This window comes from Arthrobacter sp. 05T47, from assembly GCF_056395825.1.
Genome location: NZ_JBFTKG010000003.1, coordinates 169,052 through 225,649 on the forward strand (window position 1 = coordinate 169,052; position 56,598 = coordinate 225,649).

The following is a 56,598-nucleotide window of genomic DNA, read 5'->3' on the forward strand; positions in this document are numbered from 1 at the left end:
GGTGCTGGGTGACATGTCCAGTGGTGGGGCCGGGGAATGGGCAGGTTGGGGTTATGTCCATTGCTGGCCGCGGGGGCTGGGCATGTGCCGTGCCCAGGGCGTGGCTTAAATGGCGGAAGCCGGGACCGGGCAGGAGGCCCGGCCCGGCTTCCGGGTCGTCGAATTCCACGCTGCGACGGGAGCGCGGGTGGGGCTCAGATGCCCGCGTCGCGGCTCTCATTGCGAGTGATGGTCTCGCCGGTGTTGGGGTCCACAACCGTCCGGCTTTCGCTGACCCGGCGCGTGCGGCCGCGTCCGGGGGAGGCGAGGACAAGGGACGCGATCAGTCCAATCACGCCGACCGCCATGAGGATGTAGCCGATCATGGCCTGGTTAACGTTGGGAATCAGCCCGGGAGCGACGGCCCAGGCGAGGATCGCGCCGATGGCAATGAGGAAGATTGCGGAACCGATTCTCATAACGTGCTCCTTGGTGCCCCCGGGGGCCGATTTGGTGATGATAAGCATGCTGTCCAGCGTCACGCTACAACCCCGCCCCCGCCGATTCAATGAAACGGCCTCCGGCTGGCCGGGATTTCCGCACCGATTCCAGACATCCGCCCCGGTTTCGGACGGCCGCGCCGCGGATCCGGGGGCGGAAGTCCGTTTCCGCCGCGGAACCCGGGGGCCAGGGATCCCGCGCCGGACCTGCTGCGCGGAGGGCGCGGCCGCGCTGGATAGGCTGTGCCCATGGAGACGGTCGTCTGGTCAAAACCCGAACACGAACGCGCCGGCACGCCGCTGCTGGTGATGCTGCACGGATACGGCACTGACGAGTCCCGGATGTCCAAGCTGTTCAGCGCCCTGCCGCCGGAGTTCAGCTGCGCCGCCCTGCGCGGGCCCAAGGACATTGGGGACCACCACGGCTGGTTCCTGCTGGACTACTTCCTTACCCACGACTTCGCCGATGTCATCGCCTCCACGAACGCGGTTTTCGCGTGGATCGAGTCGGTCAAGGCCCGGCACAGCAGCGTCAGCCTGTTCGGATTTTCGCAGGGGATGGCCATGGCCAGCACGCTTCTGCGGCTCCGGCCGGAACAGTTCCGCGCGGTGGTCGGGCTCTCGGGCTTTGTCCTGGACAACGAACTGCTGGCCATGAGCGAATCCTTCACCTCCCGGCCACCGTTCTTCTGGGGCAGGGACAAGGGGGACGTCGTTATCAACGACGCCGCCACCGAACACACCGAGGAGTGGCTGGAGCGGAACACCCAGCTGACGGCCCGGACCTACCCCGGCATGGGGCATTCGATTTCGAAGGCCGAACTTATCGACGTCAGCGCCTTCCTGCGGCACTACATCCTGCACTGACCTGCAAGGACCTGCGTCCCCGCGCCGGCTCCCGCGCTGCTCAGGCGCCGGATCATCCACTTGCATGCCTAATTTGTAAGCGTTTACAATCGACCTCGGCCATGAACACCGGGCCCACTACTTCGGGGGGAGAAAGGGCTGAGCCCGTGCCGCAGGCCAAGACCCCGCGCGTCACCATCCAGGACGTCGCCGCACTCTCCGGGCTCTCCATTTGCACCGTATCCCGGGCGCTCCGCCAGCTTCCCAACGTCTCCGCGCAGGCCAAGGCGCGGGTCGGCGACGCGGCGGCCCAGCTGGGCTACAAAGCCTCGTCGGCAGCCTCCCGGTTGGCCGGCGGCAACACCGGCTCCGTGGCCATCATCGCGCCGTCCGCCACGGCATGGTTCTTCGCCCGGGCTGTGGAAGCTGCCGAGGAAGTCTTCGCAGACAGCGGCTATGACACCGTCCTGATCAGCCTCCGGAACCGGCCCAGCGTGCAGCAGAAGCTTTTCGGCGACCTCGCGGCCCTGGCGCAGCGCGTGGACGGCGTACTGCTGCTCAACATCGCCCTCGGTGAGGCCGACATGTCCGCGCTCGCCGCGTCGGGGCTCGCCGTGGCCAGCGTCGGGATGCACGGCGTGCCGTGGGACAACGTGGGCATCGACAACGCCGAAGCCGCCCGCACCGCCACCAACCACCTGTTGGATTTGGGCCACAGAGACCTTGCCATCCTCGCCGGCAGCGAGACCGGGGCGCCCTCCCTGGTGACCGCCGGCGAGCGGCGGCGCGGCTTCGAGCTGGCCCTGGCCGGCCGCGGCCTCGCGGTTGATCCGGACCTCGTGCTCGACGCCGGCTCCAGCATCGAAGGCGGCCGGCTGGCCATGGTGGAGCTCGTGGAAAACCGTGGAATGCCGTCCGCGATCTTCGCCGGGTGCGACGAAACAGCCTTCGGTGCCCTTATGGCCCTGAGGGAGCTCGGTTTGTCAGCGCCGGAAAACGTGTCCATCATAGGAATAGACGATCATCAGATGAGTTGGTTCCTGGGCTTGACCACAATTGCCCAGCCGGTGGCCGACCAGGGCGCTTTCGCGGCCAACCTGCTGATTGACAGACTTCATCGCTCGGGACTTCCCAATCCACCGCTTGCCAGCCCGCCGTCGAACCATGTGCTGGACACCAAACTGGTGGAGCGCTCGAGCACCGGCCGCCGTTGATTCTGGCGGCGCCCGCCGCGGAACGGCCCAAACAGGGCAGCGACCACCACGGCCGCCGTCGCGCCGGAAAATGATGCCTTGACCTACAGCCCCAAACCACAGCTTTGAACAAAACCCTCTTGCCTGCCCGTCGTCTGAAAGGACTTTGACTCATGACTGCAGCACCCGACACCTCCGGCCTCGCCGGTGCGCTCTCCGGCGCCTCCGCCATCCTTTTTGATCTCGACGGCGTACTGACGCCCACCGCGGTGGTGCACGAGCAAGCCTGGAAGCAGCTCTTCGACGGCTACCTGGCCTCGGTCCCCGGGGCGGCGCCGTACAGCGAGAGCGACTACTTCGACCACATCGACGGCAAGCCGCGGTTCGACGGAGTCCGGGACTTCCTGGCCTCCCGCGGAATCGTGCTGCCCGAGGGTCCGGCAGATGACGAGCCGGCGCATGAGACCGTCCATGGACTGGGCAACCGCAAGAACAAGGTCTTCAACGACATCGTGGAGGCCGGCGGAGTCCAGCCCTACGAGGGCTCCGTCCGGCTGGTCGACGCCGCGCTGGCCCGCGGACTCAAACTCGCCGTCGTCTCCTCCTCCCGCAATGCCCCGGCCGTGCTCAAGGCTGCCGGGCTGTCCGATTACTTCCCCGTCGTCGTTGACGGCGTTGTCGCGGTCGCCCAGGGGCTGCCCGGCAAGCCCAGCCCGGCCACCTACGAATATGCCGCCCGGCTCCTGGACCTTCCGAGCCAGGACTGCGTCGTGGTGGAGGACGCCGTCTCCGGCGTCCAGGCAGGCAGCGCGGGAGACTTCCGCTCGGTGATCGGCGTCGACCGTGGCGCCGGCCGCCAGACCCTGCTCGACGCCGGTGCCACGGTAGTGGTCAACGACCTCGCCGAACTGCTCTAGCCCGGCGCACCGCCGCCCACCAGCACTGCCCACACCCGCCGAAGGAACCCCCCCAAACCATGGCTCTCATCACCTCGGACCGCGCCCGGTTCCCCAACAATCCCTGGCAGCTGGTCGAAACCGTCCATCTGCCCGGCAACGCCGGCACCCTGGAGACCCTGTTCAGCCTCGGCAACGGGCACCTGGGCATCCGCGGCGCGCACTGGGGCGCCGCCGACGCCGAACTTCCCGGCAGCTTCATCAACGGCTTCCACGAAACCTGGGACATCAAGCACGCGGAAAACGCCTACGGCTTCGCCCGCACCGGGCAGCGGATCCTCTACGTCCCGGACGCCAACAACTTCACCGTCATCATCGACGGCGAGCCGCTGAGTCTGGAGGAGTCCACCGTGCTGGACTACCGCCGCAGCGTGGACTTCGCCACCGGAATCTACGAGTGCCGGATCACCTGGCAGTGCCGCTCCGGCGCCACCGTCACCACCACCGAACGCCGTGCGGTGGGCTACGAATCCCGCGGCGCGCTCGGCATTTCGCTCGAACTCGTCGCCGACAGGGATATCTCCGCGGATGTCACGTCCTCGGTCATCAACCGCCAGGACCAGCCGGTGGAGGACCACTCCGCCCACGATCCGCGCCGCGCCGGCCGGCACGCCGGGCGGGTGCTGCTGCCCTTACGGCTCGACGGCGGGGACGGCTCACTGCGACTGTCCTGGGAAGCCTCGGAATCCAAGCAGCGGCTCGGGATGGCCGTGGACCACTGGACCTCGGCCGATGTGCAGCCGTTCGACACCCAGGTGGACCAGGACGACAGCAGCGTCCGCTACGTCCTCGCCGTCAGCGCGGACGCACCGTTCGTGCTGGAGAAGAGCGTCAGCTACGCCGTGGGCCAGGCCGTCGAGGACCTCGCGGACAGCGCCGAAGCCGGCCTCAAACCGGTCAGCGAAATCTTCACCCAGAGCGAGGACCACTACCGCGCCTACTGGAGCACCAGCGACATCGTGGTGGCCGGCCAGCCCGAACTGCAGCAGGGCGTCCGCTGGAACCTCTTCCAGCTCGCCCAGGCCACGGCCTGCGCCGATGTGGCCGGCATCCCGGCCAAGGGCGTGTCCGGCTCCGGCTATGACGGACACTACTTCTGGGACCAGGAAGTGTACCTCCTGCCCTACCTGACCTACACGAACCCGGGCAACGCCCGCCAGGTCCTCGAATTCCGCCACAACCTCCTGCCCGAGGCGAAGATCCGCGCCAAGGAGCTCAGCGTGGACGGCGCCCTCTTCCCCTGGCGCACCATCAACGGGCTCGAGGCCAGCGCCTACTACGCGGCCGGCACCGCGCAGTTCCACATCGCCGCCGCGATCGCCTTCGCGACCAACCGGTACATCTGGGCCAGCGGGGACAGTGAATTCCACGAAACCCTGGGCTCCGAGCTGCTGATCGAAACCGCGCGCATGTGGGTGTCCCTGGGCTTCTTCGGCAAGGACGGGCTCTTCCACATCCACGGCGTCACGGGCCCGGACGAATACACCGCGGTGGTCAACGACAACCTCTATACTAACGTCATGGCCCGCTTCAACCTCCGGGCCGCCGCCGCGCTGGACCACCCCGAGATCGGCGACGCCGAGCGCGAGCTCTGGGAACAAGCCGCCACCCGCATGCACATGCCCTATGACGAGGACCTCCAGGTCCACTCCCAGGACAACGACTTCATGACCCTGGAGCCGTGGGACTGGGCCACGCCCCGGTCAGAGTACCCGCTCCTGCTGCACTTCCACCCGCTGGTGATCTACCGGCACCAGGTCCTGAAGCAGGCCGACACCGTGCTGGCCATGTTCCTGCAGTGGCAGGACTTCACGGCCGAGGAAAAGCGCCGCGCCTTTGATTTCTACGACCCCATCACCACCGGCGACTCCACCCTGTCCGCCTGCGTCCAGGGCATCATGGCCGCCGAGGTCGGCTACGGCAAGGCCGCGCTGGACCACTTCACCCACGCCCTGTTCATCGACCTCGACGACACCCACGGCAACACGATCGACGGCGTCCACATCGCCTCCACCGGCGGGGTGTGGAGCTCGCTGGTCAGCGGCTTTGCCGGGCTCCGGGACCAGGGCGCGGTACCGTACTTCGATCCGCGCCTGCCTGCCGAATGGGACGGACTCGAATTCCACCTGAAGATCCAGGGCCGACTCCTGCACATTGGGCTGGAGCAGGGATCGATCACCCTGACCGTCCGCGACGGCGCACCGCTGGAAGTCGACGTGCGCGGGGAACTGCTCACCGTCGACGCCGGCCCGGTCCGCGTCGCGCTGGCGCCCGTAACGGCACCCGAGCCCACCATCTTCCCCAGCGGCCTTCCGACGGCGTCGATCCCGGTGGTGCGCGCCGCAGTCTGAGGCGCCCCAACGGGCCGGAGGGAACCCGGCATGCCCGGGCCGTGCCCTAGTGTTAAGTGAACTTACTTTCCGGTTCCGACGAGAGGCGATCATGGCCAAGCGCAGCAACCCGGCAATCAAGGTTGCCCAGCAGACAGCCCACAGCGCGATGTTCGACGCCGCGGGCCGGCCCCGGCCCGGGCTCCACAAGGTGCTCCTGCGGGCCGTTGAAATCCAGCGGCCACTGGTGCTGGCCAACATCCGCAGGCTCCAGCGCAGGCACCCGCAGGCCACGGCGGCGCAGCTCGCAGCCATCCTGGAGCGCGACTACCTGCTGGCCGTCACCGGCGGCGGGGCCCTGGTAGGCGGAGCGGCCGTCATCCCGGGCGTCGGAACTGCCGCCGCCCTCGGCCTGTCGGCCGCCGCGGCCGTCGGGTTCCTCGAAGCCACCGCCCTGTTCTCCACGGCGCTTGCGGAACTGCATGGCGTGAGGATGGTTGATCCGGACCGGGCCAGCACGCTGGTCATGGCGATCATGCTGGGCGAGGAAGGAACCGAGCTTCTGAGCTCGTTGAGCGGGCAAGTAGCCGGCCGCGGCAGGGGGCCGTCCCAGGCCTGGACCGCGGCTTTCACCCGCAGTGTCCCCTTCGCCGGCTTCGGCGCGGTGCGCGCCAAGATCCAGACGATGTTCCTGCGCTCCCTGCTCAAGACCCAGGGCACAGCCTGGCTGGGCCGCGCGCTGCCCTTTGGCATCGGCGCCGTCGTCGGCGGCGTCGGCAACCGGGTCATGGGCCACGCCGTCGTCGCGAATGCCCGCGAAGCGTTCGGCCCCATGCCGGACACCATTCCCGGAGAGTTGCGTGCCCTCGCGAAGACCACCGGGCCGCTGGCGCTCTACGACACTGAACCGGACCCGGCCCCGGGCCCGCCGGTGGTGACGCCGCCAGACAGCGGCGCCCCGAAGGCTACAACGAAGGATGGCGGCACGTTTTGGATCTGAACGCAGACCTGGGGGAGTCCTTCGGGACCTGGACCAAGGGCGAGGATGCGGCGATGTTCCCACTCGTCACGAGCGCCAGCGTGGCCTGCGGGATGCACGCCGGCGACCCCGTGACCATGCTGGACACCTGCCGGGCCGCCTACGAGCTTGACGTCAAGGTCGGCGCCCACCTTGGTTACCCGGATCTGGCCGGCTTCGGCCTGCGCTCGCTGGAGATGACCTTTGATGATCTGTTCGGCGCGGTGCTGTACCAGCTCGGCGCGCTCGACGGCGTGGCCCATGCCGTTGGTGCCTCGGTGGACTACGTCAAGCTGCACGGGGCGCTCTATGACCGCACCGTGCGCGACCCCGAGCAGGCCTCCGCCGTGATCGCCGCCATCCAGGCCTACGATCCCGGGCTGCCCGTCCTGGGTTTCCCCGGCTCGGCGTTGCTGGACATCGCACGGGAGGCCGGGCACCCCGTCTTCGCCGAGGCCTTCGCCGACCGCGCCTATCTCCCGGACGGGACCCTGGTGCCGCGGGCTGAGGAGGGTGCCGTGCTGCTCGACGCCGGCGAGGTCACCGAGCGGGCGGTCCGGCTCGCGACCAAGGGTGAGGTCGTGGCGGTGGACAGCTCCGTGATCACGGTGCGGGCAGATTCGCTGTGCCTGCACGCGGACACCCCCGGCTCCGTCAGCGTGGCCGCCGCCGTGCGGGCCGGGCTGACGGCTGCCGGCGTGGAGCTCGAGAGCTTCGCCTGAGCACTGAACATGCAGCACTGAACATGCAGGACTGAAAATTGGACGCCCGAATACTGAATCCTACACACGGCGTCCGGGGACCATATCCGGCACCGGGCGGGGTCCACCCAGTGTCATAAGGCCCTATCTAGCCCGGAAAGTGCCTCATAGCTTGAAGGCATGACTGCCGGAGGCGCCGCGGGGTTGGACGGACCCGCCTCGGATGCAATGTTGAAGCTGGGCCGATTTTTCACGAAATGGGACCAGACCGGCGACGGCAGGGCGGTGTTCCGGGAAGGCGGCCGCAAGGGCGACATCTTCTACCGGGACCGCTGGAGCCACGACAAGGTGGTCCGGTCAACGCACGGGGTGAACTGCACCGGCTCCTGCTCCTGGAAGGTGTACGTCAAGGACGGCATCATCACCTGGGAATCCCAGCAGACCGACTACCCGTCGGTGGGTCCGGACAGCCCGGAGTACGAGCCGCGGGGCTGCCCGCGCGGGGCGGCCTTCTCCTGGTACACCTATTCGCCCACCCGGGTGCGCTTTCCCTATGCGCGCGGAGTCCTGATCGAGTTGTACCGAGAGGCAAAGGCCCGGCTGGGTGACCCGGTGCTGGCCTTTGCCGACGTCGTGGGGGACCCGGAACGGCGCCGCCGCTACCAACAGGCGCGGGGAAAGGGCGGCCTGGTGCGCGTCTCCTGGCAGGAGGCGATCGAAATCGCCGCCGCAGCGCACGTGCACACCATCAAGGCCTACGGTCCGGACCGCTGCGCCGGCTTCTCGCCCATCCCGGCCATGTCTATGGTCTCGCACGCCGTAGGGACCCGATTCATCCAGCTGATCGGCGGGGTGATGACGTCCTTCTACGACTGGTACGCGGACCTGCCCGTGGCCAGCCCACAGGTGTTCGGGGACCAGACCGACGTCCCGGAATCGGGTGACTGGTGGGACGCCGGGTATCTGATGATGTGGGGCTCCAACGTCCCGGTGACCCGCACCCCGGACGCGCACTGGATGGCCGAGGTGCGGTACCGCGGCACCAAGGTGGTCACGGTCAGCCCGGACTATGCGGACAACACGAAGTTCGCCGACGAATGGCTCCCCGCCCAGGCCGGAACGGACGCCGCACTGGCGATGGCCATGGGGCACGTGATGCTCAAGGAATTCTTCGTCGACCGCGAGGTGCCGTTCTTCGCCGACTACGTCCGCCAGTACACCGACCTGCCGTTCCTGGTCCGGCTCGAACGGCGCGACGACGGCTCCCTCACCCCGTCGAAGTTCCTCACCGCGAAGGACCTCCCGCTGGACTCCGGGGCCGAGGACGCGGCCTTCCGCACCGTCCTGTTCGACAAGAAGACCGGCCTGCCGGCCGTCCCCAACGGCTCCATGGGGTTCCGCTACTCCGGCAGCGGCGAGGGCAAATGGAATCTGGACCTTGAGGGAATCGAGCCCGCACTGTCCCTCCGCGAGGTCTCCGGGGACAGCGCGGAGATCCTGCTGCCGTGCTTCGAGGACGCCGACGGGGCCGGCAGCGTGCTGAAGCGCGGCGTGCCGGTCCTCGAGGTGGAGGGCCAGCTGGTCACCACCGTGTTCGACCTCATGCTGGCCCAGTACGGGGTCGGCCGCCACGGGCTGCCGGGGGAGTGGGCCGCCGGCTACGAGGACGCCTCGACGCCCTACACCCCGGCCTGGCAGGAGGAAATCACCTCCGTCCCGGCGCAGGCCTGCATCCGGGTGGCCCGGGAATTCGCCCGCAACGCCGAACAGTCCAAGGGCCGGTCCATGATCATCATGGGTGCCGGGATCTGCCAGTGGTTCCACGGCGACACCACCTACCGGGCCGTGCTTGCCCTCGTGATGCTGACCGGCTGCATGGGCCGCAACGGCGGCGGCTGGGCGCACTACGTCGGCCAGGAAAAGACGCGCCCGGCCACCGGCTGGGTCTCGCTGGCCAATGCGCTGGACTGGTCCCGGCCGCCGCGGACCATGATCGGCACCGGCTACTGGTACATGCACACGGACCAATGGCGGCAGGACGGCTACTCCGCCGACGCACTGAAGTCCCCGCTCTCCACCGGAAGCCTGGACGGCATGCACACCGCCGACGCGCTGGCCCAGTCCGCACGGCTGGGCTGGATGCCGTTCTACCCGCAGTTCGACCGGAACCCGCTGGACCTCGCGGACGAGGCGGAAGCCGCCGTCGCCGCCGGCACCGCGAAGGACACTCCCGGCTACATCGCGGACGCCCTGAAGAACCGCACCCTGAATCCGGCGATCGAGGACGTGGACGCCCCGGAAAACTGGCCGCGGACCCTCGTGCTGTGGCGCTCCAACCTGTTCGGCTCCTCGGCCAAGGGCAACGAGTACTTCCTGCGGAACCTGCTGGGCACCCACAACAACGTCCTGGGCCCGGACCATGCCGACGGGCTCAAACCCAAGGACGTGAAATGGCACGAGCAGGCGCCGGAAGGGAAACTGGACCTCCTGGTCTCCGCCGACTTCCGGATGACCTCCACCACGCTGCTGTCCGACGTCGTGTTCCCGGCCGCCACCTGGTACGAGAAGCACGATCTGTCCTCCACCGACATGCACCCGTTCGTGCACGCCTTCAGCCCCGCAATCGACCCGCCGTGGGAGACCAAAACGGACTTCGACGCCTTCCACCTTCTCGCCCAGGAGTTCTCCAGGCAGGCCAAAACGCACCTGGGCGTCCGCCGGGACCTGGTGAGCGTGCCGCTGCAGCATGACACCCCCGGCCAGCTCGCCCAGCCGGGCGGGATCGTCCGGGACTGGCGGGACATGTCCATTCCCGCGGTCCCGGGCCAGAACATGCCCATTTTTTCCGTGGTGGAACGGGACTACACCGCCATCGCGGACAAGCTGGCGGCCGTCGGGCCGCTGGCCGACAAACTGGGCTTCACGGTCAAGAACGTCACGTACAAACTTGCCGGACCGCTGGAGAGGCTCAGCCGCTCGAACGGGGTGATGCTCGGCGGCGCCGCGGACGGCCGCCCCGCGATCGACACCGACGCGAAGATGGCGGAGGCCATCCTGGCTTTCTCCGGCACGACGAATGGCGCGCTGTCCGTGCAGGGCTTCAAGGACCTGGAGATCCGCACCGGGAGGAAGCTCGCGGACCTGGCCGAGGGTTCCGAGGAAAAATTCATCACGTTCGCCCAGACCCAGGCCGCCCCGGTCCCGGTGATCACCTCGCCGGAATGGTCCGGCTCCGAGACCGGCGGCCGGCGCTACGCACCGTTCACCATCAACATCGAGCGGCTCAAGCCCTTCCACACGCTGACCGGGCGGATGCACTTCTTCCTCGACCACGACTGGATCCGGGACATCGGCGAGGCCCTGCCGCTCTACCGGCCGCCGCTGGACATGCACCGGCTCTTCGGCGAGCCCAGGCTCGGCCAGGGCGGGTCAATGGAGGTGGTGGTCCGCTACCTGACCCCGCACTCCAAGTGGTCCATCCATTCCGAATACCAGGACAACCTGCTCATGCTTTCGCTCTCCCGCGGCGGCCCGACCGTCTGGATGAGCCCGGCGGACGCGGCGGCCATCGAGGTCAAGGACAACGACTGGGTGGAGTGCCTGAACATCAACGGCGTCCTGGTGGCCCGGGCGATCGTCAGCCACCGGATGCCGGCGGGCGTGGTCTACGTCCACCACGCGCAGGAACGCACCATCGACGTGCCGAAGTCTGAGGCCACCGGCCGGCGCGGGGGCATCCACAACTCCGTGACCCGGCTGCTGGTCAAACCCTCGCACCTGATCGGCGGCTACGCCCAGCTGGCCTACGCGTTCAACTACCTCGGCCCCACCGGAAACCAGCGCGACATGGTGGCCACCGTCCGGCGTCGTTCCCAGGAGGTGCAGTACTGATGCGTGTCATGGCTCAAATGGGCATGGTCATGAACCTGGACAAATGCATTGGCTGCCACACCTGTTCGGTGACCTGCAAGCAGGCCTGGACCAACCGTGCGGGCACCGAATACGTCTGGTTCAACAACGTCGAAACCCGCCCCGGCCAGGGGTATCCGCGCCGCTACGAGGACCAGGACAAGTGGCGCGGGGGCTGGGTGCTGAACAAACACGGCAAGCTGGTCCTCAAGGCCGGCGGCCGGGTGAAGAAGCTGCTCGGAATCTTCGCCAGCCCGGTCCAGCCCGAGCTCAAGGACTACTACGAGCCGTGGACCTACGACTACAAGACCCTTGTGGACGCTCCGCTGGGCGATGATTTCCCGGTGGCCCGGCCGAAGTCCCTGATCACCGGGGAGGACACCAAGATCACCTGGTCCGCGAACTGGGATGATGACCTGGGCGGTTCCGCCGAGAACGGTCACCTGGACCCGATCGTGGAGAAAGTCCGGCGGGAGTCCGAGGACAAGATCAAGTTCGCCTACGAGCAGACCTTCATGTTCTACCTGCCGCGGATCTGCGAGCACTGCCTGAACCCGTCCTGCATGGCCTCTTGCCCATCGGGAGCGATCTACAAGCGGGTGGAGGACGGTATTGTCCTGGTGGACCAGGACAAATGCCGCGGCTGGCGCCAGTGCGTCACGGGCTGCCCGTACAAGAAGATCTACTTCAACCACAAGACCGGCAAGGCCGAAAAATGCACCTTCTGCTACCCGCGCGTGGAGGTGGGGCTGCCCACGGTCTGCTCGGAAACCTGCGTGGGCCGGCTGAGGTACCTGGGATTGTTCCTGTACGACGCCGACGCGGTCACCGGCGCTGCCGCCGTCACGGACCCCCGGGACCTCTACGACGCCCAGATGGACGTGCTCCTGGACCCGGACGACCCTTCCGTCCAGGCCGAGGCCCGCGCTCAGGGCATCCCGGAGGACTGGATCGACGCCGCCCGGCGCTCGCCGGTCTACGCCCTGGCCAAGGTCTACAAGGTGGCGCTGCCGCTGCACCCGGAATACCGGACCATGCCGATGGTCTGGTACGTGCCGCCGCTCTCGCCCGTGGTGGACCTGCTGCGCGACCAGGGACACGACGGCGAGGACGCCGGCAACCTGTTCGGCGCCATCGACGCGCTGCGCATCCCGGTGGAATACCTCGCCGAACTCTTCACCGCCGGCGACGCGGACCGGGTCACCGCGGTGCTGAAGAAGCTGGCGGCGATGCGCTCCTTCATGCGCGGCATCAGCCTCGGCAACGACCCCGACGACTCCATCCCCGAGGCCGTGGGCATGGACAGCCAGACCATGTACGAGATGTACCGGCTGATGGCCATCGCCAAGTATGACGAGCGCTACGTCATCCCCAAGGCCCATGTGGAGCAGGCCCACGACCTCGAGGAGATGGGCTGTTCCCTCGATTTCGAGGGCGGACCGGGCATGCAGGATTCCGCCCCGTTCGGCGAGGCCAGCGGCCGGCCCGTCCCGGTGGCTGTGGAGACCTTCAACGCCCTCCGCGACCGGCAGACCTCCGGCTCCGCGCCCGGCGAGTCCACCCTGCGCGGCAGGGTGAACCTGCTGAACTGGGACGGCACCGGTGCGCCCTCCGGGCTCTTCCCTCCTCCAACTAAGCCCGCTGGTTCCGCGGCGGTCCCTCCGGAGGGGGAGCAGCCATGACCCGCCGCCAGCAGATCCTCTACCTCGCCGCAGCGTGGTGCCTGTCCTACCCGGATGAGGAACTGATCGGCCGGGTCCCGGTGATGCGGGCCGCGCTGGCCGAGTTTCCGGGGGCCGCGGCGGACTTCGCGGAAGTCCTGGACCTGTTGGAGTCCACGCCGCCGATGCAGCTCCAGGCCCACTATGTGCGCGAGTTCGACCTCGGCAAGCGGCACGCCCTGCACCTGTCCTACTGGACGGACGGGGACACCCGGCGCCGCGGCGAGGTCCTGGGCAACTTCAAGAAGACCTACCGGCAAAGCGACATCCTGGTGGACACGCACGGCGAACTTCCGGACTACCTCCCGATGGTCCTCGAGTACGCGGCCCTGGTGGACCTCGCCGCCGGCCGCGAGCTGCTGACGCGCTTCCGGGCGAGCCTTGAGATGCTCCGCTTCGGGCTGCTGCGGGACGAGCTTCCGCACGCCCGGATCCTGCAGGCCATCTGTGCCACGCTGCCCGGGAAATCCCCGGCGGACGAGCAAGCCGTCATGCGGATGGCGGGCTACGGCCCGCCCACCGAGGCCGTGGGCCTGGACCCTTACGATCCGCGCCTGCTGCCCGTGAAAGGGGACTGACCATGCTGCCATCCGAAGCCGAGCCCGCATCCGCCGTCGAACTCTCCGCACTGGACATCCTGCTTTGGGGCGTGCTGCCGTACATCATGGTGGTGGTCCTTGTCGGCGGGCTGGTCTGGCGTTACAAATACGACCAGTTCGGCTGGACCACGAGATCCTCCCAGCTCTACGAGTCCAGGCTGCTGCGGATCGCATCCCCGCTGTTCCATTTCGGCCTGCTCGCCGTGATCGCCGGCCACTTCTTCGGTCTTGTCATTCCGATGGTGTGGACCCAGGCGGCAGGCATGAGCCAGGAGTTCTACCACTTCAACGCCCTGCTGGTGGGCGGTGTGGCCGGGGTGGGGACCCTGGGCGGGATTATCCTGCTGATCTACCGCCGCCGCACCACCGGGCCCGTCTTCATGGCCACCACCGGGAATGACAAGACCATGTACGTGGTGCTGACGGCGGCGATCGTCTTCGGCCTGTGGACCACGCTCGCCAGCGTCTTTGAGGGCGAACACGGGCACAATTACCGCGAGACCGTAGCCCCGTGGTTCCGCTCGCTGTTCATCTTCCAGCCCGACATCGCGGCCATGGCCGCGGCGCCGTTCTCCTTCCACCTGCACACCCTCGTAGGCATGGCGCTGTTCGTGATCTGGCCGTTCACCCGCCTGGTCCACGCCTTCACGGCACCGTTCCACTACCTCTTCCGTCCCTACATCGTCTACCGATCGCGGGACAGGGACACCGGCGGGGTCGGAGCCAAAGGGGCAGCCGGCTCCACAGGCGCCCGGAGCTCCACGGTCGCCACGCGGCGCGGCTGGTCCGCCGTCGGGACCCGGGACCGGGACACCAGGAACCGGTAGAACGGGCGCTATTTGGAGTGCGTTGGAAACCCGTATCGCTGAACTGAAAAGGAGACCATCGTGGCCGGAGCAGTGTCCCCGTCCGTCGCTGCCCCCGCCGGGCGGACGCTCAACCTGGTGCTCGCCACCTCGGCGTCGGTGGCGGGCTTCTGGGCCTGGAACTCCATCGCCACGCTGGGCTCGTACTACACCCTGAACCTGCACCTCAACCCGGCCACCACCGGGGTGCTCGTGGCCATGCCCGTGTTCGTGGGCTCGCTGGGGCGGATCGTCGTCGGCACCCTGACGGACAAGTACGGCGGACGCGTCATGTTCACGTTTGTCCTGCTGGCCTCCATCCTCCCGATCATGCTCGTGGCAGTGGGCGGCACCATCAACTCCTTCGCACTCGTGCTGGGCGCCGGGGTGCTGCTGGGGGTCGCCGGAACCGTCTTCGCCGTAGGGATCCCCTTCGTCAGTGCCTGGTACGAGCCCGCCCGGAGGGGCTTTGCCACCGGCGTCTTCGGCGCAGGCATGGGCGGAACGGCCCTGGCGGCCTTCCTGAACCCCCGGCTGGTCGCGAGCATCGGCTACTTTCCCACGCACGTGCTGATTGCCGCGATCCTGGCGGTCATGGCCGCCCTCGTCTGGTTCCGAATGAAGGAGGCACCGGGCTGGACCCGCAGCAACGCGCCCGTTATGCCCAAACTGGTCGACGCCGCGAAGACGCCGGTCACGTGGAAGTTGTGCTTCCTCTACGCCGTCCTCTTTGGCGGCTTCGTCTCTTTCGCCACGTATCTGCCCACCTACCTGCGGGATGTCTACAGCTTTGATCCCAGCGCGGCCGGCGCCCGCACCGCAGGATTTGCGCTTGCCGCCGTGCTGGCGCGGCCCCTGGGCGGGGTGCTGGCGGACAAGGTCGGGCCCAAACCCGTGGTGATCGTCGCGCTCGCCGGCGTCGCTGTGCTCGCCTGGGTGGTGAACCTGCAGCCCGACGGCGACGTCCCCGCCGGCCTGACGTTCGTCGCCATGGCTGCCGCGCTGGGTCTGGGCGCGGGTGGAGTGTTCGCCTGGGTGGGCGCGCTTGCGCCGCAGGGCAAAGTGGGCAGCATTAGCGGGGTGGTCAGCGCGGCCGGAGGCCTGGGCGGCTACTTCCCGCCGCTGATCATGGGTGCCACTTACGACGCCGCAGCGCACAGCTACGCGATCGGGCTGCTGCTGCTCGTGGTCACAGCGCTCGGGGCGCTGGCCTTCACGATCTTCGCCATGCAGGGCCGGACCAAGGCGAAGGTCGCGGCGGCCTGAACCGAGCCGCGAACCTGAAGGTAGCTAGCCGAACAGCAGGGTCGCCACCGTGAAGATGGCCAGCCCGGCCAGGGCGCCCACCACCGTGCCGTTGATCCGGATGAACTGCAGGTCCTTGCCGACCTGAAGTTCGATCTTCTGGGACGTTTCCTCGGCATCCCAGCGCGCCACGGTGTCCGTGATGACCCCGGCGATGTCCGAGCGGTAGGTCTTTACCAGGTAGCCCGCCGCGTCGCCGATCCAGGCGTTCACCTTGCCGGCGAGCTCGGGATCGACCACCAGCCGGGTGCCGAAGTCATGCACGGCGGCCTTGAATTTGACGGTCAGTTCGCTGTGCGGGTCATCGACGGCGCTGAGCAGGGCCGACTTGATGGTCTCCCAGGTGCGGGAGGCGAGTTCGCGGACCTCGGGATCACCGAGGACCTGCGCCTTGACGCCCTCGGCGCGGGCGATCATCACCGGGTCATGCTGCAGGTCCTGTGCGAGTTCCTTGAGGTACTTGTCGATCGACTGGCGGACCTGGTGGTTCGGATCTGACTGCACGGCGCGGGTGAACTTCAGGATCTCCACGTACACCTTGTCGCCCACCAGCCCGTCCACGAACGAGGGCACCCACGTCGGGGAACGGTCGGAGACCACCCTGTTGACCGTCTCCTGGTTGTCCCGGACCCAGTCCACGGTGCGGTCTACCAGCAAATCCACCAGCGCGTGGTGATGGCCGTCGGCGAAGATCCGCTCCGCGAGCCGGCCAACGGGCGGCCCCCACGGCGGAGTGAGCAGGTGCTTGCGGACCATGGACTCGATCACGGCCTGGACGTCGTCGTCGTTCAAGACCTTGAACGCGCCGCGGATGACGGCGGCACCCTCCTTGGCGACGCGCTCCGGCCCGCCGGGGCTGGACAGCCACGCCCCGGCCTTGCGCGCAATGTCCGCGGACGCCAGCTTCTCCTTGACCACCTGTTCGGAGAGGAAGTTGGTCTCCACGAATTCGCCCAGCGAGGCCCCGATCTGGTCCTTGCGGCGCGGGATGATCGCCGTGTGCGGAATCTTGATTCCCATGGGGTACTTGAACAGGGCCGTGACGGCGAACCAGTCGGCGAGGGCGCCCACCATGCCGCCCTCGGCGGCGGCGCGGACGTATTCGAACCCCGGATACTGCTTCTGCAGGGCGAACGCGATGACGAAGATGACAGCCATGACAACCAGGAGCGAGAGCGCCAGGAGCTTCATCCGGCGCAGCGCCGCCGCCTTGTCGGCGTCGCTGGACGTGGCGGGCCGCCGCCCGGCGGGGCCGTCCGGAGTGCCGCCTGGACGGTCCGAGGCGCGGGTCGGGGCAGTTGGCTCAGTGTTCACCTGCATGAGCCCAGCCTAGTCCCGCCGGGGGCCCGGCAGTCCGCTAACGTGGCTCCATGACCACTGAGCAGTCCGCCGCCGCCCGTCCACTGGTCTATGCCCACCGGGGCTCCAGCGGGGCCTTCGCCGAGCACACCCGGGCCGCGTACCTGCAGGCAATCGCCGACGGCGCCGACGGGGTGGAGTGCGACGTCCACCTGACCCGGGACCAGCACCTTGTGCTGCTGCACGACTCCACCCTGGACCGCACCTCGGACGGCACCGGGCAGGTCGCGGACCGGACCCTGGATGAGCTCCGGCTGCTGGACTTCTCTTCGTGGAAGGGCGCCCGGATCCCGGAAACACACGGCGCCAAATCCGAGCAGTTCCTGACGCTGCCGGAATTGCTCGACATCCTGCGCGCGGCCGGCCGCCGGATCGGCCTGGCGATCGAGCTCAAACACCCCAGCCCGTTCCACCTCGGACTTGAGGACCGCGTCCTCGAGGTCCTGAGGAACGAGGGCTGGGACCCGGCGACGTCCATGCTGGAGAACATCAACGTTTCCTTCATGAGCTTTAGCCCCGACGCCGTGCGGCATCTGCTCGAGTCCGTGCCGGCAGAGGCCGTCTGCCAGCTCGTCGACGACGTCAACGTGGCGGAACTCCGTGAGGAACTGGGCCTCGGCGCCCTGACCGGCGGGGCACTGGCAAACGTCATGCGGGCCGCCCAGACCGAAGGCGAACGGATCCTGGACGCGGCCGAGGCAGGCATTGCCGGCCCCGGCATCGGCTACGTCCGCGCGCACACCGGGACCGTTGAGCGCTGGCTCGGTTCCGGTCTCCGGTTCCGCGTTTGGACCGTCGACGCCGCGGACGACGTCGAAAAGTGCCGGGAGCTTGGGGTCCAGGAGATCACCACCAACTGGCCGGCCCAGGTCTTGTCCCAGCTCATGGCGGACAGCCAGCCCCTTCGGTAAGCGTCCGGTCCGTCCGGCCCGTCCGGCCCTTCCGCGGGACGCCGTGTGGACGCCCCGCGGATCCCTTGTGGATTACGGACGGCGGGACCGCTGTGGTTGAGTGGTTGCATGCCATTTCGCTGGTCCGGCCGGGACCTCCAGACGCTGTCCGCGGCAGCGATGAGTGCGCTGCTGCTCACAAGCGCCGCCAAGCACTTCCGCGAGCCCGAATTCTTCCACCCGGTGGTTCCCGGCTACCTGTGCCGTGACGACTCCGGCGCGCAGCCCAACGGCCCCCTAGCCGTCCTGTCCCGCGAGGAATGGGTGGCAGCGAGCGGCCTGCTGGAAGCGGCCGCCGCCGTCGGGCTCCTGGTCCCGGCCACACGGAGGGCCGCCGCTGGCTGCGTCACAGCAATGTTCGCCGCGTTCCTCTCCGGCCACGTCGATGCACTGCTCACTGCCTACGGGCCGGAAGGCACGCCGCGCCGGCGGCGCGTGCATACGCTGCGGCTCCCGCTCCAGGCACCCCTCATCGCGTGGGCCTGGACCCTGACGAGGCGGACCCGGCGGCCGTGAAAATCCTGCAGTCGCCGGCGGTGCGGATCGGGTTGTCGATCAGCATTGCCACCGGTCTCTACGGCGTCTCCTTCGGCGCGCTGTCCGTCACCTCGGGCCTCGATTTCTGGCAGACCATGGCCCTGAGCCTGCTGCTGTTCAGCGGCGGCTCGCAGTTCGCCTTCATCGGCGTGGTGGCCGGAGGCGGGTCAGGCGTCGCCGCGATGAGCGCCGCGACGCTGCTCGGGATGCGCAACGGAATCTACGGCATGCAGATCAACGCCCTGCTGCAGCCGCGCGGGTGGCGCAGGTTTGCCGCGGCCCAACTGACCATCGACGAGTCCACCGCCACCAGCACCGGGCAGACTGACCCGGACGAGCAAAGGCGCGGTTTCTGGACCGCCGGCATCGGCGTCTTTGTCCTGTGGAACCTGTTCACGGCGCTCGGGGCGCTGGCCGGCGGGGCACTCGGGGATCCCAAGCAGTGGGGACTCGACGGCGCCGCCGTGGCTGCCTTCCTGGGCCTGCTCTGGCCGCGACTGAAGGGCAGGGAACCCGTGGCCATCGCGGTTGTCTGTGCGCTGGCCACTGTGCTGGCCGTGCCGTTCGTACCCCCGGGAGTACCGATCCTGGTCGCCGCCGTGGTCGCCGCCGGAATTGGCTGGTTCAGCCACGGCCGCAGCGACGAGGGCCTGGAACCGGACGTCGATCCCTATGCGGAGGACCACTCACACCACCACGATGCGACCGGCGACCATCACGGACACCGCGGTGAACAGCCCGGACACCGCCCTGGAGGTGGCGCATGAACCTTTGGATGTGGCTGCTGCTCTCCTGCCTGCTCGCCTACGCCTGGAAGCTGCTCGGATACCTGGTACCGGCCAGCCTGCTCCAGAACCCGCGGATGTCCAGGATCGCCGGAACCATGACGATTGGGCTGCTGGCGTCCCTGACAGTGGTCAACGCCGTCGCCTCGGGCCAGTCGCTCGTCCTGGACGCGCGGCTGGGCGCATTGGCCGCTGCGGGCATCGCCTTGTGGTTCCGGGCACCGTTCCTGGTGGTGGTGATCGCCGGCGCGGCGGCAGCGGCCGGGCTCCGGCTGCTGGGCTGGAACTGACCGGTTTCCTCCGCCCCTGCCTGCGCGGCGGCACCCCCGGCAGGTGTAGCCGGCATGGTCTTTAGTCCCTACTTGCCACCGGGCACGCGTGGGAGCATTCGACCATGAGCGAACATGACGGCGGGCAGGACGCTGCGGCCAAAAACGCCGCCGACCCGGAGGCTGCCGGGGACGCTGCTGCCGACCAGGACGCTGCGGACCAGGACGCTGCCGACCAGGACGCTGCGGGGCCGCGTAAGGATCAGCGCGCCAAGCAGCACGAGCCGTTTGATTCCGGCGGGGCCGAGTCCACGAGGGAAATGCGCGAGGTGTCCCGCCGCCGTCGGGACGCCGAAGGGAAGCTGCAGCAGCACCTTCAAGAGGCCAAGGAAAAGCCGGCCGAAGACTAGCGACGGCCGAAAGCGGCTAGCCGAGAACGGCGTCGAACGCGGTGCCCGGCAGCGGTGCCTGCGGCGGCAACGCCCGGTCCGGCCGCTCCGTCCGGATGGCGTCCTCAACCAGCGCAACGGGCCGCCGCCACGCGTCAGAGCCGGGCTCCATCGTGTCCACGACGCCGATCAGCATGGCCAGCAGGCGGATCATGTCCGTCATGGAAATATCGCTGCGCAGGGTGCCCTGGCCCTGGCCGCGGCCCAGCAGCACGGCGATGGACTCAATCAGCCCGCCCGTGATGCCGGTCAGCAGCCCGCGCCGGCCGGCGACAGCCCCCAGGAGGTTGGCTTCCTCGCTGGCGACATGCATGGTGGCATCGATGACCCGGAAGAGTCCGGCAGCGGCGTCGGGATCGGCCAGGGCCTCATCGATGGCCGGATCCACCTGGAGCCGAAGCTGACGGTTCAGGGCCGCGAGCACCAGTTCTTCTTTGTCGGCGAAATTCCGGAAGAGCGTGGCCGGGCCCACGCCCGCGGTGACGGCAATGGTTTGCAGCGGCACGTCGGGGCCGTGTTCGCGGAAGCACTGCCGGGCTGCGGCGATGATTTTGTCCACGTTGCGCGCGGCGTCTGCGCGGAGCGGCCTGCCCTCTACTGCCCGGTTCATTTGCCTAGGTTAGCAACGCACGGCCTGCGCGAACCGGTTACCGGCGGGTAGTGATTAATGTGACGGATTCGGAGGCAAATCCGGGCGCCGCCGCCGGGGAATCCCGTGAAAGACTGATGCGGGACAGCCCGGAATTTCGGCCCCGCTGTCCGGACTGAGTGAAGGGAACCACTACATGCTGGTCGCATTCTCCGTAGCACCCTCCGGTGACCCCGCCAACGGGCTCGCGCCCGGCGACGCGTCGGTCCACGACGCCGTCGCAGCCGCTGTGCGGATTGTCCGGGAGTCCGGTCTGCCGAACCGGACGAGTTCGATGTTCACCGAGATCGAGGGGGAGTGGGACGAGGTCATGGACGTCGTCAAACGGGCCACGGATGCGGTGGGCGCCTACGGTTCCCGCGTCTCGCTGGTGCTCAAGGCGGACATCCGGCCCGGTTACAGCGGCGAGCTGACCGGCAAGGTGGAGCGGCTTGAAACCGCCATCGGCGGACAGGGCGGCGGATCCGTGCCGGACGTTTCAACCCAGCCCGGCACGTAAGGCCCGGTCCACGCCCAAAACCCGGACGGAAACCGCGCCCGGAGGCTACCGCCGGGCCCGGGCGGCTGGAACACTGGGGGACATGATCGAGCATCAGTCCACCCCCGGCTGGGTCGCCGTCGAGAACTTCCTCTCCGACGTCGTGGTCCGCCCGGACCCTGCGCTCAGGCGCGCCGTGACCACCGCCCTCGAAGCGGGCATGCCGCCTATCGAAGTGGCCCCCAACGCCGGCAAACTACTGAAGCTGCTGGTCCAGCTCTCCGGCGCCCGCCGCGTGCTGGAAATCGGCACATTGGCCGGCTTCAGCACCATCTGGATGGCCCAGGGACTGCCCGACGACGGCCGGCTGGTCACCTGCGAGTACCTCCCCGCGCACGCCCGCGTGGCACGCGCCAACGTCGACGCTGCCGGGCTGGGCCACAAGGTGGACATCCGGGTCGGCGCCGCGCTGGACACCCTGCACGAGCTTGAAAGCGAGGCCGGACCGCCCTTCGATTTCGTGTTCATCGACGCCGATAAGGAAAACAACCCCCACTACCTGGACTGGGCCATCCGGCTCGGCCGGCCCGGCACCACCATCGTGGTGGACAACGTCGTGTGGGAAGGTGCCGTGCTGGACGCGTCGATGGACCCGGTGAACGCTCCCGGGATCATCAGCGCACTCCAGATGATCGGCGACGACCCGCGGCTGGACGGCACCGTCATGCAGACCGTCGGCTCGAAAGGCTGGGACGGATTCGCCCTCGCCACGGTCCTCTAGCAGGCAAGAGACCCTCCGCTGGCGGGCACAGGATGGCCTGTTAGGGCCCTCCCTTCTGTCCGCCGGATCCTGCCGCCTGCCGCCGCCTGCCTGCCTGCCGCCTGAGGATTCATTGACGCTGGAACCTGGCCGCTCCACACTGAAGGAATGGATGCCGCGGAGAACGAGCCCAGCATTGATAAGGTTGTCGACCGCCTGGCTGCCCGGTTCCCGCACGTACCGCGGCCACACATTGCCGGAGTTGTCGGCGAGGAATTCGACGCCCTGAGCGCCGGCCGGATCAGGACATTCATACCCACGCTGGCCGAGCGCGGAGCCCGCGTGCGGCTCCAAAGCGAGTTCGGGATTAGGGCCGCCAGCGACTGACCAGCCGCGAATTCGCCGGATACCTGCCACATCGCCGGAACGTTCCGGCGAGCCCGCACCTCTCCGGCGATTTCGACGTCGGGGTCGTGGACGTCGGGGGCAGGTCGAGGGGCGCCGTGGGGCCTAGAGCGGGGTCGTCGAGGCAGACCGACGGCTACTCCGGATCCATGCGCAGCACGGCCGCACCCGTGATCCGGTCCTCCGCGAGGTCCAGCAGGGCCTGGTCCGCGGCCGAGAACGGGTACGCCACGGTGGTGGGGCGGAGCGGGATCTCGGCGGCGATCCGAAAGAACTCCTCGCCGTCTGCCCTGGTATTGGCCGTCACGCTGCGCAGCTGGCGCTCCTGGAAGAGCTCGTCGGAGTAGTGCAGCGGCGGGATGTCGCTCAGGTGGATGCCCGCGACGGCGAGCGTCCCGCCGCGGTCCAGGGCGCGGAGCGCAACCGGCACCAGCCCGCCTGCGGGGGCAAAGAGGATCGCGGCGTCCAGCGGATCCGGCGGCTCCTCCTCGGCCCCGCCGGCGAACGTCGCGCCCAAGATGAGTGCCAGCTTGCGCGCATCCTCGGACCGGGTCATGACGTACACCCGTGCACCGCGGTAAAGGGCGATCTGGGCGGCCAGATGCGCGGAACCACCGAAACCATAGATGCCCAGCCGGCCGCCGATCGGCAGCTCCGCCCGGCTCAGCGCACGGTAGCCGATGATGCCTGCGCACAGGAGCGGCGCGGCCTCCTCGTCGCTGAACGCGTCCGGAATCCGGTAGGCGAAGTTCTCGGCCACCGTAATGAGCTCGGCGTACCCGCCGTCGCGGTCCCAGCCGGTAAACGTGGGGGACAGGCAGAGGTTCTCCTGTCCGCGCAAACAAAACCGGCACGCGCCGCATGTACCGCCCAGCCAGGCCACCCCCACGCGTTCGCCGAGGCCGAACCTGGCCGCCCCCGGGCCGTTCCCGATCACCTCGCCCACAACCTCGTGGCCCGGGATGATCCCCGGATGCCGCGGCGCGAGGTCGCCTTCGGCCAGGTGCAAGTCCGTGCGGCACACACCGCAGACCCGCACTTTCAGCAGGACTTCGCCGTGGCCCGGCACGGGGTCCGGGCGCTCGACGGCCACGAGGGGGCCGCTGGACATCGGCCCCGGAAGTCCAACTTGCCAGGCTCGCACCGCGGCCTCCTTCTCTGCAACCCGTGCAGTTCGAATCCGTTCGTTCGCGGCGGCTAGCGGGTCACCAGCACGTTGAAGCCCGCTTTGTGCAGCACCCCGGACACGGTGTTGCCGGGCCCGGCAAGGGGGCTGTGGGTCCCGAGCACCAGGACATCGGAGTAGGCCCCGGCGGCGAGCAGCTCCCGGGCGGCGCTATGGCCCTCGCGCAGGACCCCCGAAACCTCGATCCCGGAGCCCAGTCCGCGGGCCTCGTCGACGGCGTGGTCCAGCAACTCCTGGCCGTGGAGCGTGCCGTGGCGGCCGTGTTCTTCCCGGGCCCCTCCCCGCTGCGTAGCGACGTGGACCAGCTGCAGCGGTGCACCGAGGACGTCAGCGAGCCGGACAGCCTCGGCCACGGTGGCCGGGCTGCGGGGCGACGCATCAACTCCCACCACGACGAGGTGCCCGGGGCTGCGCCGACGCCGGACCACCATCACGGGGCAGGGCGCAGAGCCTGCCAGATCAAGACAGACCGAGCCGGCCACCTGGTCCAGGACAATGCCAAGGCCCCGGCTGCCGACCACCAGCAGCGTTGCGCCGCGGGCTGCATCGCGCAGAACGGGCGCCGGGAGTCCGGCTTCCATGACGCCGTTGACGTCGGGTCCCCAGCGTTCCTGCTCATGAGCGGGAACGGCAGGTTCGACGACGGGCGGCGAGACGCCGGCGGCGTTAGGGGCCGAGTCAGGGGGCGCTGCGTCGCCGCGTGCTGCTTCAGGACCTGCGGACGGGAGCGCCTGCCCGGGAATTGCGCCGGTCTTTGTGTCGGGATCCGCGACGCCGGACGCTTGTCCGGGGCGCGTGGCGCCGCCTGCCTCGAGAACCGCGGCGCGGGCCAGTTCGATGCCCTCGGCCAGGATGGCCTCCGCGGAGTGCCGCAGCCCGCTGCCGGCCACGCCCTTGACGGGGCCCAGGTTCTTGGTGAAGACCGGCCACACCCATGCGTGGACCACCAACAGGTCAAGCCCGGCGGCGGCCGCGTAGCCGGCGGCCCACTCAAGGGCGAGCTGGGCGGCCTCGGACCCGCCGTAGCCGACGGCCACGAGGCCGCCCTGCTTCCCTGCGGGTGCCGACATTTTCCCTCCCGGCTCGGCGGACGCACCCGTTGGCCCAGCACCACGTGCAGGCCCAGTACAACCCTGCTCCCCGGGAATGGCTAGGGGCTTTGGTCCCGCGGATTCTCCTCGTCCGGCGGTCCCGAAAGGGGAGCGGGGCGTTCCGACCGGCGGCGGGGACCGGGAAGCGGGCGCGGGGGCCGGCCTGCCGGTGAACTAGGGTTGAATCATGCACAATGCGGGGGATATCTGATGGCCAAGCGGGGCAGGGGGCGGGGCGCCGGGACCGCCGAGCCTGGTGTGGTGGAAGTGCCCAAGGGTTCCCGCCCGGCCGGTCCCGTGGCCGGGGTGTATTACATCGACACCGGGGACTGCGAGCTGATCCCGGACCAGGACAATTCCACCGGCTGGCTCCTGCGCATCAACGGCGTCATGAGCTCCCACATTGACCTCGCGGACCCGTTGTTCCTGGACTTCGAGTACATGCGCTGGATGGCCGCGCTGGTGGAGTCGCGCTGGCCCCGCGATTCAAAGCCCAAGCTGCGCGCCCTGCACCTGGGCGGCGGAGCATGCTCACTGGCCCGCTATTTCCACGCCGCCTACCCGGACGCCCGCCAGGTCGTGGTGGAGCTGGACGGCAAGCTTGCCGACTACGTCCGGGGCTGGTTTGACCTGCCCAAGGCCCCGCTGCTGCGCCTGCGCGTGGGAGAGGCCCGGGAAGTCACCGAGAGCCTGACACCGCAGACCCGGGACCTGATCATCCGCGACGTCTTCGCCGGCTCGCTAACCCCGCGGCCGCTCACCACCCGGGAATTCGCCGAACACGCCAAGCGCGTCCTGGCGCCGGGCGGAATCTATGTGGTGAACTCCGGCGACGCTCCGGACCTCAAGAATGCCCGCGAAGACGCCGCCACGATCGCGGACGCCTTTGCCCACACCGTGATCATCGCTGATCCGGCCATGCTCAAGGGCCGGCGCTACGGCAACATGGTCATGGCCGGCAGCGACCACCCGTTCGACGACGATCCCGCCCTCGCGCGCCGCCTGCTCGGCGGTGCGGTTCCCGCCCACATCTGGAACGACGGGAAGGTTCGGGCCTTCGCGGCCGGCGCCACCGTCCGCCGCGACCCGAAGCGCTTGATCCTGGAAGAGCCGGCGGCTGACACCACGGCTGACTCATCCACTGCCCCGTAACGGCCCTTTTGCGGGCTCATAAGGGCGCCTACGGAGCAATCGATGCATCAATCGATGCGCCAGCCGACGGCGGCACTCCCCGTCCCAGCAGCGCGTCGCGGTGCGCCGCCGTCTGCTCCCGCAGCGCCTGCACGAGGGCCGCCACTGCCGGCCGGCGCATCGAATCGGGCCGCAACACCATCCAATAGGGGAGCAGCTCCGCGAATTCCTCCGGCAGGAGCCGGACGAGGTCCGGATGCAGGTCGGCGGCGAAGCAGGGCAGGAACCCGATCCCGGCCCCGGCGCGGGTGGCCTCCACATGGACAAAGACGTTGGTGGAGCTCAGCCCGTCCCGCATGGCCGGCACCAGCCGCCGCGGGGCGTCCAGATCGTCCACCTGCAGCATCGAGTCGACAAAATACACAAGGGAATGCTCCGTCAGTTCCTTCACCGTGGCAGGCGTGCCGTACTCGGCCAGGTAGCCGCGGGAGGCGTACATCCCCAGCATGTACTCGCCCAGCTGGGCGGCTTCCGCACGGTGCACCTGCGGCTCCCCGACCACCACTTCGATGTCCAGGCCGGAACGCTGCTGCAGTGCCCGGCGCGTCACGGTGATGATCTCGACGCTGAGGCCCGGATGGTCGCGGCGGAGCCGGGCCACAGCCGGTGCGGCAATATAGGCGCTGAAGCCATCCGTTGCAGTCATGCGGACGACGCCGGTGATCGGATCCGGGGTGTGCCCGGGCTGCTCCAGGGTGCGCACGGCACTCTCCACCTGCTCGGCCACCCGTACGGCCTCGGCACCGAGCTCGGTGAGCTCCCACCCGCCGGACGCGCGGGAGAGGACCCGGCCGCCGAGGGCCTTCTCCAGCGCCGCAATCCGCCGCGAGACGGTGGTGTGGTTAAGCCCGAGAGTCTGGGCCGCCGTCGTAAATTTCGCCGAACGGGACACGGCGAGCAGGACCAGCAGGTCATCAGGATTGGCGTTCATATCTGCAATTCTGCACATACTTGGTGCCGGTTTGGCCATTGAATCGCCGCGAATGTGCAGCAATACTCAATGGAGCCATTTCAGTGCTGTGCGTCACAGCGCGTGTCACCGTGGACACTAAGGAGAATCAGATGAGCGTAAACGAACGCTCTGCAACATCGCCCGCCGCACCCGCATCCAAGGGTTCCGGGCTCAAGAAAATCGTCGCAGCATCGATGGTGGGAACCGTCGTCGAGTGGTACGAATTCTTCCTCTATGCCACCGCCGCCACCCTGGTGTTCGGCAAGTACTTCTTTCCCCCCACCGGCAACGAACTGGACGGCATCATCCAGGCATTCCTGACCTACGCCGTCGGTTTCGTGGCCCGCCCGCTGGGCGGCGTGGTCTTCGGCCAGATCGGCGACAAGCTCGGCCGCAAGCCCACCCTGCAGCTCACCATCATCATCATCGGTGTCTCCACCTTCCTGATGGGCTGCCTCCCGGGCTTCGCCACCCTCGGCTACCTGGCGCCGGCACTGCTGGTCTTCCTGCGCTTCATCCAGGGCTTCGCCCTCGGCGGCGAATGGGGCGGCGCTGTCCTGCTGGTCGCCGAGCACAGCCCCAACAAGTCCCGCGGCTTCTGGTCCAGCTGGCCCCAGGCAGCCGTACCCGTCGGCAACCTGCTGGCCACGCTGGTCCTGTTCATCATGTCCAACGTGCTTAGCTCCGCCGACTTCCTTAGCTGGGGCTGGCGCGTGGCGTTCTGGCTCTCCGCCGTGATCGTGTTCGTCGGCTACTACATCCGCACCCACGTCTCGGAGTCGCCCATCTTCCTCGAGGCCAAAGCCCAGATGGAAGAAGAGCAGTCCGTCAGCTACGGCGTCCGCGAAGTCATCCGCAAATACCCCAAGGGCATCCTGCAGGCCATGGGCCTCCGGTTCGCGGAAAACATCATGTACTACCTCGTGGTCAGCTTCGCGATCGTCTACCTGAAGAGCGTGCACAAGTACGACACCTCCTCGCTCCTGCTCGCCCTGCTGATCGCCCACGTCATCCACTTCCTGGTCATCCCGCAGGTGGGACGGCTCGTGGACAGCTGGGGCCGGAAGCCGGTCTACCTCGTCGGTGCCATCGCCGGTGCCACGTGGCCGTTCTTCGCCTTCCCGATGTTCGATACCCGCAACCCGGTGATCATCGTCCTGGCCGTCACCATCGGCCTCTGCCTGCACGCCTTCATGTATGCCGGCCAGCCGGCCCTCATGTCGGAGCTCTTCCCAACCCGGATGCGCTACGCCGGAGTCTCCCTTGGCTCGCAGGTCACCTCGATCTTCGCCGGTTCGCTGGCGCCGCTCCTGGCCACCCAGTGGCTCAAGGACACCGGCTCCTGGCTGCCGACCGCGATCTACCTGGTGGTCGCCTGCGCCATCACCACCGTGGCAGTGCTGAGCCTGAAGGAAACCAAGGGCATCGCACTGGAGGACGTGGACCGGGCCGACGCCGAACGCGAAGGCCTCCCCGTAGCGGCCATGCGCTGAGCTGCTTGAGTTGCTGAGCGGCCTGAGCCACTGGGCTGCTTGAGTTTTAGGCCGGCTCCAGCCACGCTGGAGCCGGCCGCCTCATCGAATTTTTGATATGGAAGGCAGAGTTATGGAACAGACGCTGAACGGACGCAAGGCCCTGGTCACCGGCGGAGCCGGCGGGATCGGCGCAGCCAGCGTCCGCGCCCTGGCAGCGCGCGGGGCCAAGGTGGTGATCGCGGATATGGACGAGTCCGCCGCCGCCGCGCTCGCCGACGATGTCGGCGGCACGTCCTGGGCGGTCAACCTGCTGGACGTGGAGTCCCTCGAATCGCTCAGCCTGGACTGCGACATCCTGGTCAACAACGCCGGAATCCAGCGCATCAGCCCCATCGAGGAGTTCGATCCTGCCGACTTCCGCCGCATCATCACCCTCATGCTCGAGGCGCCGTTCCTGCTGATCCGGGCTGCGCTGCCCCACATGTACGCCAACAACTTCGGCCGCGTCATCAACCTGTCCTCTGTGCACGGGCTCCGGGCCTCACCGTTCAAGAGCGCCTACGTCTCCGCCAAGCACGGACTCGAGGGCCTGAGCAAGGTAACGGCCCTCGAAGGCGGGGCGCACGGCGTCACATCCAACTGCATCAACCCCGGCTACGTCCGGACCCCGCTGGTGGAGGCGCAGATCGCCGACCAGGCCAAGGTGCACGGCATCCCGGAGTCCGAGGTGCTGGCAAAGATCATGCTGACCGAATCAGCGGTCAAGCGGCTCGTGGAACCCGAGGAAGTCGCCTCCCTGGTGACGTGGCTGGCCTCGGACGACGCCGGCATGGTCACCGGCGCCAGCTACACGATGGACGGCGGCTGGTCCGCGCGGTAGGCCCCGCCACTCAACACCAGCACGGGGTCACTTAGTGCCCATTCGGTGGGCATTGATGGGTGCTAAGACCCCGCGTTGTGCTGCTCCTGGATCAGGGTGCTAGTCCTTGTTGCCCACCAGGGCCAGAGTGCTGCCCAGCCCGATCATCATCACGCCGCCGGTGGTGCTGAGTGCGGCGATCCGGCGCGGGGAGCGGGCGAACCAGTGCCGGGCCGTTCCCGCTGCGAGGGACCAGGTACTGTCTGACACCAGGGCAATCAGCAGGAAGACCACGCCCAGGGTTCCGAGCTGGACAGGAATCGCGCCGGCGGAATAGTCCACAAACTGCGGAAGCACGGCCACGAAGAACACAATCGACTTGGGGTTGGTCGCACCCACAATGAAGCCCTCCCGCAGCACCCGCGCGGTCGAGGACGGCCCGGCGGAGGACGCCCCCGCCGTCCCGTTGCCACGGTGCCGGATTGCCTGGATTCCGAGGTAGACAAGGTAGGCGGCGCCGGCGAATTTCACCACGCTGAACAGCAGCAGGGACTGGGCCAGCACCACCCCGACGCCCAGGGCCACCGCGGCGATCTGCACCAGCTCGCCTGCCGCATTCCCCGCAACGCTCAACAGGCCGCCCCGGCGGCCCAGGGCAAGGGTCCGTCCGATCACGAACAGCACGCTGGGCCCCGGGATGGCGATCAGGACGAAGGCGGCAAGGGCAAAGGCCAGGAGGTTGGCGACTGGAACCATGCCTGATCTTAACCCCGCGGGGCCGCTCGCGGCAGGCGCGCCGGGGGATCTCCCGGCAGACCGCCCGGCAGACCGCCCGGCAGGCTGCCGGGCAGCGTGCCGGGCGGCCGTGCTACCGCCCGGCGGGGACCTGCGGCAGCTGGGCCGTTTCGTCGGTGAGTTCCGCCCGCACCCGGCCGTGGCCGCGGACCCAGAGCCGGTAGGCAACCACCAGGACGCCCAGCCACACGGCGCCCACATACAGCGCCACCCGCGTGTCCTCGAAGGCGCCAAGGATCACGATCACCAGGGCCATGAACGCGATGGTCAGCACCGAAGCGGCCGGCCACCACGGTGAGGGGAACTCCGACGCCGGGAGGCCCTTGCGGGCGATCTCGCGTTTCATGGCGACATGGGAGGCGAGGATCATGGCCCAGACCCACACAGTGGCGAAGGTCGCGATCGAGGCGATCAGCAAGAAGACATCCTCCGGGATCACGGCGTTCAGGACCACGCCCACCAGCAGGATGCCCGTCATCATCACCACGGTCATCCACGGCACCCCGTGGCGGGAAACCTTGCCGAAGCTCGCCGGGGCGTGGCCCTGCCGGGCCAGGCCGAAAAGGATCCTGCCGGCACCGAAGATATCGCTGTTGACGGCCGAGAGCGCCGCTGTGATCACCACGGCGTTGAGGATGTGGGGCGCGGCCGGGATGCCCAGGCCGCTGAAGATCTGCACGAACGGGCTGCCGTTGCTGCCAATTTCGTCCCACGGGAACAGGCTCATCAGCACGCCGAGGGTCAAGACGTAGAACAGCAGGACCCGCACGGGCACGGTGTTGACGGCCTTGGGGATTACCTTTTTGGGATCGGCGGCCTCACCGGCGGTGATGCCGAGGGTTTCCACGCCGCCAAAAGCGAACATGACCACCGCGAAGGAGGCGAGGAGCCCTTCGAACCCGTTGGGGAACAGGCCCCCGTGCTCCACGAGGTTGCCCAGCCCGGGCGCCACCGTCGCGCCGCCGGCCTGGAAGCCGAAAACGATGATCGCCGCGCCGCCCGCGATCATCGCGATGATGGCCGCCACTTTGATGATGGAGAACCAGAATTCGAGTTCGCCAAAGACCTTGACGCTGAGCAGGTTCAGGGCCGCCAGGAAGAAGATGATGGCCAGGATCCAGACCCAGCGCTCCACGCCGGGGAACCAGAACCCCATGTAGATGCTGAATGCCGTGACATCCGCGATGGCCACGATTGCCATCTCGAAGACATAGGTCCAGCCGGTCACGAACCCGGCCAGCGGGCCCAGGTAGCGGCTCGCGTACTGGCCGAAGGAGCCTGACACCGGATGCCGCACCGCCATTTCACCCAGGGCGCGCATCACCATGAAAACTGCGGCGCCACCGATCATGTAGGCAAGCAGGACGGCGGGCCCGGCCTTCTGGATGGCGGAGGCGGAGCCGTAGAACAGCCCCGTGCCGATCGCCGAGCCCAGCGCCATGAAGCGGATGTGGCGGACGTTCAGTCCCCGGCTGAGTACGGAGTCGACGGCGGCGCCGACGGCGGTGACGGCGCCCCCGGCGTTGCCGTTGCCTGCTGCGTCGGGTGCCGTCTTCGTGGCGGTTTGGGCTTGTTGCATGCGAATACCTTCTCGTCATTGGGAGGGGGATCGCTATCCAGCAGACCATGTCCGGCCGTGCTGTGATGAGGCTCACGAGGACTTCGTGTCTTTGATTTCAGACTGTGCAGTGCCACGGCACCCGCTGCACGGCACCGGCACCGGCGGCGCCGGCCGCCGTCGTCGCCGGACCCCACCGGAAGTGAGCCGAACCTCTTGACACCGCGTCAGGTTTTCCTTAGAGCTTGAAGCCGCCGCTCGACCACGTCCTCCGGTACCCGACCTTGAAGGAGAAGCACCATGAAAGCGATCGTTCAGGATGTCTACGGTTCCGTTGAGGTGCTGGAACTGCGCGACGTCGAGGTCCCCGTCCCTGGCGATGACGACGTGCTGATCCGGGTCCGGGCCGCCGGCGTGGACCAGGGCGTCTGGCACCTCATGACCGGCCTTCCGTATTTGACCCGCGTGGTGGGCTACGGGCTGAGGAAGCCGAAGACCCGCATCCGGGGACGGGCCGTGGCGGGCCTGGTGGAGGCCACGGGGCGGAACGTCGTCGGTTTTCGGGCGGGGGACGAGGTGTACGGCACCTGCGAGGGATCGTTTGCCGAGTACGTGTGCGCCAAGGAGGACCGGCTCGCGCAGAAGCCGAAGAACCTCAGCTTCGAGCAGGCCGCCGCCGTCCCGATCTCCGCTGTCACGGCCCTCCAGGCGCTGCGCGACTCCGGCAGGGTCCGGGCCGGGCAGGAGGTCCTGGTCATCGGCGCGGCCGGCGGCGTCGGGGCATACGCCGTGCAGCTCGCCAAGGCGTTCGGGGCACAGGTGACCGGGGTGTGCAGCACCGCCAAAACAGACCTGGTCCGCTCGATCGGCGCGGACCACGTCATCGACTACAAGCACGACGACTTCGCGGACGGGGCCCGGCAATTCGACCTGATTGTCGACACGGCCGGCAACCGCCCGCTCAGCGTCCTCCGGCGGGCGCTCAAGCCGAAGGGAACCCTCGCGATCGTCGGCGGGGAAGGCGGCGGACGCCTGGCTGGCGGTATTGGACGCTCGCTTGGCGCGGCAGCCCTGTCCGTGGGTGTCGGCCAGCGGCTGCTGGGCGTCATGTCCACGGAGCGCGCAGAGGACCTTCGGGTCCTGACCGGGCTCATCGAGGCGGGCGCCGTGACCCCGGTCATCGGCAAGGTCTACGCCCTGGCGGACGCACCCGCGGCCATCCGGGACCTGCGCGAGGGCAAGGTGCGGGGGAAGGCCGTCGTTACCGTGTGATCGTCTTTGGGTGTGACCGTCGTTGGGTGTGACCGTCATTTTGGTGGCCGCGACGGCTACGGCGTCCCCGCCCGGAACCGGGCGACGTACTGCCGCTGCCACGGAGTCTCCACCGTCCGGCGCCGGTACTGGCGGCGCACGTAGGACACCGCCTGGCCGGGAGGGACACCATCCAGGATGGCGATGCAGGCCAGTGCAGTGCCGGTCCTGCCGATGCCCCGCCAGCAGGCCACTTCGACGCGTTCGGCCTCGGCCCGGCGCCAGGCCTCCCGGAACGCCTCAAGGGCATCCGGATGGTCGGCCGGCAGACGAAGGTCCGGCCAGAGCACCCACCGGGACTCCCACCCCACGGGCGGCGGCTTCTTGCCCAGCAGGTACACGCCGAACTCGGGCGACGGCCCCGCCGGAACCGGGTCGTGCAGGCCGCGGCCACGGATGAGCCGGCCGGAGGGAAGGCTCATGACGCCGTCTGCGGAAGCTTCCCACGTCTGCTTCATGTTCCAGATCGTAGTCTTTCCCGCCTTGTGTTGTCCGTGGGCCGCACCTGCCGCACTCTGGCCGGCAGTCAGCGGTAGCCGGTGGCATCTGCGGCGAGTCCGGCTTCCTGGACTTCCACGAGGTATCGCCAGCAGTCCGGCTGCGAGCCGTCGGCGTCGGTGAAGCCGTACTCGCGTGCCAGGGCCCCGGAGGAATAGGAGCCGCCCGCGCGGCCTTGCACGTTGGGGTCCGCCGCGAGGGCCGCGACCGCGCGCCCGACAAACAGCGGGCTTTCCGAGATCGCCGCAAAGTGCGGTTGCGTGCCTGCCGCCTCCCGCCAGTTCGCCTCGGTGACGCCAAAGTGTTCGAGCATCATTTCGGAGCGCATCCAGCCGGGCGTGAGGGCCAGTGCCGTGCACCCGGAGGACTTCAGTTCCTCGGCCTGGCTGAACGCCAGGCGGAGCACCGCGGACTTGACGAGGTCGTAGAACACGGAGACCCGGTAGTGCCGCGCGTTGTATTCGCGCGTGCCGTCGGTCATCTCCACCACGAGGCCGCCGGGCACGCGGGCAAGGAGCGGAAGCGCGAAGTGGCTCGTTATGAGGTGGGTGTCCAGGCCAAGGTGGAGCATCTCCAAGCCGGCGTTCAGATCGTGGGCCCAGAGCGGAGTGTTCCATTCAATGAGGTCCTCCCCGCCCCAGATGTCGTTCACCAGGATGTCCAGCCGGCCCTGCTCGGCCTCGATCCGGCGCACGAGGGCTTCCACCTGGGCTGCCTCGCGGTGATCGACCCCGACGGCGATGCCCTTGCCGCCCGCGGCGCTGACGAGGCCAGCCGTTTCCTCGATCGTCTCGGGCCGGTTGTAGTCGGAGCGGTGGCGGGAGGTCGTGCGGCCGGTGCAGTACACCACCGCTCCCGCTTCGCCGAGGGCGACGGCGGTGCCGCGGCCCGCGCCGCGCGTGGCCCCGGCGACGAGCGCGACCCTGCCCGACAACGCTGAATCCATGAACTTCCCTTCCCTCCGGACTATCCCTCCGGACTATCCCTCCGGACCGTCCGGCGATGGAGCGAATGGACTGCCAAGGTACTGCCTTGACCCGTCTCCTGGCCCATCCGAACATCGAGAGCCGGGCGGCGCCAGAGGCAGAAGGCCCCTGCCCTGGCAACAGGAGCTTGTCCGGAATCCCAGACAATGGATCCCGTGCGGGACTGTCAGCGGACCGCGGTAGGGCGCATGCTTAAGTACGGGATACCGGACACCGCCCGAACCCTGAAGAAGGATCCATGCCAGCCACCAGCACCGCCGAGAGCACCGCCGCAGCGACACAGCCCGCGGCAATGCCCGTTTTCCAGCCCGCAGTTCAGCCGCCAGTTCAGCCCGCCGCTCAGGCGCCAGCTCAGCCCGCAGTTCACCCCGCTGGGCCCGAAGCGCTTGGGGCGCCTGAGGCGCCGGCTGAGTCCGCCGTCGTCGAAAAGCCTGCGCCCAAAGCCGTGCACAGGACCGCCGGGGCGAAGGTGGCGTCGAAGGTGCCGGCCGCCGAAAACACCCTGCGCATCCTGAAGCTGCTGGCTTCCAAGCGCGGCCCGATGGCGGCGTCGAACATCGCCACGGCACTGGGGCTGCCGCGCTCCAGCGTCTACCACCTGCTCGGCGTGATGGAGGCGAACGGCTTTGTCCTGCACCTGCACGAGGAGCAGCGCTACGGCCTGGGCATCAGCGCCTTCGAACTCAGCTCGGCCTATTCCCGGCAGGAGCCTCTGTCCCGGCTGGGCCGGCCAATGCTCGCCTCGCTTGTGGATGTGATTGGCGAAAGCGCCCACCTGGCCGTGCTGCACGGCCGCGACGTGCTCTACATCGTGGAGGAGCGGGCCAAGAACCGGCCGTCCCTGGTGACCGACGTCGGGGTCCGGCTGCCGAGCCACCTCACCGCGAGCGGCCGGGCGATTCTTGCCGCGCTGCCGAAGTCCCAGGTGCGGGCTCTGTACCCGAACGCGGCAGCGTTCTCGGCCCGGCACGAGACCGAGTCGCCCATCATGAAGTACTCCGCCCTGTCCTCCCACCTGGACCAGGTGCGGCAGCGCGGCTACGCCACCGAGCATGGCGAGGTGACGCCCGGGTTCGGCTCGATCGCCGCCGCCGTGACCGACCACGTGGGGTGGCCCACGGCCGCCGTCGCCGTGACCTTCCTGGAGGAGAAGCTGCCCGCGGACCAGTGGCCGGTCCTGGCCGCCCGGGTCCGGAAGGTCGCCGACGAGCTCTCGATCCGGATCCACGGCCGCCCCTCCTGACCCCACCCTCTGACCGCCACCCCAGGTTGCGCTATCACTTAGAGCTCCCATTCGCCCGTTTTAGCAACCGGAAGTGATAGCGCAACGGGGGAGAACGGGGGAGGGGGAGGGTCTGGGATCCCGGACAGCACCCCTGCGATCGGTCTGTTTCCAAGGCCGTGAAGGGGCTTTAGTTGATACAGAACCTCATTCCTCCCGATACACCCGGCACAGAAGCAAGCTGGCACAGACGCCAGCCATCCAGACACCATCCAGCACCATATCCAGCAACAAAGGAGACCCTCATGGCACCCGCCGATTTCACCACCGGTGCCCGCCCGGTCAAAGCTGCCCGCGGCACCGAGCTCACCGCCAAGAGCTGGCAGACGGAAGCCCCGCTGCGCATGCTCATGAACAACCTCGACCCCGAGGTCGCCGAACGCCCCGATGACCTGGTGGTCTACGGCGGCACCGGCCGCGCCGTCCGGTCCTGGGCCGCGTTCGACGCCATCACCCGCACCCTGGAAACCATGGAAAAGGACGAGACCCTCCTGGTCCAGTCCGGCAAGCCCGTCGGCGTCTTCCGCACCAACGAATGGGCCCCGCGTGTGCTGCTGGCCAACTCCAACCTCGTCGGCGACTGGGCGAACTGGCCGGAATTCCGCCGGCTCGAGGCCGAGGGCCTGATGATGTACGGCCAGATGACCGCCGGGTCCTGGATCTACATCGGCACCCAGGGCATCCTGCAGGGCACCTTCGAGACCTTCGCCGCGATCGCCCGCAAGCTCACCGGGGACGAGAACGGCACGCTCGCCGGCACCCTGACCCTCACCGGCGGCTGTGGCGGCATGGGCGGCGCCCAGCCGCTCGCCGTCACCCTTAACGAGGGCGCCTGCCTGATCGTCGACGTCGACGAGACCCGCCTGCGCCGCCGCGCCGGCAAGCGCTACCTCGACGAGGTCGAAACCGACCTCGACACCGCGATCGCCAAGGTCCTGGCGGCCAAGGAAGAGCGCCGCGGCTGGTCCGTGGGCTACGTCGGCAACGCCGCCGAAGTCTTCCCCGAGATCCTGCGCCGCCACAACGCCGGCGAGCTCACGGTGGACATCGTCACGGACCAGACCTCAGCCCACGATCCCCTGAGCTACCTCCCCGAGGGCATCACTGTCGAGGAATGGCACCGCGAAGCCGCGGCGGACCCGGAAGGCTTCACCAAGAAGGCCCAGGCCTCCATGGCCAAGCACGTGCAGGCCATGGTCGAGTTCCAGGACGCCGGTGCCGAGGTCTTCGACTACGGCAACTCCATCCGCGACGAGGCCCGCATTGGCGGCTACAACCGTGCGTTTGAGTTCCCCGGCTTCGTCCCGGCCTACATCCGCCCCTTGTTCTGCGAGGGACTCGGGCCGTTCCGCTGGGTTGCCCTCTCCGGTGACCCCGAGGACATCGCCGTCACGGATGCGGCCATCAAGGAACTCTTCCCCGAGAACAAGCACCTGCACCGCTGGATCGACGCGGCGCAGGAACGGGTCGAGTTTGAAGGCCTGCCCGCCCGCATCTGCTGGCTGGGCTACGGCGAACGCGCCAAGGCCGGCCTGCTGTTCAACCAGCTCGTCAAAGAAGGCAAGGTCAAGGCGCCCATCGTCATCGGCCGCGACCACCTCGACTCCGGCTCCGTCGCCTCCCCGTACCGCGAAACCGAGGCCATGGCCGACGGCTCCGACGCGATCGCCGACTGGCCGCTGCTGAACGCCCTGCTCAACACCGCCTCCGGCGCCACCTGGGTCTCCATCCACCATGGCGGCGGCGTCGGCATCGGCCGCTCCATCCACGCAGGCCAGGTCTCCGTCGCCGACGGCACCGACCTCGCCGCGGAAAAGCTGGAGCGCCTGCTCACCAATGACCCCGGCATGGGCGTCATCCGCCACGTCGACGCCGGCTACGACCGCGCCGTCGAGGTCGCCAAGGAACGCGGCGTCCGCATCCCCATGTCCGAGTCCCGCTAACAAAGCCCGCGAAACCTCGTCGATTGCTCCGTAAGTGCCGTTTTGAGCCTTGAAAAGGGCCATTACGGAGCAATCGGCGGGGGCGCCCGGCTCAACCATCAGATTTAGGTAGATAACAATGACCATCACCACCCACTCACCGCTCACCGTCACCCTCGGCTCCAGCGGCGTGACCCCCGAGGACGTCGTCGCCGTCGCCCGCCACGACGCCCAGGTGACCATCGCCCAGGACGCCCTCGATACGGTCGCCAAAGTACGCGCCCACATCGACGACCTCGCCCACAGCGAGGTCCCGGCCTACGGCATCTCCACCGGATTCGGGGCGCTGGCCAACCGGCACATCCCCAACGCGCTGCGCACCCAGCTCCAGAAGTCCCTCATCCGCAGCCACGCTGCCGGCATGGGCCCGGCCGTGGAACGCGAAGTGGTCCGCGGCATCATGTTCCTGCGCGCCAAGACCCTCGCCTCCGGCCGCACCGGCGTCCGCCCCGTGGTCCTGCAGACCATGGTGGATGTCCTCAACGCCGGCATCACCCCGGTGGTCCGCGAATTCGGATCGCTCGGCTGCTCCGGCGACCTCGCGCCGCTCTCGCACTGCGCCCTGGTCCTCATGGGCGAAGGCGAAGCGACCGGCCCCGACGGGGAACTGTACGGCGCCAAGGGCGGCCGCACCGTCGCGGAACTCCTCGCCGAACACGGGATCGAACCCGTCACCCTCGCCGAGAAGGAGGGCCTGGCCCTGGTCAACGGCACCGAGGGCATGCTGGGCATGCTCCTGATGGCCATCGCGGACATCCGCCAGCTGCTCACGACGGCGGACATCACCGCCGCGCTCAGCGTCGAGGCGCTGCTCGGCACGGACCAGGTGTTCCTGCCCGAACTGCACGCGGCGCTCCGCCCGCACCCGGGCCAGGCCGCCTCCGCGGACAACATGCTCCGGGTCCTGTCCGACTCCCCGATCGTGGCTTCACACCGGATCAACGACACCAAGGTCCAGGACGCCTACTCGCTGCGCTGCGCACCCCAGGTGGCCGGCGCCGTCCGCGACACCGTGGACCACGCCGCCCTGGTCGCCTCCCGCGAACTGGCCGCCGCGATCGACAACCCGGTGGTCCTGCCCGACGGCCGCGTCAGCTCCAACGGCAACTTCCACGGCGCCCCGGTGGCCTACGTGCTGGACTTCCTGGCGATCGCCGTCGCGGACCTCAGCTCCATCGCGGAGCGCCGGACCGACCGGATGCTGGACCCGGCCCGCTCGCACGGGCTGCCCGCCTTCCTGGCCTCGGACCCCGGCGTCGACTCGGGCCTCATGATCGCCCAGTACACCCAGGCCGGGCTGGTCTCGGACAACAAGCGGCTGGCCGTCCCGGCGTCGGTGGACTCGATCCCGAGCTCGGCGATGCAGGAGGACCACGTCTCCATGGGCTGGCACGCGGCCCGCAAGCTCCGCCGCGCGGTGGAGAACCTGCGGCGCGTCCTGGCGGTCGAACTGGTCACTTCGGCGCGGGCACTGGACATCCGCACCCAGCTCTCCGACGGCGAACTGACGCCGGGTCCCGCGGGCGCGGCAGTGATCGCGGCGCTGCGCGAGGTCGTCGACGGTCCGGGCACCGACAGGTTCCTGTCGCCGGAACTGGAGGCGGCGGACGCCCTGGTGGCGTCGGGCAAGGTCCGGGCGGCGGCCGAATCCGCCGTCGGAAATCTGGCCTGATAAGAAACAAAGTGCACGGCAGCTGAACAATTCCCGGCGTCCCCGAAATCTTTGGCGACACGGAAGGCGGGGGCCCGGGAACTGTAGTACAAATGGAAAGTCACACCAATGAAGTTGTGGCAAAGAACACATACAAAGGGGTAAAAGTTCTATGAAAGCACGCGGCACGGTTCTGTCCAGGCGCCTTGCATCCGCAGCGACGGTTTCCGACTGGAGCGGCCTCCGGGTCGGCGAACGGGTCGAAATCGTCAAGCACGCTCAGGTCATTGCGGCCGGCGAGGTCGAAGAAGTCTCACTGAGCGGAAATGTGCTCTGGCTGGTCCCCGCGGGGCCGTCCGAGACGCAGCTTTTCCTGCAGTCCGACGGCGTGCAGGTGCGCCGGGCGTAGCTTCAACACTTCAGCTTCAACACTTCAGCTTCAAAACTGCAGCAGGGAACCGGGGCTCGTTCGCCGTTCCGCACCAGGTGGTGCGGTCAGGCGAGTGGGCCCCGGTTTTCTCTGTGGGGCCTGCCTAGCGGCTGACCACGGCCCGCAGGGACAGGGAATGGGCCAGCAACCCCAGACGTGACGGCGGGATTCGAACCCGCGTGCGCTGCTTTGCAGGCAGCTCCCTGGCCGCTCGGGTACGCCACGTACATCGAGAGTAGGCAGGCCAAGGGGTCCACTCCAAGATTGGTTTCGCCCGGTTGCCCGCCATTGAGAACTGTGACCTTCCGCGACACCCGGCCGACCACGCTGGGCCGGACGCCGGCCGGCACCGGGCCGGTGCCTCCGGACCCCTGCGGGCCTAGCTCAGCAGCGTATTGACCAGCCGGGCGGCCACCTTGGCGGTGCGGCCGTCGATATCGAACTCCGGGTTCAGTTCAGCGATATCCAGGTGCAGGAGCTTCCCGCTCGCGGCCACCTGCCGGCACACGGCGCTGATCACCGGCAGCGGCACACCGTAGGCCGCCGGGGCGCTGACACCGGGGGCCACCGAGGCCGGCAGCACGTCCAGGTCGATGGTCAGGTACAGCGCGTCCACTTGCGCCAGGAACTCCGCGACAAACGTCTGTGCGGCCTCCGCCGAGCAGTCCTCGTCCAGCAGGTAGTCGACGCCGAGCTCCTCCGCCGTTCCGAACAGCGCCCGGGTGTTGTTCGGCTCGGAAATTCCGACGACGGCGTACCGCAGTTCGCGGCCGGCCGCGGCTTCCGCCCGGGCCATCTGGAGGAACGGCGTGCCGGAGCTGGGCACGGCTTCGTCGCGGAGGTCGAAGTGCGCGTCGAGGTTCAGCACCCCGACCGTGAGGCCTTCCCGGACTGCGGCGGACCCGGCCACGCCGAGGTAGCTCGCAAAGGCGGTCTCGTGCCCGCCGCCCAGCACCACGGGGAGCCTGCCGGCGTCCAGCAGCCTGGTGATGGCCAGCCCGGCACGTGCCTGGCCAGCCTCCAGCGCGTCGCCGGCCACGGTGACGTCACCGGCGTCGAGCACGTCCCGGGACAGGTGGAAGGCCAGCGGGCCGAGCGCGGCGCGGATGGCGGCGGGGGCGGACGCGGCGCCGGTCCGGCCCTTGTTGCGCCGCACGCCGGCGTCGCTGCCGAAGCCGAGGATGACTGCAGGCCGCCGGCCTGTGCCGGCCGCCGCCGGATCCGCCGGGGGAGTGAGCGTTGGGGGAGTGAAGGGTGTGACGGCCTGCCACCAGCGCCGGTGCTCGTCGCCGTCGCCGTCGAACCGGCCCGTCCAGGGCTGCGGCGGGACATCAACGGGGAGCGCGGGAGAAACCATGCCCCTAGCTCACCGCAGCCCGGGCCGGAAAACCAGCGGCGCCGCCGTCGGGCTGTCCGGAATCCCGGAAACTGCCCTTAAACGCCGCCGAGGGGGCCCATGCCCGCAGGGTTCCCTGACCGAGCTTGCGAGGTTAGGGCGCGGGTGGGGAGGCACTTCGCGGCAGTGTTTTCGATAAACGTCGAAAACGTTGCGCGCGAAGTGCCATCTCGGCGGGCGGAGGGGGCTGGCCGGCGAACGGACCCTAGTGGATGCCGAGGGCCGCCTCGATGGGACCGATCGCGAAGAATAGCAGGAACGCGCCCGCGACAGCCCACATGAGCGGGTGCACCTCGCGGGCCCGGCCCTGGAACAGGCGGATCAGCACGAAGGAGATGAAGCCCGCGCCCAGGCCGTTGGCGATCGAGTACGTGAACGGCATGAGGGTGAATGTCAGGAAGGCCGGGATCGCGATGCCCCAGTCCTGCCAGTCGATCTTGCCCACCTGGGAGACCATCATGAAGCCGACGATCACGAGCGCGGGGGCCACGGCCTCGAACGGCACGAGGTTGATCAGCGGGGTGAAGAACATGGCCACGAGGAACAGCAGGCCGGTCACGACAGAGGCCAGGCCGGTGCGGGCGCCTTCGCCGATGCCGGCGCCGGATTCGACGTAGATCTGGTTCGAGGACACGGAGGCTCCGCCGCCGATGATCGCGCCCAGGGCGTCGACCTGCAGTACACGGTCGACGTTGGGGATGTTGCCGTCCTTGTCGATGGTGCCGGCCTCGGTGGCCAGGCCCACCATGGTGCCCATGGCATCGAAGAAGATGCTGAGCAGGATTACGAACGCCAGCAGGGTCGCCGCGACGAAGCCGAGGTGCTCAAAGGCGCCAAACGGGTTGGCCTGGCCGAGCAGGGACAGGTCCGGGGCCGCCCATTCGGAGAATTTCGGCGCCACCAGGGACCAGCCCTGCGGGTTGTGGTTCGTGCCGTCAAAGCTGGGGCCGATGTGCAGGGTGGCTTCCAGGATCACGGACAGGATGGTCGAGGCGACGATGCCGATCAGGATTGCGCCCTTGACCTTGCGGACCACCAGCGCGATGGTCAGGACCAGGCCGAAGACGAACACGAAAGTGGGCCAGCCCAGGAGCTTGCCGTCGAAGCCCAGGCCGACCGGGACGGTGGTGCCGGCGACATCCGGGATGCGCCGCACGAAGCCCGCGTTGACGAGCCCGATCAGGGCGATGAAGAGGCCGATTCCGACCACGATCGCGGTCTTGAGCCCCTCGGGGACGGCCTTGAACACGGCGGTCCGGAAACCGGTGAGGACCAGGATCAGCATGGTGACGCCCGAGAGCATCACGAGGCCCATCATGTCCGGCCAGGACAGTCCGGGGTTCGTGGCCACGGTGACGGCGACGAACGCGTTGACGCCGAGCCCGGTGGCCATGGCGAAGGGATGCTTGGCCCACGCGCCCATGAGGATGGTGAGGATGCCTGCCACGAAGGCGGTGACGGCGGCGACAGCGGGGAAGCCCAGCGTTGCGCCCGTGGAGTCGGGCCCGGAGAGGATCAGCGGATTCAGCACCACGATGTAGCTCATGGCGAAGAACGTGGCGAACCCTCCGCGGATCTCGCGCGAGAAGTTCGACCCCCGTTCGGAGATCTTGAAATACCGGTCGAGTGCGGAGCCCTGCTTGAGCATTAGGTCTTGCATTAGTCCTCCGGGGGTGATGGGTGTTGCCTTAATCCTATTTGGAGCCCAACGGCCAACCCGGCGTTTTCGCCTAGTCTGTAAGGAAGCCAACACTAGGAGTAGCCTGCCCATGCGCCGTTTCCGCCAGCTTCGCAGTGCCCTGCTGGGCGCCGTCGTCCTCATGGCCGTCCTGTTGGGAGCAGTGAGCCCGGCGTCGGCGCACGACACCCTGGAGTCCTCCAGCCCGGCCGACGGAGCAACCCTAGCGGCGCCGCCGGAGCAGGTCGCGGTCACGTTCAACCACAATCCGCTGGCCCTGGGCTCGCAGATCCTGGTCAACGACGCCACGGGCGCCAACTGGGCGGACGGCCCGGTGGAGATCGTGGACAACGTCGCCGCGCAGAAGCTGAAGTCCGGCGCCCCGGCCGGGAAATACACCGTGCACTGGCGGGTCGCCAGTTCCGACGGCCACCCGATCGAGGGCAGCTTCACCTTCACCGCGACGGCGGCTGCGTCCAGTACGACGACGGCGGCCGCGGTCCCCACGATGGGAACCGCCCAGCCGGGCACCACGCCGGCGGCCGCCCCGGCGCCGGCCGGTTCACAGCCGTTCCCGTGGAGCGTCATGGTCTTCGTTGCCGTCGCGGTCGGCATCCTGGTGGCCCTGGGCCTGATGGCCAAGCGCCGGCTCACGCCGGGCAACGGCAGCGACGCAAGCGACACCGAGGTCTGACCCCGCGTTGGGGTAGGAAGCTGGAGTCAGGCCGGGGCCGCCAGGGCGAAGCCGCCCGGCAGCAGCGTGGGGACGCCGTGCGGGTGGACCTTGGCTGAGATCGCCTGGCCCACCACTTTGGCCTGGCGCAGGACTTCCTTGGGCGTGGGGGTAATGAGCTCACCAACCCCCACGAGGTACATCCCCAGGGCATGCATCGCGGCCATGAGGTTCGCCCCGGCGGCCATGCCCAGGTCCGAGAGCATGCGGCGCAGCTGGCTGTGCGCGCAGCGGGTCAGGACAAGGTGATCGGCCAGCAGGACGCCGCCCGGGGTCTGGACGGCCCATTTCTCGGTGGGTGCCCCGTCCGTGCCGGCCTCAAGCAGGTCCAGCTGCAGGGCCCGGATGTTGTTCCGCACGTCGAGCTTGTGGCTTGCGGCGTAGTTCCGAAGATGCCGCAGGATTTCATTGCGCTCCCGCAGGCTGGCGGCGTCCGCCGCGTCGCAGCGCTGGAGCGAGGAGGTGTTGGCGGGGTGGCCCGCACCCAGGAGGTCGAGACCGTCCACAATGATGGACGCGACACCGCGGCGCTGGAGCTCGCTGGCCACGGCCAGGCCAGAGAGCCCCGTCCCGATGACCACGGCGGTGGTCCGCTCAATCCCGCCGTACAAAGGCATGCTCGACACTGCAGGGTCCCTCCTCGAAATGGTGCCAGTCGCGGGGAAAACCCCGGACGCCAACCCAGGCCTGGTCAGGCAGCCTCAGCGGCTGCGTTCTGAAATACCAGTCTCGGTTCAGCAGTGCCTCGAAGGATACCTAAGATTCCCGCCCGTGGATAGAGGAGGTAGGACATTGGCCGTGGTGCCGAATTTCTGGGGTTTTCGGGCCCTGAATCCCGTCGAAACCGTCCCGAAAGCCCGGGATTCCCGGCCGCTGAACGGCGTGTTAACTCTGCGTAAATCCTTTTGCCGCCGCCCGGCGGGGACGCCCGGGGGCCGTCTTGAATGTTGGCAATTAACCGAGAATAGTGAGAAAAATCAGGGGTTCTAGCGCACAAATTCCGGGCCGCCTCGCCGGTGGACGCCGGGCGCCGGTACTTCTGGCAGAATAGCCGAAACATCAGGCAAGTATCGCGAGGAGGCGGACCCAATGGGCCGTGAACAGGTGCATCCGGACCCGGCATGGGAGGCCGGCGGCGAACCGGCGCCTCCCCGGGGAATCGTCGTGGGAGTGGATGGCTCGGACCACAGCCACTGCGCCCTCGTGTGGGCAGCCCGCGAGGCAGAGCGCCGCCGCCGCCCGCTGCACATAGTGACCGCCTACTCGGTTCCGATTTTCGCCGCTTCCGGGCTCGACGGCGGCTACGCCACCGTGGACGACTCCGTGATCCGGGAGGGCGCCGAAGCCATTCTCAAGCACGCCCTGGACAAAATCGCCGGCTACAACATCGACGTCGACGCGTCCGTCGAAAACGGGGACGCCTCAGGTGTGCTGCTGGAAATCAGCGAAACCGCCGAGCTGCTGGTCTTCGGAACCCGCGGCCGCGGCGGCTTTGTGGGCCGGCTGCTCGGTTCCGTCAGCAGCGCCCTGCCTGCCCACGCCAAGTGCCCCACGGTGACTGTGCCACTGATCTGCGCGGACCGGCTCGGCGAAACCACTGACGACAAACACGTCCTGGCCGAACGCGCGAAATCCGGCCGCCAGCCGGTCGAAAACGTTGTGGTGGTCGGCGTCGACGGTTCCGAACAGGCCCGGGTCGCAGTGCTGGAAGCGGCAGCCCAGACCGAACGGCTCGGGGCCCGGCTGCGGGTCGTGTGCGCCGTGCCGCAGTACACCGGCTCGCTGGCCTGGGTGCCCACGCCGATGGACCGCGACGCCCTGTTCGCCGACATCAAGGTCCAGCTCGACGCCGGCGTGGCCTGGCTGCGGAGCCACTTCCCCGCGCTGCAGGTGGAGACTCAGCTCGTGGACGGCTCTCCGGTCGACATCCTGGTCGAAGCCAGCCGGCACGTGGAGCTCGTGGTGGTCGGCACGCGCGGGCGCGGAGGCTTCGCCGGAATGCTGCTCGGATCCACGTCCGACGGCGTCCTCCACCACGCCAAGGGGCCGGTCATGGTGGTGCCGGACCGCGACGACCCGCGGCTGGCTGACAGAGCCAGCTTCGGCCCGATGCTCGGCGACTCCTAGGTCCCGGGCCCAGATCCGGCGTCGGAAGGACGGTTTGCAGATGGAGCACCGCGAGACGCCGGATCCGGGCGAGGTCGGCCCGGTCCTGGCCTTGGAGCGCCTGAGGCAGGACATGCTGGCCCAGGCCGGCGGCAAGGCGGCCAACCTGGGCGAGCTGACGCGGGCCGGACTCCCGGTTCCCCCCGGCTTCTGCCTGACCACCCGCGCGTACCTGGACGCCACGGCCTCCCCGGCGCTGGCCGACGTGCACCGCGCCCTCGCCGCGACGGCCCCCGATGACCTGGCGGGGCTGGCCGCACTCGCCGCGAAGGCCCGCGCGCTGGTGCTCGACGCCGACGTCCCCGCCGGCATCGACGCCGCCGTCCGTACCGCTTATGCCGCGCTGGGCACGGACACTCCGGTCGCGGTGCGGTCCTCCGCGACCGCCGAAGACCTGCCCTTTGCCAGTTTCGCCGGCCAGCAGGACACCTACCTGAACGTCGTCGGCGCGGACGCCGTACTGGCCGCCGTCCGCCAATGCTGGGCCTCCCTGTGGACGGACCGCGCCGTGACCTACCGGGCAGTGCAGGGGATCGATCCGTCCGCGGTGTCCCTCGCCGTCGTCGTCCAGCGCATGGTGGACGCGGCCGTGGCCGGAGTGCTGTTCACGGCCAACCCCGTGACCGGCCGGCGGCACGAGGCCGTCATCGACGCCAGCCCGGGGCTGGGGGAGGCCGTGGTCTCCGGGGCCGTCAACCCGGACCACTTTGTGCTCGACGGCGCCACCGGGCGGATCCTCGAGCGGCGGATAGGCGACAAGGGCCTGCTCATTCGCCCCCTGCCTGGGGGCGGCACCGAGCGTGTGGCACAACCCGACGCCGGATCGGTGCCCAGCCTGGACGATACCCAACTGGCGGCGCTGGAGCTCTTGGGCCGCCGCGCGGAACTGCACTTTGGCTCGCCGCAGGACCTCGAATGGGCCATCGGCCAGGACGGCGCCGTGTGGCTGACCCAGTCCAGGCCCATCACAACGCTCTATCCGATGCTGGACAAGCAGCCGTCCGGGCCCGGACCGCGGGTCTATCTGTGCTTCAGCCTCGCCCAGGGACTGACCCGGCCGCTGACGCCGATGGGTCTCGCCGGCATCCGGCTGATCGCCTCCTCCGTCGCGGAGGCGGCGCATTTCCCGGTGCCGGCGCGCCGGGAGGGGCCGGCTCCGTACCGCGAGGCCGGACAGCGCATCTTCTTCGACCTCACGCCCGTGGTCCGCAGCAGGGCCGGCCGGGCCATCGTCCCCCGGGTTTTCGACGTCATGGAGGCCCGCTCCGCGGCCGTGCTCCGCAACCTCTTCGCCGACCCCAGGTTCTCCGTCACCATCAAATCGCCCTGGCCGCTCCTGCGCCACGTCGCCCCGGTGGCGGCGCGGGCCAGAGTTCCGGAGACCCTGGTCCGCGCCCTCATCCGGCCCGAGGAGGCGCTGCGCCGGGCTGACCGGGTGGGCGAAGAACTCAGGGCCGCACTCGAGGTCCCGGCCGGCGCCACCGCCACGCAGCGCCTGGACCACGTGGAGCGGATCCTCAGCCGGAGCGTCTTTCGCGTGGTCCCCGCCGTCCTGCCGCTGCCCGCCCTGGGGTTCGCCCTGCTCGCGGCGGCCGGAAGACTCGCGGGGAGCCCGGGGAACGGGGCGCTGCAGGAGGTCCTGCGGGGCCTGCCCAACAACGTGACCACTGAAATGGACCTGGACCTCTGGTCGCTGGCCACGGCCATCCGGACGGACCCGGCGTCGGCGGCCGTGTTCGAGGAGGCCGAGCTGCACGAGATAGCCCGGCGTCACCGGGCAGCGGAGCTTCCCGGGGTCGTGCAGTCCGGGCTGGCGGACTTCCTGGGCCGGTACGGCCACCGCGCCGTGGCCGAGATCGACGTCGGCATGCCCCGCTGGTCTGACGACCCGACCCACATCCTCGGGGTCCTGGCCAACTATCTGCGCATGGACGATCCCGTGCTCGCCCCGGACCGGCAGTTCGCCAAAGCGGCTCGCGATGCCGAAGCGCAAGTGGGGCGGCTCGTGGCAGCGGCGGGGCAGCGCAGCCGCCTTCGTGGAGCACTTGCGAAGGCCGCGCTGCGGCGGACCCGGATGTTCGCCGGGCTGCGTGAACTGCCAAAGTTCTATCTCGTGGAAGCCCTGGGCGCCGTCCGGCAGCAGCTTGCGGCCGTCGGGGCCGAACTCGCCGCGGCGGGGGCCATCGATGCGGCGGACGATGTTTTCTTCCTTGACCTGACCGAGGCCCACGTGGGGCTGCGCGGCGCCATGCTGCAGGGTCTCGTGGCACAGCGCCGGGAGGCCTACGGGGCTGAACTTGGCCGGCGGCACATTCCCCGCGTGCTGCTCTCGGACGGCACCGAGCCCGAAGCGGTGCAGACCGGCGGCCGTGGCCCGGCGGACGCGGACGGTTCGGCAGGACGGCTCGCCGGGACGCCGGCCTCGGCCGGCATCGTCACGGCCCGGGCCCGGGTGATCCTGGACCCCCAGGGCGCGCACCTGGAGCCCGGCGAGATCCTCGTGGCTCCGTCCACGGATCCCGGCTGGACGCCGCTGTTCCTGACGGCCGGTGGCCTGGTGATGGAAATGGGCGGCCCCAACTCCCACGGCGCCGTCGTCGCCCGGGAATACGGGATCCCCGCGGTGGTGGGGGTTCCCGACGCAACCGCGCTGATCGCCACCGGCCACAACATCACGGTCGACGGCGCCGCCGGCACCGTTACGCCGGAAAGCTGACCCCGGAATGATGGAGCCGTAATGAAGGCGACGGGGCGGCCCGCCGGATCGCTACAGTGGGGCCATGAGCGAAGTGCGCGGTTCCGAGGGTAAGGATCCCGGAGCCACCGGACGTCCCGCCGCGGGCAGCCCGGAACCTGATGCCCGGCCGCCCGAAAACCCCGGTGCCGCGCCCGGACCGGCCGCGCCCGGACCTGGCGCTCCCGGATCGGGCACTCCCGTCGCCGCCGGGGCGGAAGAGCGGGACGCGTGGCTGCCGGCGTGGCTTGTGCAGCGTCCGCTCACGGCCGGGTGGGCCTGGACCGGGGCCTGGGCGGTACTGATCGTGGCCGATGAATTCCTGGATCTGGCCGGCTGGTCCTGGTACGTGCTGGTCGGCATGGCCGCGCTGCCCACTCTGCTGGCGAGCCTGGCCCTGCTGCACGCCACCCCTCGCCGGTACCTGAAGCCGAGCAGGGACACGGTCCTGGGCCACTTCTTTGTCCGCTTCCTGGCCCTGATCGCCGCCTTCCTCGTGTGGGGCGTATCCATTGTCATGAGCGCCTCGATCTCAACAACAGTCCAGTCGCTCGTTGGCGAGTCCGAACGCGAGGTCACGGCGGTGGGCTTCAACCTGCTGCTGGCCGGGATCCCGCTGGTGGTCTCCGTGCTGTGGCTGGCCTTCATCATCCGCTGCGCCTGGTTCCTGCGGCGCCTCCGGGGCTGGAAACAGACGCCGGAACTGGGGACCGTGCCCAAGAAGTTCCTGCGGGACAGGCCGCGGCTGAAACGGGTGGTGGTGGGCCTCGCCCATCCCGGCCTGCTGCTCGTGGCGGGCCTGGGCACCTCGGTGCTCGCGCTGGTGCTGGGCGCCGTGGAACTGACCATCAATGTGCTGAAGTAGGCCAACCGGGCCGGCCGGGCCAGGCGTACTGTTGACCTATGAGCTGCACTGAAGCGAGCACCCCTCAGGCACGCATTTTTCAGACACGGATATTTGGCCCATCTCTTCCTGGGGCGCGGTCACTATGACGCGCACATGGCTGCGCTGGCTGCCCGCCGTCGCCGTGCCGGCCGTGATAGCCGCCGGCGCCCTGGCCGGATCCCTGCCCGCCAGCGCCGGGGATCCGCTGCCGTCCAAGACACCGGAGCAAGTGCTGCAGCTGATCGCCCAGCACCGCGAACCGGCCCTCTCCGGAACACTCGAACAGTCCTCCGAGCTCGGTCTTCCGGAGCTGCCCAAGACCGGTGCCGGCACGGACTCTTCCAGCACCGCCTGGCTGGAACTGCTGACAGGTCCGCACACCGCACGGGTCTACCGAGACGGCCCGGACAACGCCCGCATCCAGATCATGGACCGGCTGGCCGAACGCAACGCCGTCCGCCACGGCAACGACGTGTGGTTCTACAATTCCAAGGACAACACCGCCTCCCACCTCCAGATCCCCGCTGACGCCGCCAGCCACACCGGCCGCCATGACGCCGGCAAGGAGGCCACGGCCACGCCCGACGAGCTCGCCGCGATGCTGCTGGCCAAGATCGATCCCAGCACGGACGTGACGGTGGGCGCCGACGTCCAGGTGGCAGGCCGGCCCGCCTACAACCTGGTGCTCACGCCGAAGACCGAAGCCACCTTGGTCGCGTCCATCGCGGTAGCCGTTGACGGCCAGACCGGGCTGCCGCTGGGCGTCGAAGTCAAGGCGCGCGGACAGTCCGAGCCGGCCTTCCGCGTCGCCTACACGAGCCTGGCCCTCGGCGCACCGGACGCGTCGGTCTTCACCTTCAGTCCGCCGCCCGGCGCCACCGTCAAGGAGATCCAGGTACCGCAGCACAAGCACGGTAACGACGCCGCGAACGCCACACCGCCGGCCGCCAAGGACAGCGCGGGCAAGCCCGCCGTCACCGGCTCCGGCTGGGACTCGATCGTGGAGTTCCCGGCGGGAACGGCAAGTCCGGCGTCGGACGCCACGGCCCTGCTCCAGCAGGCCACTGTTCCGGTCCAGGGCGGCAGGCTCCTGTCCACCGCGCTGGTGAACGTGTTGGTGCTCGACGACGGCCGGGTCTTCGCCGGCTCCGTCCCGCCGGAGCGGCTCCAGGCCGCCGCAGCGCAGAAGTGATTGCGGGCGCGGCATCGGGCCGCCATCCAGTGACGGCCGCGTGAGCGCCGCCGGGCCGGGTGCGGCGCCGGATGTCGAACCGGGTGCAGCGCCGGATGTCGAACCCGGTATCGAGCTGAGTATCGAGACCAGAGGCCTGACCAAACGGTTCGGCCAGCAATTGGCGGTCGACGGCGTCGATCTGGTCGTGCCGAAAGGCGCGGTCTTCGGCTTCCTGGGCCCGAACGGCTCGGGGAAGACCACCACCATCAGGCTCCTGCTCGGACTTGCCACGGCCACCGGCGGCTCCATGCGTGTCCTGGGCAAAGAGATGCCGAGAAAGCTGGATGACGTGCTTCCGCGGGTCGGAGCGCTCGTCGAGGGGCCGGCGTTCTACCCATTCCTCTCCGGCGCCGCCAACCTGCACCGGATGGACGCCGCGGATCCCTACGGTGCGGCCGCTACCCGGCGCGCCCGGGTCCACTCAGCCCTGGAACGGGTGGGCTTGACCCACGCCGCGGACAAGCTGGTCCGGGCCTACTCGCTGGGCATGAAGCAGCGCCTCGGGATCGCCAACGCCCTGCTGGCCCCGCGGGAGCTCCTGGTGCTCGACGAGCCCACCAACGGACTGGATCCCCAGGGCACCCGGGAGGTGCGGAACCTGGTGCGATCGCTTGCCGCGGACGGCGCCACGGTGTTCGTCTCCAGCCACTTGCTGGCCGAAGTGGAACAGATCTGCACGCATGCGGCCATCATGAGTGCCGGCCGGCTCGTGGCGCAGGGAACCCTGGCGGAACTGCGCGGGGCGGGCCAGGCAAGGATCCGCGTGCTGACGCCGGACCCCGGTACCGCGGTGCAGGTGCTGGCCGGCCTGGGCCTGGCCGCGACGATGACCCCCGACGGCGGCACTGCTGATGCAGGCGGCCCGGACGGCCGCGGCGGCCCGGGACGGGACGCTGTCCTGTTCGCGTCGCTGGTGGGGGCTCCGCCAGCCGGGCCGGACGGCGCGGGGCCTGGCCGGGACGTGGCACCGGAAGCCGTCGTTGCTGCCCTTGTGGCGGCGGGGGTCCGGGTCCGCGGCTTCGCGACCGAACAGGCCAGCCTCGAGGACCGCTTTGTGGCGTTGACGGGGGAGGGGTTCGACGTTGTCCAGTAGCAGCTCACCTTTGCACGATCCATCGGACGCACCCCCGGGCGGCGCGTCAGCCCGGCGCGGGTCCCAGACCGCCGGGCTGCTGGCGTCCGAGATCGGCGTGCTGTTCCGCCGCCGCAGGACCTGGGCCATGTTGTGTGCGCTGGCGGCGATCCCGGTCCTGATCGCCGTGGCCGTGCGTGTCTCCTCGGCCGTGCCGCCGGGCCGCGGGCCTGCCTTCCTGGACCGGATCGCCCAAAACGGCCTGTTCGTCGGCGTCACCGCCATGGTGGTCTCCGTTCCGCTGTTCCTGCCGCTCACCGTCGGCGTGGTGGCCGGTGACACGATCGCCGGCGAGGCCGGGCAGGGAACCCTGCGGTACCTGCTCGTGGCTCCGGCCGGGCGGATCCGGCTGTTGATCGTCAAATATGCCGGCACGGCCCTGTTCGTCGTCGTGGCGCCGCTCGTGGTGGCCCTGACGGGGGCGGGAATCGGCGCCGCGCTTTTCCCGGTGGGGCCGGTGACCCTGCTTTCCGGCGACACTATCGGCACCGGCGAGGCCATGATCAGGCTCCTGCTGATCGCCGCCTATCTGGCGGTATCGCTGCTCGGGTTGTCGGCGATCGGCCTGTTCATCTCCACCCTGACCGACGTTCCGGTGGGGGCCATGGCGGCCACCGTAGTGCTCTCAGTCGTCGCGCAGGTCCTGGACGCGCTGCCGCAGCTGGACTGGCTGCACCCGTGGCTGTTCAGCCATTACTGGCTGGACTTTGGCGATCTCCTCCGGCAGCCCGTTTCCTGGGACTCCTTTGCCGTCAACGCCCTCCTGCAGGGCGGCTATGTCGCCGTGTTCGGGGCGCTGGCCTACGGCAGGTTCATCACCAAGGACGTGCTCTCCTAGTCTCCGAAGAGAACGGCCACGGGCCGAGCTTTAGGAACGGCGCGCCGGGGACGGGGCTCAGTAGCGGGCCACGTAGCCGTAGAGCTGCATCCCTGACATGGCGGCAACATCGGTCACCGTAATGCCGGCGTCGGGATTGAGGGCCTGGACCACGCGGCCGCCGCCCAGGTAGATGGCCACATGGTAGAAGCCCGGTGCCGAACCCCAGACCAGCAGGTCGCCGGGGCGCGCCTGCGAGAGCGGGACGTGGACGGGGGCCTGGGCAAACTGCTGGGATGCGGTGCGGGGCAGGTACTTGCCGGCGGCGGCAAACGCGTTCTGCACCAGGCCTGAGCAGTCAAAGCCATAGGCTCCGGTTCCGCCGTACTGGTAGAAGAACGGCGATCCGGTCTTGCCGAGTGCGACTGAAATGGCGGTCTGGTTTGACCCGCCGGAAATCGGCGCGGGAACGGGAACCGGCGCGGGGACGGGAATGGGCGCAGGAACCGGAACCTGAATCGGGACAGGAGCAGGAGCAGGAGCCGGAGCAGGCGCAGGAGCGGGATCCGGCGCGGCGACGGGTGCCGGTTCGGGAGCGGGCGCCGGTGCTGCCGGCTGCTGCGCGGCCGAATCGTCACGCCCCGGTGATGCAGGAGCAGGCTCCGGGCCCGTGGCGGGCTGCGGCGCGGCGGCGGCCGCAGCGGTCAGCGCCGCCAGCCGGTCCTGCTGACGTTGACGGTCCAGGGCATCCACGCGGGCCGATTCCAGTGCCGCGGTGGTGTTTTTCAGGGTTGCCAGCTGGTCCACGAGCGCGCTCCGCTGGGCTTTGGCATCAGCCACGGCCTGGCGCTGGGCCGCGGTGGCGCGGTCGGCATCGGTCTTGCGCGCTTCCGCCATCGTGGCAGCTTCATCGGCGGCACGGTTGGCGTCCGCCGCTGCTTCGGTCAGCGACTTTGCGGCGGAGGCCGCGGTTTCTGCCGACTGGAAAGCCCGCGCGCGTCCGGCCGTCACGGCTTCGAGGGTCGCGGCGTCTTCGAGCGCATGCCCGGTGCCGCTGACAAAGCTGCTGAGGGCAGGATTCAGGCCGCCGTTGCGGTACAGATCGCCGGCCAGCTGGCCCACCTGCTTGCGGGTCTTGGCCTGGTCCGCCTCGGCGGCGGCAGCCCTGGCGGCCGCCACAGCCGCCGCGTCACGGCGCGTGGCCAGCTCCACGAGGGCCTCGCCATACGCGTTGTTCGCCTGCAGGGACGCGGCGAGGCTGGCTTCCTGGCCGGCCGACGCATCGGCCAGAAGCCCATCGATCCTGGTGACCTCCGCCGCCGTCGCGCTTTCACTGGATTTGGCCGCTGCGATCTCTTCCGGCGAGGGGATCTCCGGCGACGCCGGAACGCGGACTGCGGCCGCCAGCGGCGCGGAAGCAAGCGGTGCGGCCTTTGCCGGGAGCGCGAGCGTTCCAAGAAGGACGACGGCGGTGCAGAGCACAGCAGTCTTGCGACCGGATCCGATCCAGCTCATGGGCAAACCTCGAAGTCTCAGGCTGGAATGAGCGAGGTCGGAATTTGACACATGAAAAGCCCCTCTGCGGATCACCCAGCAGGCATGAGGCTACGTGCCAAAGACCACTTTGGCAACACGAGTCACATTAATAACATAAACAACACTGGTGTCATTTGGCCACGTCCGCGCGGGGTGTGTCTCGCGAGCGGCGCAGTGAAGTCTCCGCAGCCGGCCCCCGCAGATCGGCGCCGCCGCTCAGGCGTGCTGGTGGGCCTCGTGTTCCGAGTGGGTGGCCGGCTCGAGCTGGAAGGTGCAGTGCTCGGTGTCGAAATGGGAGCCCAGGCAGGTGGTGAGTTTGTCCAGGACCCGGTCGGCGCCGCGGGCTCCGAGGGCCGCATCCTCCACCACCACGTGCGCGGAGAACACGGGGACGCCCGAGGTGATGGTCCAGATGTGGATGTCGTGGACGGACACCACGCCGTCCACCGCGAGGATGTGCTCGCGGATCATCTGGACGTCCACGCCCTTGGGGGTGGCCTCGAGGAGCACGTCCACCACGTCGCGCAGCAGGTGCCAGGCCCTGGGCAGGATCATCAGGGCGATGAGGATCGACGCAATGGTGTCGGCCGCCTGGAACCCGGTGACCATGATGACCACCGCGGCCACGATGACGGCAAAGGAGCCCAGCAGATCGCCCAGGACCTCCAGGTAGGCGCCGCGGACGTTCAGGCTTTCCTTCTGGGCGCCGCGCAGGATCAGCAGGGACACCAGGTTGGCGACGGCGCCGAGGACCGCCGCGGCGAGCATGATGTCGGTGTGGACCTCCGGGGTGGAGCCGAGCCGGCGGATGGCTTCGGTGAAAATGACCACGGAGATGACGATCAGGACCAGGGCGTTTGCCAGCGCCGCCAGGACTTCTGCGCGCTGGTAGCCGTAGGTGCGCTGGTCGCTGGCCGGCCGGGCGGCGATCCACGCGGCCAGCAGGGCGATGAAGACGCCGGCGGCGTCGGAGAGCATGTGCCCGGCGTCGGCGAGCAGGGCCAGGGATCCCGAGACCACCGCGCCAATCGCCTGCACGAGCACCACGGCCAGCGTGATGGCCAGGACGGCGACCAGACGCTTCCGGTGTTTTGCTGTGCCAGTGCCAGAGGCGGAGATGCCGTGCGAGTGGCTGTGGTCGTGTCCCATGCCTACAAGGCTATCCCCAGCCGAGCTCGTGCAGGCGCGCGTCGCTGATGCCGAAGTGGTGGGCGATCTCGTGCACCACGGTGACGGTGACTTCCTCGATCACGTCCTCGCGGGAGGCACAGATGTCCAGGATGGGCTGGCGGAAGATGGTGATGCGGTCCGGCAGAGAACCGGCGTCCCACCAGGAATCCCGCTCGGTCAGCGGGACCCCCTCGTAGAGCCCCAGCAGCACGGTGTCCGGATCCTCCCCGGGCTGCGGGGTGTAGTCGTCCTCGATGAAGATCGCCACATTGCTCATGGTCTTCGCCAGCTCCGGCGGGATCCGGTCCAGGGCGTCGGTCACCGCGGCCTCGAAATCGGCGTCGGACATCGGAAAGGGTCCGTCGCCATCGGCATCGCCGCGTCCGTCGCCTTGACCCTCTCTTTGACCGTTGAAGGGCCCGTCGTCGCCATTTGGAACGATCGGCAGGCCAGGCGGGAGCGACGGGGACATAGGGAAACCCTAGCGGGACCGGCGCCGGGTCAGGGCCACGCCCACCAGGCAGATCACGCCGCCCACCAGACCCCAGATGGTCGGAATCTCGCCCAGCACCAGCCAGGAGATCAGGATGGTGGTGCCCGGGACCAGGTAGGTGGTGGCGGCGAGGCGCCCGGCGTCAATCAGCGAGAGCGCATAGGCCCAGGTGGTGAACGCGATCGCCGTCGGGAAGATGCCCAGGTAGACCAGGCCCAGCGTGGCCGGCAGTGGCGCGGCCTGCAGTTCGGCGATCAGCTGGCCGCTGAAGGGCAGGCAGCAAAGCGCCCCCACCATGATGCCGAACCAGGTGGCCTGGGCGGCCGGGAACTTGCGGAGCACCGGCTTTTGGACGATCACGCTCACCGCGGCAAGAGCTGCAGCAAGCAGGCACAACAGCACGCCGGCCACGTCCGCCGTCGACTTCTGGCCGGAACCCAGCGCAATCACGGCGACGCCGCCGAACGCTATCAGGCTGCCGATGATCAGCCAGCGGGGGAACCCCTCTTTGAGGATGATCCCGGCCATCACGGCGACAAGGATGGGGTTGACGTTGATCAGCAGGGCAGCGGTGCCGGCGTCCAGCATGTGCTCCGCCGCGTTGAGGGCCACGTTGTAGCCGCCGAACCACATGACGCCGTAGGCCAGGATGGGCCACCATTCGCGGCCCCGGGGCAGCCCCTTGAGCTTGGGCACCACCAGGAGGCCCAGCGCGACCGCGGCAACCGCCAGCCGGCCGAGGGTCAGCGGGCCGGGGGAGAAGCTCGGGCCCACGGCCCGGATGCCCACGAAGGCGGAAGCCCACAGGACCACAGTGACAACGACGGCGGCGA

51 protein-coding genes and 1 tRNA gene (1 of these 52 running past the window's edge) are annotated in these 56,598 nt (G+C 69.0%); 34 read left to right on the forward strand and 18 right to left on the reverse strand.

Translation table 11 applies throughout. The features are described from left to right. Positions 1-194: 194 nt before the first annotated feature. Complete coding sequence (locus AC1DEY_RS04540; protein WP_390201757.1) at positions 195-458, reverse strand: DUF6458 family protein; 264 nt, start codon at positions 456-458, stop codon at positions 195-197. 270 nt (positions 459-728) lie between these two features. On the opposite strand from AC1DEY_RS04540, the gene AC1DEY_RS04545 reads away from it, so the two are divergent. From AC1DEY_RS04545 to AC1DEY_RS04595, 11 genes are all read left to right on the forward strand, one after another. Further along, positions 729-1,346, forward strand: a complete 618-nt coding sequence (locus AC1DEY_RS04545) for an alpha/beta hydrolase (RefSeq protein WP_476866937.1) — start codon at positions 729-731, stop codon at positions 1,344-1,346. Positions 1,347-1,492: 146 nt separating this feature from the next. After that, positions 1,493-2,539 (forward strand): LacI family DNA-binding transcriptional regulator, encoded by a 1,047-nt coding sequence (locus AC1DEY_RS04550; RefSeq protein WP_476866938.1) that lies wholly within the window; start codon positions 1,493-1,495, stop codon positions 2,537-2,539. 152 nt (positions 2,540-2,691) lie between these two features. Continuing rightward, complete coding sequence (locus AC1DEY_RS04555; protein ID WP_441408182.1) at positions 2,692-3,435, forward strand: HAD family hydrolase; 744 nt, start codon at positions 2,692-2,694, stop codon at positions 3,433-3,435. Positions 3,436-3,494: 59 nt separating this feature from the next. Beyond that, positions 3,495-5,825, forward strand: a complete 2,331-nt coding sequence (locus AC1DEY_RS04560; RefSeq protein ID WP_476866939.1) for a glycoside hydrolase family 65 protein — start codon at positions 3,495-3,497, stop codon at positions 5,823-5,825. Positions 5,826-5,916: 91 nt separating this feature from the next. Beyond that, positions 5,917-6,804, forward strand: a complete 888-nt coding sequence (locus AC1DEY_RS04565; RefSeq protein ID WP_476866940.1) for a hypothetical protein — start codon at positions 5,917-5,919, stop codon at positions 6,802-6,804. Further along, entirely contained in the window at positions 6,795-7,544 is a 750-nt protein-coding gene (locus AC1DEY_RS04570; RefSeq protein WP_476866941.1) for a LamB/YcsF family protein, read from the forward strand. The genes AC1DEY_RS04565 and AC1DEY_RS04570 overlap by 10 nt, the downstream gene beginning before the upstream one ends. 159 nt (positions 7,545-7,703) lie before the next feature. Continuing rightward, entirely contained in the window at positions 7,704-11,414 is a 3,711-nt protein-coding gene (locus AC1DEY_RS04575) for a nitrate reductase subunit alpha (RefSeq protein ID WP_476866942.1), read from the forward strand. Further along, on the forward strand, positions 11,414-13,114 hold the full coding sequence (narH, locus tag AC1DEY_RS04580; protein WP_476866943.1) for a nitrate reductase subunit beta: 1,701 nt from the start codon (positions 11,414-11,416) through the stop codon (positions 13,112-13,114). The genes AC1DEY_RS04575 and narH overlap by 1 nt, the downstream gene beginning before the upstream one ends. After that, a complete protein-coding gene (gene narJ, locus AC1DEY_RS04585) occupies positions 13,111-13,731 on the forward strand; it encodes a nitrate reductase molybdenum cofactor assembly chaperone (RefSeq protein ID WP_476866944.1) in 621 nt (206 codons plus the stop codon). Before narH ends, narJ begins: the two co-directional genes overlap by 4 nt. Positions 13,732-13,733: 2 nt before the next feature. Then, complete coding sequence (gene narI, locus AC1DEY_RS04590; protein ID WP_476866945.1) at positions 13,734-14,579, forward strand: respiratory nitrate reductase subunit gamma; 846 nt, start codon at positions 13,734-13,736, stop codon at positions 14,577-14,579. Between the two features lie 60 nt (positions 14,580-14,639). Next, the gene (locus tag AC1DEY_RS04595) at positions 14,640-15,863 is read left to right on the forward strand and encodes an MFS transporter (RefSeq protein ID WP_476866946.1); all 1,224 of its coding nucleotides are present in this window, start codon (positions 14,640-14,642) and stop codon (positions 15,861-15,863) included. A 24-nt stretch (positions 15,864-15,887) separates the two neighbouring features. Here AC1DEY_RS04595 and AC1DEY_RS04600 read toward each other — a convergent pair whose 3' ends face one another. Continuing rightward, on the reverse strand, positions 15,888-17,222 hold the full coding sequence (locus AC1DEY_RS04600; protein ID WP_476866947.1) for a DUF445 domain-containing protein: 1,335 nt from the start codon (positions 17,220-17,222) through the stop codon (positions 15,888-15,890). Between the two features lie 50 nt (positions 17,223-17,272). On the opposite strand from AC1DEY_RS04600, the gene AC1DEY_RS04605 reads away from it, so the two are divergent. From AC1DEY_RS04605 to AC1DEY_RS04625, 5 genes are all read left to right on the forward strand, one after another. Beyond that, positions 17,273-18,172 carry a glycerophosphodiester phosphodiesterase gene (locus tag AC1DEY_RS04605; protein ID WP_476866948.1) on the forward strand — a complete coding sequence of 300 codons (900 nt, stop codon included), beginning with the start codon at positions 17,273-17,275 and terminating at the stop codon, positions 18,170-18,172. A 108-nt stretch (positions 18,173-18,280) separates the two neighbouring features. Beyond that, positions 18,281-18,727, forward strand: a complete 447-nt coding sequence (locus AC1DEY_RS04610) for a DoxX family protein (protein ID WP_476866949.1) — start codon at positions 18,281-18,283, stop codon at positions 18,725-18,727. Further along, positions 18,688-19,515, forward strand: a complete 828-nt coding sequence (locus tag AC1DEY_RS04615) for an AzlC family ABC transporter permease (protein WP_476866950.1) — start codon at positions 18,688-18,690, stop codon at positions 19,513-19,515. Before AC1DEY_RS04610 ends, AC1DEY_RS04615 begins: the two co-directional genes overlap by 40 nt. Further along, the gene (locus AC1DEY_RS04620; RefSeq protein ID WP_441408169.1) at positions 19,512-19,823 is read left to right on the forward strand and encodes an AzlD domain-containing protein; all 312 of its coding nucleotides are present in this window, start codon (positions 19,512-19,514) and stop codon (positions 19,821-19,823) included. Before AC1DEY_RS04615 ends, AC1DEY_RS04620 begins: the two co-directional genes overlap by 4 nt. Positions 19,824-19,927: 104 nt before the next feature. Next, positions 19,928-20,212, forward strand: coding sequence for a hypothetical protein (locus AC1DEY_RS04625; RefSeq protein ID WP_476866951.1), 285 nt, complete (start codon positions 19,928-19,930; stop codon positions 20,210-20,212). A 16-nt stretch (positions 20,213-20,228) separates the two neighbouring features. Here AC1DEY_RS04625 and AC1DEY_RS04630 read toward each other — a convergent pair whose 3' ends face one another. Then, entirely contained in the window at positions 20,229-20,861 is a 633-nt protein-coding gene (locus AC1DEY_RS04630; RefSeq protein WP_441408167.1) for a TetR/AcrR family transcriptional regulator, read from the reverse strand. 175 nt (positions 20,862-21,036) lie between these two features. Here AC1DEY_RS04630 and AC1DEY_RS04635 point away from each other — a divergent pair, with 175 nt between their 5' ends. The 3 genes from AC1DEY_RS04635 to AC1DEY_RS04645 all read left to right on the forward strand — a co-directional run bounded on the left by AC1DEY_RS04635 (position 21,037) and on the right by AC1DEY_RS04645 (position 22,525). Then, complete coding sequence (locus AC1DEY_RS04635) at positions 21,037-21,399, forward strand: thiamine-binding protein (protein WP_476866952.1); 363 nt, start codon at positions 21,037-21,039, stop codon at positions 21,397-21,399. An 82-nt stretch (positions 21,400-21,481) separates the two neighbouring features. After that, the gene (locus AC1DEY_RS04640) at positions 21,482-22,159 is read left to right on the forward strand and encodes an O-methyltransferase (RefSeq protein WP_476866953.1); all 678 of its coding nucleotides are present in this window, start codon (positions 21,482-21,484) and stop codon (positions 22,157-22,159) included. Between the two features lie 147 nt (positions 22,160-22,306). Next, a complete protein-coding gene (locus AC1DEY_RS04645; RefSeq protein ID WP_476866954.1) occupies positions 22,307-22,525 on the forward strand; it encodes a three-helix bundle dimerization domain-containing protein in 219 nt (72 codons plus the stop codon). Positions 22,526-22,679: 154 nt separating this feature from the next. Here the strand turns inward: AC1DEY_RS04645 and AC1DEY_RS04650 are convergent, their stop codons facing one another. Both AC1DEY_RS04650 and AC1DEY_RS04655 read right to left on the reverse strand, forming a co-directional pair. Continuing rightward, positions 22,680-23,687, reverse strand: coding sequence for a zinc-dependent alcohol dehydrogenase family protein (locus AC1DEY_RS04650; RefSeq protein ID WP_476866955.1), 1,008 nt, complete (start codon positions 23,685-23,687; stop codon positions 22,680-22,682). 53 nt (positions 23,688-23,740) lie between these two features. Then, positions 23,741-24,799, reverse strand: coding sequence for a universal stress protein (locus AC1DEY_RS04655; RefSeq protein WP_476866956.1), 1,059 nt, complete (start codon positions 24,797-24,799; stop codon positions 23,741-23,743). 231 nt (positions 24,800-25,030) lie between these two features. Here AC1DEY_RS04655 and AC1DEY_RS04660 point away from each other — a divergent pair, with 231 nt between their 5' ends. Next, entirely contained in the window at positions 25,031-25,972 is a 942-nt protein-coding gene (locus AC1DEY_RS04660) for a spermidine synthase (RefSeq protein ID WP_476866957.1), read from the forward strand. Positions 25,973-26,000: 28 nt separating this feature from the next. Here the strand turns inward: AC1DEY_RS04660 and AC1DEY_RS04665 are convergent, their stop codons facing one another. Further along, on the reverse strand, positions 26,001-26,942 hold the full coding sequence (locus AC1DEY_RS04665) for a LysR family transcriptional regulator (RefSeq protein ID WP_476866958.1): 942 nt from the start codon (positions 26,940-26,942) through the stop codon (positions 26,001-26,003). Between the two features lie 131 nt (positions 26,943-27,073). Between AC1DEY_RS04665 and AC1DEY_RS04670 the strand changes: the two genes are divergently transcribed. Then, entirely contained in the window at positions 27,074-28,456 is a 1,383-nt protein-coding gene (locus AC1DEY_RS04670) for an MFS transporter (RefSeq protein ID WP_476866959.1), read from the forward strand. 112 nt (positions 28,457-28,568) lie between these two features. Beyond that, complete coding sequence (locus AC1DEY_RS04675) at positions 28,569-29,318, forward strand: 3-hydroxybutyrate dehydrogenase (RefSeq protein WP_476866960.1); 750 nt, start codon at positions 28,569-28,571, stop codon at positions 29,316-29,318. Between the two features lie 99 nt (positions 29,319-29,417). Here the strand turns inward: AC1DEY_RS04675 and AC1DEY_RS04680 are convergent, their stop codons facing one another. Together AC1DEY_RS04680 and AC1DEY_RS04685 are read right to left on the reverse strand one after the other, a co-directional pair. Continuing rightward, complete coding sequence (locus tag AC1DEY_RS04680) at positions 29,418-30,053, reverse strand: LysE family translocator (RefSeq protein ID WP_476866961.1); 636 nt, start codon at positions 30,051-30,053, stop codon at positions 29,418-29,420. A gap of 112 nt (positions 30,054-30,165) precedes the next feature. After that, complete coding sequence (locus AC1DEY_RS04685; RefSeq protein WP_476866962.1) at positions 30,166-31,671, reverse strand: amino acid permease; 1,506 nt, start codon at positions 31,669-31,671, stop codon at positions 30,166-30,168. A 279-nt stretch (positions 31,672-31,950) separates the two neighbouring features. Between AC1DEY_RS04685 and AC1DEY_RS04690 the strand changes: the two genes are divergently transcribed. Further along, positions 31,951-32,922, forward strand: a complete 972-nt coding sequence (locus tag AC1DEY_RS04690; RefSeq protein ID WP_476866963.1) for an NAD(P)-dependent alcohol dehydrogenase — start codon at positions 31,951-31,953, stop codon at positions 32,920-32,922. A 56-nt stretch (positions 32,923-32,978) separates the two neighbouring features. Here the strand turns inward: AC1DEY_RS04690 and AC1DEY_RS04695 are convergent, their stop codons facing one another. Together AC1DEY_RS04695 and AC1DEY_RS04700 are read right to left on the reverse strand one after the other, a co-directional pair. Beyond that, positions 32,979-33,419 carry a protein-tyrosine phosphatase family protein gene (locus AC1DEY_RS04695; RefSeq protein ID WP_441408154.1) on the reverse strand — a complete coding sequence of 147 codons (441 nt, stop codon included), beginning with the start codon at positions 33,417-33,419 and terminating at the stop codon, positions 32,979-32,981. 68 nt (positions 33,420-33,487) lie between these two features. Further along, positions 33,488-34,405, reverse strand: a complete 918-nt coding sequence (locus AC1DEY_RS04700; protein WP_476866964.1) for an SDR family oxidoreductase — start codon at positions 34,403-34,405, stop codon at positions 33,488-33,490. A gap of 278 nt (positions 34,406-34,683) precedes the next feature. Here AC1DEY_RS04700 and AC1DEY_RS04705 point away from each other — a divergent pair, with 278 nt between their 5' ends. The 4 genes from AC1DEY_RS04705 (at position 34,684) to AC1DEY_RS04720 (ending at position 39,769) form a co-directional block, all read left to right on the forward strand. Beyond that, positions 34,684-35,688 (forward strand): IclR family transcriptional regulator, encoded by a 1,005-nt coding sequence (locus AC1DEY_RS04705; RefSeq protein ID WP_476866965.1) that lies wholly within the window; start codon positions 34,684-34,686, stop codon positions 35,686-35,688. Positions 35,689-35,972: 284 nt separating this feature from the next. After that, on the forward strand, positions 35,973-37,670 hold the full coding sequence (gene hutU / locus AC1DEY_RS04710; RefSeq protein WP_476866966.1) for a urocanate hydratase: 1,698 nt from the start codon (positions 35,973-35,975) through the stop codon (positions 37,668-37,670). A 118-nt stretch (positions 37,671-37,788) separates the two neighbouring features. After that, positions 37,789-39,381: a histidine ammonia-lyase gene (gene hutH / locus AC1DEY_RS04715; RefSeq protein ID WP_476866967.1), complete on the forward strand. Its 1,593-nt coding sequence runs from the start codon at positions 37,789-37,791 to the stop codon at positions 39,379-39,381. A 151-nt stretch (positions 39,382-39,532) separates the two neighbouring features. Then, positions 39,533-39,769 (forward strand): hypothetical protein, encoded by a 237-nt coding sequence (locus AC1DEY_RS04720; RefSeq protein ID WP_090579075.1) that lies wholly within the window; start codon positions 39,533-39,535, stop codon positions 39,767-39,769. Positions 39,770-39,944: 175 nt separating this feature from the next. On the opposite strand, the gene AC1DEY_RS04725 is transcribed toward AC1DEY_RS04720, so the two are convergent. The 3 genes from AC1DEY_RS04725 to AC1DEY_RS04735 all read right to left on the reverse strand — a co-directional run bounded on the left by AC1DEY_RS04725 (position 39,945) and on the right by AC1DEY_RS04735 (position 42,834). Next, positions 39,945-40,015, reverse strand: a tRNA-Cys gene (locus AC1DEY_RS04725). Positions 40,016-40,169: 154 nt separating this feature from the next. Further along, positions 40,170-41,147, reverse strand: coding sequence for a formimidoylglutamase (hutG, locus tag AC1DEY_RS04730; RefSeq protein ID WP_476866968.1), 978 nt, complete (start codon positions 41,145-41,147; stop codon positions 40,170-40,172). Positions 41,148-41,391: 244 nt separating this feature from the next. Beyond that, entirely contained in the window at positions 41,392-42,834 is a 1,443-nt protein-coding gene (locus tag AC1DEY_RS04735; RefSeq protein ID WP_441408369.1) for an NCS2 family permease, read from the reverse strand. 121 nt (positions 42,835-42,955) lie between these two features. On the opposite strand from AC1DEY_RS04735, the gene AC1DEY_RS04740 reads away from it, so the two are divergent. Beyond that, a complete protein-coding gene (locus AC1DEY_RS04740; RefSeq protein ID WP_476866969.1) occupies positions 42,956-43,558 on the forward strand; it encodes a copper resistance CopC family protein in 603 nt (200 codons plus the stop codon). A 26-nt stretch (positions 43,559-43,584) separates the two neighbouring features. Here AC1DEY_RS04740 and AC1DEY_RS04745 read toward each other — a convergent pair whose 3' ends face one another. Next, complete coding sequence (locus AC1DEY_RS04745; RefSeq protein WP_476866970.1) at positions 43,585-44,214, reverse strand: FAD-binding protein; 630 nt, start codon at positions 44,212-44,214, stop codon at positions 43,585-43,587. A gap of 472 nt (positions 44,215-44,686) precedes the next feature. On the opposite strand from AC1DEY_RS04745, the gene AC1DEY_RS04750 reads away from it, so the two are divergent. The 6 genes from AC1DEY_RS04750 to AC1DEY_RS04775 all read left to right on the forward strand — a co-directional run bounded on the left by AC1DEY_RS04750 (position 44,687) and on the right by AC1DEY_RS04775 (position 52,587). Continuing rightward, positions 44,687-45,724 (forward strand): universal stress protein, encoded by a 1,038-nt coding sequence (locus AC1DEY_RS04750; RefSeq protein ID WP_476866971.1) that lies wholly within the window; start codon positions 44,687-44,689, stop codon positions 45,722-45,724. Positions 45,725-45,764: 40 nt separating this feature from the next. Beyond that, entirely contained in the window at positions 45,765-48,479 is a 2,715-nt protein-coding gene (locus tag AC1DEY_RS04755) for a PEP/pyruvate-binding domain-containing protein (protein ID WP_476866972.1), read from the forward strand. 64 nt (positions 48,480-48,543) lie between these two features. Further along, positions 48,544-49,362: a hypothetical protein gene (locus tag AC1DEY_RS04760; RefSeq protein WP_476866973.1), complete on the forward strand. Its 819-nt coding sequence runs from the start codon at positions 48,544-48,546 to the stop codon at positions 49,360-49,362. 124 nt (positions 49,363-49,486) lie between these two features. Continuing rightward, positions 49,487-50,575 carry a LolA family protein gene (locus AC1DEY_RS04765; protein WP_476866974.1) on the forward strand — a complete coding sequence of 363 codons (1,089 nt, stop codon included), beginning with the start codon at positions 49,487-49,489 and terminating at the stop codon, positions 50,573-50,575. A gap of 115 nt (positions 50,576-50,690) precedes the next feature. Next, entirely contained in the window at positions 50,691-51,710 is a 1,020-nt protein-coding gene (locus tag AC1DEY_RS04770; RefSeq protein ID WP_476867080.1) for an ABC transporter ATP-binding protein, read from the forward strand. A gap of 76 nt (positions 51,711-51,786) precedes the next feature. After that, positions 51,787-52,587 (forward strand): ABC transporter permease, encoded by an 801-nt coding sequence (locus AC1DEY_RS04775; protein WP_476867081.1) that lies wholly within the window; start codon positions 51,787-51,789, stop codon positions 52,585-52,587. 57 nt (positions 52,588-52,644) lie between these two features. Here the strand turns inward: AC1DEY_RS04775 and AC1DEY_RS04780 are convergent, their stop codons facing one another. The 4 genes from AC1DEY_RS04780 to AC1DEY_RS04795 form a co-directional block, all read right to left on the reverse strand. Further along, a complete protein-coding gene (locus AC1DEY_RS04780; RefSeq protein ID WP_476866975.1) occupies positions 52,645-54,081 on the reverse strand; it encodes a C40 family peptidase in 1,437 nt (478 codons plus the stop codon). A gap of 237 nt (positions 54,082-54,318) precedes the next feature. Further along, positions 54,319-55,251: a cation diffusion facilitator family transporter gene (locus AC1DEY_RS04785; RefSeq protein ID WP_476866976.1), complete on the reverse strand. Its 933-nt coding sequence runs from the start codon at positions 55,249-55,251 to the stop codon at positions 54,319-54,321. Positions 55,252-55,261: 10 nt separating this feature from the next. Beyond that, on the reverse strand, positions 55,262-55,621 hold the full coding sequence (locus AC1DEY_RS04790; protein ID WP_476866977.1) for a metallopeptidase family protein: 360 nt from the start codon (positions 55,619-55,621) through the stop codon (positions 55,262-55,264). Between the two features lie 132 nt (positions 55,622-55,753). Beyond that, positions 55,754-56,598: the 3' portion of a DMT family transporter gene (locus AC1DEY_RS04795; protein WP_476866978.1), read on the reverse strand. 136 nt of this gene lie beyond the right edge of the window; only the last 845 of its 981 coding nucleotides appear in the window; its start codon lies beyond the right edge, outside the window; the stop codon is at positions 55,754-55,756.

Excerpts from the sequence above, each read along its gene's own strand:
- AC1DEY_RS04540 (WP_390201757.1), bottom strand. The coding sequence starts at position 458 with ATGAGAATCGGTTCCGCAATCTTCCTCATTGCCATCGGCGCGATCCTC.
- AC1DEY_RS04545 (WP_476866937.1), top strand. The coding sequence starts at position 729 with ATGGAGACGGTCGTCTGGTCAAAACCCGAACACGAACGCGCCGGCACG.
- AC1DEY_RS04555 (WP_441408182.1), top strand. The coding sequence starts at position 2,692 with ATGACTGCAGCACCCGACACCTCCGGCCTCGCCGGTGCGCTCTCCGGC.
- AC1DEY_RS04560 (WP_476866939.1), top strand. The coding sequence starts at position 3,495 with ATGGCTCTCATCACCTCGGACCGCGCCCGGTTCCCCAACAATCCCTGG.
- AC1DEY_RS04565 (WP_476866940.1), top strand. The coding sequence starts at position 5,917 with ATGGCCAAGCGCAGCAACCCGGCAATCAAGGTTGCCCAGCAGACAGCC.
- AC1DEY_RS04575 (WP_476866942.1), top strand. The coding sequence starts at position 7,704 with ATGACTGCCGGAGGCGCCGCGGGGTTGGACGGACCCGCCTCGGATGCA.
- narH (WP_476866943.1), top strand. The coding sequence starts at position 11,414 with ATGCGTGTCATGGCTCAAATGGGCATGGTCATGAACCTGGACAAATGC.
- narJ (WP_476866944.1), top strand. The coding sequence starts at position 13,111 with ATGACCCGCCGCCAGCAGATCCTCTACCTCGCCGCAGCGTGGTGCCTG.
- narI (WP_476866945.1), top strand. The coding sequence starts at position 13,734 with ATGCTGCCATCCGAAGCCGAGCCCGCATCCGCCGTCGAACTCTCCGCA.
- AC1DEY_RS04600 (WP_476866947.1), bottom strand. The coding sequence starts at position 17,222 with ATGCAGGTGAACACTGAGCCAACTGCCCCGACCCGCGCCTCGGACCGT.
- AC1DEY_RS04605 (WP_476866948.1), top strand. The coding sequence starts at position 17,273 with ATGACCACTGAGCAGTCCGCCGCCGCCCGTCCACTGGTCTATGCCCAC.
- AC1DEY_RS04610 (WP_476866949.1), top strand. The coding sequence starts at position 18,281 with ATGCCATTTCGCTGGTCCGGCCGGGACCTCCAGACGCTGTCCGCGGCA.
- AC1DEY_RS04620 (WP_441408169.1), top strand. The coding sequence starts at position 19,512 with ATGAACCTTTGGATGTGGCTGCTGCTCTCCTGCCTGCTCGCCTACGCC.
- AC1DEY_RS04625 (WP_476866951.1), top strand. The coding sequence starts at position 19,928 with ATGAGCGAACATGACGGCGGGCAGGACGCTGCGGCCAAAAACGCCGCC.
- AC1DEY_RS04630 (WP_441408167.1), bottom strand. The coding sequence starts at position 20,861 with ATGAACCGGGCAGTAGAGGGCAGGCCGCTCCGCGCAGACGCCGCGCGC.
- AC1DEY_RS04635 (WP_476866952.1), top strand. The coding sequence starts at position 21,037 with ATGCTGGTCGCATTCTCCGTAGCACCCTCCGGTGACCCCGCCAACGGG.
- AC1DEY_RS04640 (WP_476866953.1), top strand. The coding sequence starts at position 21,482 with ATGATCGAGCATCAGTCCACCCCCGGCTGGGTCGCCGTCGAGAACTTC.
- AC1DEY_RS04645 (WP_476866954.1), top strand. The coding sequence starts at position 22,307 with ATGGATGCCGCGGAGAACGAGCCCAGCATTGATAAGGTTGTCGACCGC.
- AC1DEY_RS04655 (WP_476866956.1), bottom strand. The coding sequence starts at position 24,799 with ATGTCGGCACCCGCAGGGAAGCAGGGCGGCCTCGTGGCCGTCGGCTAC.
- AC1DEY_RS04660 (WP_476866957.1), top strand. The coding sequence starts at position 25,031 with ATGGCCAAGCGGGGCAGGGGGCGGGGCGCCGGGACCGCCGAGCCTGGT.
- AC1DEY_RS04665 (WP_476866958.1), bottom strand. The coding sequence starts at position 26,942 with ATGAACGCCAATCCTGATGACCTGCTGGTCCTGCTCGCCGTGTCCCGT.
- AC1DEY_RS04670 (WP_476866959.1), top strand. The coding sequence starts at position 27,074 with ATGAGCGTAAACGAACGCTCTGCAACATCGCCCGCCGCACCCGCATCC.
- AC1DEY_RS04675 (WP_476866960.1), top strand. The coding sequence starts at position 28,569 with ATGGAACAGACGCTGAACGGACGCAAGGCCCTGGTCACCGGCGGAGCC.
- AC1DEY_RS04680 (WP_476866961.1), bottom strand. The coding sequence starts at position 30,053 with ATGGTTCCAGTCGCCAACCTCCTGGCCTTTGCCCTTGCCGCCTTCGTC.
- AC1DEY_RS04685 (WP_476866962.1), bottom strand. The coding sequence starts at position 31,671 with ATGCAACAAGCCCAAACCGCCACGAAGACGGCACCCGACGCAGCAGGC.
- AC1DEY_RS04690 (WP_476866963.1), top strand. The coding sequence starts at position 31,951 with ATGAAAGCGATCGTTCAGGATGTCTACGGTTCCGTTGAGGTGCTGGAA.
- AC1DEY_RS04695 (WP_441408154.1), bottom strand. The coding sequence starts at position 33,419 with ATGAAGCAGACGTGGGAAGCTTCCGCAGACGGCGTCATGAGCCTTCCC.
- AC1DEY_RS04700 (WP_476866964.1), bottom strand. The coding sequence starts at position 34,405 with ATGGATTCAGCGTTGTCGGGCAGGGTCGCGCTCGTCGCCGGGGCCACG.
- AC1DEY_RS04705 (WP_476866965.1), top strand. The coding sequence starts at position 34,684 with ATGCCAGCCACCAGCACCGCCGAGAGCACCGCCGCAGCGACACAGCCC.
- hutU (WP_476866966.1), top strand. The coding sequence starts at position 35,973 with ATGGCACCCGCCGATTTCACCACCGGTGCCCGCCCGGTCAAAGCTGCC.
- hutH (WP_476866967.1), top strand. The coding sequence starts at position 37,789 with ATGACCATCACCACCCACTCACCGCTCACCGTCACCCTCGGCTCCAGC.
- AC1DEY_RS04720 (WP_090579075.1), top strand. The coding sequence starts at position 39,533 with ATGAAAGCACGCGGCACGGTTCTGTCCAGGCGCCTTGCATCCGCAGCG.
- hutG (WP_476866968.1), bottom strand. The coding sequence starts at position 41,147 with ATGGTTTCTCCCGCGCTCCCCGTTGATGTCCCGCCGCAGCCCTGGACG.
- AC1DEY_RS04735 (WP_441408369.1), bottom strand. The coding sequence starts at position 42,834 with ATGCTCAAGCAGGGCTCCGCACTCGACCGGTATTTCAAGATCTCCGAA.
- AC1DEY_RS04740 (WP_476866969.1), top strand. The coding sequence starts at position 42,956 with ATGCGCCGTTTCCGCCAGCTTCGCAGTGCCCTGCTGGGCGCCGTCGTC.
- AC1DEY_RS04745 (WP_476866970.1), bottom strand. The coding sequence starts at position 44,214 with ATGCCTTTGTACGGCGGGATTGAGCGGACCACCGCCGTGGTCATCGGG.
- AC1DEY_RS04750 (WP_476866971.1), top strand. The coding sequence starts at position 44,687 with ATGGGCCGTGAACAGGTGCATCCGGACCCGGCATGGGAGGCCGGCGGC.
- AC1DEY_RS04755 (WP_476866972.1), top strand. The coding sequence starts at position 45,765 with ATGGAGCACCGCGAGACGCCGGATCCGGGCGAGGTCGGCCCGGTCCTG.
- AC1DEY_RS04760 (WP_476866973.1), top strand. The coding sequence starts at position 48,544 with ATGAGCGAAGTGCGCGGTTCCGAGGGTAAGGATCCCGGAGCCACCGGA.
- AC1DEY_RS04765 (WP_476866974.1), top strand. The coding sequence starts at position 49,487 with ATGACGCGCACATGGCTGCGCTGGCTGCCCGCCGTCGCCGTGCCGGCC.
- AC1DEY_RS04780 (WP_476866975.1), bottom strand. The coding sequence starts at position 54,081 with ATGAGCTGGATCGGATCCGGTCGCAAGACTGCTGTGCTCTGCACCGCC.
- AC1DEY_RS04785 (WP_476866976.1), bottom strand. The coding sequence starts at position 55,251 with ATGGGACACGACCACAGCCACTCGCACGGCATCTCCGCCTCTGGCACT.
- AC1DEY_RS04790 (WP_476866977.1), bottom strand. The coding sequence starts at position 55,621 with ATGTCCGACGCCGATTTCGAGGCCGCGGTGACCGACGCCCTGGACCGG.